This is a genomic window from Gordonia sp. YC-XJ4, from assembly GCF_059511865.1.
On the sequence record NZ_JCAMPF010000003.1, the window covers coordinates 1 to 56,462 of the forward strand.

Consider the following 56,462-nt stretch of genomic DNA (forward strand, 5'->3'; position numbering starts at 1 on the left):
CACTGAGAGGACGTGTGAGACAAGTAAAGGTGAGTAGGCACCTGGCCAAAGGAGCTGTTATCTGTGCGCCGGTAGGCGCTCCATCTCGTTGAGACGCCGCATTGACGTACACACCTCGTCCGGGAGGGACGCCGGATCGCCGGCACCGCGGGTGACTGGGTGCCGGCGATCGGGGTGGTGTCTAGTGCTGGGTTCTGAGGTGTGTGGCGATCGAGCGGGCAGTGTCGGCGATGCCGGCGAAGATGTCGTCTTCGCGTTCGTCGAGTTCGTTGACCCGCTGGTTGTTGCCGGCGTAGTCGGCGGCGGTGCGTTCAGCGGCGTTCACGTCGGCGGCCTCGACGAGGTCGATCAGTTCGGCGGCGAGGTGGTCGGGAATGCGGTACTCGGTCATGGTTGCCTCCGTTGGTTGGGCCTGCCGGGGTGGCGGACGTCGGAGACGTGGGGACCGGTCGAGGGTGGGGTGTCCACCCCGAAGAGTCCGGCGTGCCGGAGACCAGTTCTGCTGCGAGCGAAGCGAGTACGAGGTGCAGGGCTGGTCGGAGCGCGTGGCCGGAGGACACGCGGAAGTCGCCGGGCGTGGGTGGACGCCGCGGGCCCCCGATCGGTCACACTTGGTCGACGTGCGCGCTCTCACAAGGTAAGTGGGCTGGTGAACACACAGGTGGATTGGCGGCATACCAAACGCTGCGCCAACTACATTGGCAACTTTCACCAACTAGACCGACAATTCGCCAACTCGGCTGGCAATCAACAGGATACCCTGAAGTTTTGACACCTGTGACGAAAAACGTTGCGCTGCAACAGATTTCGCCGATAACTAATATTATGTCAACTAACAGTTGATAAATGAATCTACCGTAAGTGGAGGAATGACTACCGATAGTTGCATTCTGTGGCTAGAATACATGCATGCCGCAGCTGATGTCGATCATTGATGCACACCTCGAGAAGTACGGGGTTCGGGAAGCAGCATTCGCACGAACGGTGAATGCCTCGCCACAGACGATCAGCGCATGGCGCCATCGCGGGATACGAGCGTTGCCGACTGCAGCGCTGTTGCGATCGGTCGCGGATATCACCGGTCACCCGTATCGGGAAGTCCTTGACGCCGCTCTCACCGACGCCGGCTACCTGCCCTGACAGTGACCGGGACTACCGTACGACCGACCAACCAGCACACGGAGTTTGACGTGGCCCCTGCGCGAGCGCGAGCGGGTGTTGTCACCTGGTGATCCGACGGCGGGCCGGGGGTCACGGAGTGTCGCGGCAGTACACCTCGCCAAGGAGCCCTATTCCGGTGATCCGCGTGTCGGCAGCGATTCTGTGTTCGATCGCGACGAACAGGTCAGCGGCGGCCTCGCACCACTCACGTCGCATCCGCCAGGCGGTTTCGGTGGTCTCTCCCTGGCGATCGAATCTGGCCCACAGCGACAGCGTTGTGTAGTCCCGGGCAGCTTCGGCATACCAGCGGGCCAGCTCCGCATCGTCCATCTCCGATACGCGAGCAGCAGCATCGAGGTAATTCCGTACAGTCTTCGATGTCATGGTGATCAGGCGGCGTCGATACTGATGGTGAGGCGCTGCCCGCACGCGCGGGCGAGTCGTTCGAGGAGGTCGACAGTGGGGGTACGCGCGCCCGATTCGATCGCGGCGATGGCTGACTGTGTCGTGCCCATGCGGCGGGCAAGTTCGGTCTGGGTGAGTCCCGCTGTTTTCCGCGCGTGGTAGACGGTTTGGGCGAGTTCCATCGCCAGAGCCGCTGCGGCATAGGCCTCGTTGAACACCGCCCGCTCGTCGGGGCTGAGGTCGGCCACAATCTCGGTGCGGCGCTGCTGGTAGTCGCTCATGATTGCTCTCCTTGGTGGTCGTGGTGTCGGCGTAGAACGTTGCGTGCTCGCTGTACTTCTCGACGTTCATTGTTGCGCTGTTTGCGGAATGTGGTGAGCGTGATGATCCGCTTCTCTGGTTCGATCGTGTAAGTGATCCTCTGGTTCACCTGATCACAACGAAACCTCAGCTCCCACAACTTTTCTGAGAGCTTACGACTGTGCGGCATCCGTAGGGCCGCACCATGTTCAGCGAGCAGATCAAGGGCACGGATTGCCTGTGCTGCAGGCTTGGGGGCAAGCCCTTGCAGCCACACATCGACCTCGTCGCTTAGCTCGATCGACCAGACCTCATCATGACCCACCCCGGAAGTATATCGCGAACGCGATATACCGTCAACGGCATACTACTCCTGCGGCCGACATCCCCCTTCGCCAAATCGATGAATGTCACACCCCGCAGCAAGACTGAGGCCATGACGACAGTGCTCGATGGGGAAACGTGGGCTCTACCGCAATCGTGGCTCGAGGAACAGGCCGATGATTCCGCCAGCGACGACGGAGTAGGTGAGCGAGTGGGGTTCAGTGATCGCCCCGCCGCCGGCGGGCACGCCTTGCCGCCGCGAGCGAGTGATCGCGGATCCACGCCGACAGACTGAGCCCTTCGGCATCGGCCGCGGCCTGGACGAGGTCGCGTTCAGCCAGCGGCTTTGGACTACATCTACGGCGCCGTCGAGCCCTGCGCCGACACCATGATCATCATTCGGCAAGCGAAAGCGACCAGTCCTCATGACCTCCACTCCCCCAGTCCATCCGATCCGCCACCCGCCAGGCACACGCCGCCCAGACCACGCGAGTGTGGGCTGATGCGAAACGCGTGCACCAGCAAGTACTGGACGAGGTCACCGCATGGGAGTTCGACCTCAAGGACCGCTCCCCCACAGCGTCGAGCACGTCGAGCACCGGGACGGCGGGTACCTGAAGGTGACGCTGACACCTGAGTATGCCACCCTTTCATACCCGGAAGTACTCGATAACCTCTTGCGCCGCTACGGTTTTGAGGCTGTAGACGAGCCTACCGCGCGGTGAGTGCACCGCTTGGCGTTACTAGCCTTCGTGGGTTAGCGTGGCGGTGTGGCACCGAATCCTGACCGCCGTAAGCCGCCGCGGCGACGTCTCCTGACGATTAGTGATATCGCGGTGGTATGCGGGGTGAGTCGAGATACCGCAAGGATGTGGGATTGGACTGGGCAGCTCCCCGCCCCGGACGCGAGCACTGGTATTCAGAAGCCGAATTCGCGGGGCTGGGAACCGGAAACCTTGTGGTCCCAGTGGTGTCGGCCGGTACGGGAGATGACCCGCGAGGAGTTCGACGCCGGCATCGCCCGCCTCTCGGACTCCCCCACCTGAGCCCGGTCGGGCGCACTTCGGCTAGTGGGGCAGAGTGTCAACGACGCAATCGTGCTGGGCGGCGTACGCGTCCGCGTCGGCCCGCTCGAGTTCGGTGAAGGCCTGGATGTCGCCCGGCCGTCCGGCGGGCCGGACGATGAGGGTCAGTTCTGCCAGGGAAACGCGGTTGCGTCGCGGGCGGCGGTGATCCGCCAGTCCCCCAGGATTATTGGGTTCACTCATGGCGCTGGTCCCGTCTGCTGGCGTCTCGGAGATCCCGGTTGGGGTCGTGCGCCCAGGTGACATGTCCGCACTGGCGGCATGTCCAGCATAAGGCGGGCGCGGGGACGCGGTTGTCCCAGCCGACGAGCGCTCCTCCCCTGCTTAACTGGTGTCCGTGGGCGCAGTGCGTCGGGGAATCGAGCACCCATCCGCGGTGTGCAGCGGGCCGGAGTGTGGCGTGAAAGATGGTGGGATGAGGCACACATGGCCTTCCCGTGGGGTGTTGCCCCAGCCCATGTTGCACCTCATCCACGTCGGCCAATGTAGTCGAACACGTGTTCTCATGCAATGTCGGGCGGTCGTACTCGGCCTGGGCCCTAGTAGTCGTGAGGTCCGTGCGTGCTGGCGGCAGGAGCGGCGAGGACGTCGACGAGCGTGAGGAGGGTGTCGCGGTATTCCGGGGGGAGCTGCTGGAGGCTGGCGGCGAGGTGGAGAAGGTGGGGATAGTCGTTGCGCGCCAGGAGAACACGGTCGCGCATGGACGCGTGAGCGTGGCAGTGGTGGTAGTCGAGGGTAAAGAAGTCGACCCTGACGCCGAAGATGTCGGCCAGCGTGACGACGATGTCCCATGCCGGGGTGGCGATGATGCCGCGACGGACCATACTCAGCCCGGTTTCTGAGAGCCGCCGCCGGCGACGGCGGGCGCGCTCACACACCTGCACTCCCGTCCAGCCAGCCTCTCCCGGCGGCGGTGGTGCGTACTCGAACAGGGCGGCCAGCATGTCGACGAAGGTGACATCGGGAATGCGCCTGCACTCCTCCGAGCTGGTTCGTGACACTTCTCTCCCCCTCCTGCTATCCGTCATCGTAAATCAGTGGTGCCGCAGCATGGACCGCTGCGCGTTGGTAAGGCCTGCTGTGTCAGAACAGGGAGAGTTGCCGCCCCGGCGCTGTGGTGGAGCCGGGGGCGAGCGCGTCGCGGGCGACGGCGCGCAAGGCGCGGCTGGTGGCACCTTGTCCGGCGAAGTGATGGGCGGCTCGGTAGCGGATCGGTGCAGGCAGCGAGGTCGCCCACTGTGTGAGGCGTCGATAGGTGATCCGAACGTGCAGGTAGGGGTCGTCGTGGTGGTAGCGAGAGGGTTGCCCGGCCACGCGGGGGTCAGCGAGGATGCAGGGCCATGTCGCGGCGACACGGCGGGTGTACCACTGTCCCTCGATGCGGGTGGCTGTGTACTTGTAGCGGAATCCGGAGTGCGGGTCGGCGCAGCTGCTGGGGTTGCTGCCACCGCCGTCCCCTGCCGACCAGTGGCCGGTGGCCCACTGCGGGCTGCCGATCAGCCAGGCGACGTCGTCGACGAGTTCGCGTAGGAGGGTCAGTTCCTCGGCAGCCAAGGCCAGGGTCATGCCGGCCGCCGGGGCGTGGCGGCAACTTCACGCAGTCGCATCAGGTAGCCGTGGTCGTAGGGGGCCTGGGGCGGGAAACGGTCGATGAGTGCCTGGGCGGCCTGGGCGCGCTGTGCACGGTTGACGCCACTGATCATGTGGTGGGCGTCGAGGTAGCCCTCGATCTCTTGCAGAAGATGGCGGGAGAAGTCAGACACGCGCATGGCGGAGCCCCTTTCAGTGAGCGGGTGGGTAGCGGTCGAGGATGGCGACGGCGACGTCGTATCCGTTCCATGGGGATCGGCGCGGCACCGACCGCAGACCGTGCGGGTTACGACGGTCAGTGATGACTGGCCAGCCCTCGGAGTGGGCGCCGTAGAGGTCGGCGACCTCGCCCACCCACCGCTGGTAGGCCTTCTCGCTGGCGCGGCTGCCGTCCTGGGGTGGCGGCGAGGACACCACCACTTGCTCGCGCCATCCCGGGTAGGCGTGATCGAGGCCGTGCACGACGGCATGGTCTTCGTCGTCGACGATGGGGGTGTGGTGGCCGCAGTGCCGACAGACGCTGCGCCACAGGATGTCTCGCGCTCCTACGCAGGAGCAGTGATCGCGATGGTCGTGGTCACAGGAGGTGTCGGCCTCCAGGATGGCCGGGGCGCATTCGGTCGTGTCATCGTGCCCCGGTCCGCACATCGCCGGTCGCCAGGCGTGCGAATAGTAAATCGACCCGAACTGGCCGTAGGTGTCTTTCCACTCATCAAAGGCTGCAAGGTAATCCCGCGGCCGAGAGCATCGCAAGCTGTACAAGCTGGGCACCCCGACGGCCGATTCGGTGGCCAGGCGGGCGTCCTCGGCCGCCATCGCGAGCAAGTCCAGCTGTCCGGCGATCATCGTGTCGTTCATCCTCTCCCCCAGGCTAAAGAATCCTCGAATGGGTTTGGCGGGCAACAAGTATGACCGCTTCTCACACCAACCATACTAACCTTAGAAGCTTAGTAATGCAATGTGTGTTTCACGAGTGAGGACCGGACCAGGACTGACTGCCGAAGATTCGCTGCCTTCGCTTCCCCGCTTGGTGAGTACCCACACTTCGGCAACCACAGGTGTGTCATGGCAACCGAGTGAAGCGAGGGCGGCAGCGCAGCGAAGCGGAGTTGAGTTTTCCGTTCGTTGAGGCGGGTGTGCGGCGGCGCTTTCCCGGTTAGGCTCCCAGAGAACCCTTGGTTGGCGCCTGGTTGGTGTTCCTCGTTCGCGGATGGGTTTGTCCGTGGCGTGCGGGGAAGTCGCTGCGCGCTAACACCGCCACGAAAGATCGGAGTCTGACAATCATGAAGATGCCACGCACCCACCGCCGCTCGATGCGGACGATGCTTCTCGCCGCAGGTATGGTGCTCGCCAGCACGTGGACAGTCGGCATGGTTGGAGCTGGCCCGGCCTCGGCTGCTCCCCAGTTGGCTCGGATCACCACGACCGGCAACGACTTCGGGGCGTTCGGTGATCGGGCATACTGCCACGGAGCGGTCAACGTGGGGCTCACCTCACCCCGGCGAGGGCTCGTGCGAGTGACGTTGACCTCGCACGGCTTCACCGGGACAGGTCGCGACTGGGCGCGTGATCCGCACTGCGGGGTGCTTTTCGGCGTCACCTACACCAGTGCCACCGCGTTTATGAAGGAAACCCTCGTCCCCGCTACTCTCGGCGCCCGACCGGGCCAGAGGATCGTCCGTGACATCCCCACTGGCTCAGGCGTCGTTGAATTCTCCGTGGTCCCCTACGCTCGGAAGGCACCTCTTCGGGGGCTTCAGGGCTACGGATACGGCGCTTACGTCGTCGTGCCGTGAGGTCCAGGCCCTTTACCATGCGAGACATGGGCACTGGTACAGGTATCCGCTCCAATCCGAGGTGATCCGGATCGTTGGGCACGACGGCGAGGTCACCGAGTTCGCCGGCGACAATTTCAAGTGGCCGGGCCACTTGGCCAACGGTTCATCTTCGACGACGACCGTGAGGGCCGCGGCGGATGCGTGTGGTCCGAACCGACCCCGATCAACCTCGTCTGTGTCGACGTGACCGTCACCCATCCCCCTATCCCCGCCCAGACTTCCGCCTCGGCGGAACCATGCACGCGGATGGGCAATTCTCGCCGTCGCCCACACGCGTGCTCGCGGCCGACTCCGACGACACGTGACGTCGGGACGCCTGCCACTTTCCCACCCCTACCGGGCCGGGTTCACGCAGGTGTCAGTGTCCAGTCGTCGGTGGCGCCGCCGTCGTGATCCCCGATGGGCTCAGCCGCGGTCTCCAACCCATCGGTGGATCGGAGATCATCGGCGGTCTGTAGCCACCGCGCAATCGTGGTGCGATGGCCGATGCCCGGCAGGGCGGCCTCGATCTCGCGGGGGCTGTAGTCAGCATCGTGGAGAGCCAGAACAGTCGCGACATCGCGTTCAGTCTTGGTCAGGCGTGCAGTGCTCTTGAGGAGCCTCGCCTGGGCAAGGTGCGCGTCAGTGATCACCACCTCCGATACCGTCGGCCTCGCTGACTGGTGCACGTGGTGCACCGAGTCGTCAGGGCCGTGCCCTGAGCGTGGAGCGTCATGCTCCGGCGCACCCTCGCCTTCCTCGCTACTCGGGGCGTTGACCTGCGATTGTGCATGCGATGCACGGGAAGTCGCAGTGGGTGAGGTCGACAGGTGCACGATGAGCCCGTGCGTGCTGGCGAGCAAGGCCAGCGGCGGGATGCTGGCAATTCCCGCTGAAACCGCGGCTGGCAGAGCTTGGCCGCTGGCGACCCAGGCGTGGTAGCAGTTGAGCACGATCGACACGCTCGAGCTCACGGCGAGGATGCACCAGTGGTAGTGCCTGCTCCCCTGGTCGCCGGCCGCAGTCGCGACGACCAGCGAGTAACTTGCCTGGATCATGAACACATCAATCACAATCGGCAGCAGGGCGGGCAGCGGCTCGGGAAAAATGCCAGTCATCCGTGCAAGATCCGCCAGTGCAGAGAAACTCAACGCGAACGCCGCTGCCGCGACGATCACACTGAGCACCGCAGCAAGAATCACCTGCACCCGTGGGCGCCGAGTTGCCCACTGGGCCTGTACCGGCTGAGTACCATCGGACATTGATCACAGCTCCTATCTGTGGTCAGCGGCCTGGCGATGCTTCAACCATCGTCAGGCCGATCTTCTGTTTTCTTGTTTTCTCGTGTGAGCATTGAACCGGTGGTCTCAGACCCTAGCGAGATACCGCAAGACCTCGTGCGGTACTGCGGTCTTGCGGTATCCAGGTTTGACGCATTGGGGCTACTCGTGCTCGCTGAGCCACTCGCGAATCTTGGTCTCGACGACCTCACCCATGGATAGGTCCTCGCGTGTTGTCGCGATCTTGAACCTCTTGTGCACGTCGGCATCAATGCGGATCGTGAGCTGGGATTGCTTCGACGACGGTGTGACGAAGGTGTCCGCGACGCGGGTTGCGGCGGGTTTGGGCTGCCTCGGGCCGAGGTCGCTGGGTTTGCGGCGGATGCCGCCGCCGCTCATAGCGCGGCCTCGATCTCAGCCATGACGTCTGCGTATGCGCCGTCGCGGTGGGGCCTGTAGGCAACAGACTTTCGGTAGGCCTGCTTGAAAGGCACGATGGTCTTGAATCGACTGGTCTCGTTCGCGTCCAGCACCTCGAGTACGTCTCTGAGGAGGGTGGAGTTGAGCACCGCGGAGGTGACCAACACTCCGTAGAGCTGGTCTTCGCGCACTGTTGGGATGGTCTCCCAGACACGATCGGTGTCTAGCTCACTCGGAGAGACCGGGATGATGACGAAGTCGGAGGCGTCGATAGCGCCTTGAAGTACTGCGCTGTCCCCTGGTGGCGTGTCGACGATGAGGACGTGGTCAGCGCCCTTTGCCTCCGCGACTCGCGCGAGTCGCTTGGTATTGGAAACTTCCACCTTGAAGCCGAGCGGATCGCCGCGGTCGGCCGCCTTGTCAGCCCAGGCCGACGCTGAGCCTTGTTTGTCCAGGTCAACGACGGTCACGTCACGTCCCGCGCGGGTGTAGGCGTCTGCGAGATACATGGCGGTGGTCGTCTTCCCGACCCCACCTTTCGTATTCGCTGAGGTGATCACGGGCATAGCCAACTCACTTCCGCTCGGTTGATGTGAATACCGCACTACCCCGATACCGCAGGCGGTAATGCCATAGTCCGGTAGTGCGATCAATATGTCAAGAGGTCATGCGGTATTAATGTATAGAGGTAGCGGGGTAATTATGTATAGCGGTAGTGCGGGATAGACCGCTAGCGGTCATAATGTAAAGACGTCAAGCGGTATCGCTGCATTGAGCGCATACCCGCAGAACATCCAGCGGTATTTACCGCATGATGTCACTGCGATAGAGCCCCCTAGGTGGGGCCACGGCCAGGGGGTCTGGAACGCCGCGGGTGCGTCTGTGTCCGGCGGGATTGCGGGGGAGCCTTAGCCGAGCCGAACACAAGAGGCAGCTGCGGCGTAGCGCCCGTCTCTTCGGGCACACGCTGCCTAGGACGGTTCTGCTGTCGCCGGTAAGCCCTCAGGCGAGCATGAAGGCTCTTACTTCTCCGAACGGTCGGTGCATGCCAGGCTGTTCGTTCGCCGGTGATGATCGTGTGGAGCTCGTGGTGGTGGGTGTCGGCTCCGCATGCCGCGGCGGCTTTTGTGAGGCTCTGAGAGCCCCTGAGCCAGCGTGTCGCCCGGCCTTGGCCCTCTCGGGTGGCTAAACCGTGTTTCTCCAGCTCACGGAGCACTCGGAGTGCTCCGTGGGTGGTGGTCCCGGGGGGTAGGCCGGCGGCTTGGGCAAGGGCGGACGTGGGCAGGCTGGTGGTGGGGGAGAGGTGGGACCACAGCCGGTGGGCGGTGTGGGTGAGGGTTCCCCAGACCGGGTGCAGGATGCCGCCCCCTTGGGTTTCCCCTCCCTGTGTGACGTCATGGTGCAGATCCGTACGGTAAATCTCGGGTGGGGTGCGCAGGCTGTAGCAGGTGGCTGCGTGGGGTGCGGTCGCTCGGTCGTGGGGTGTGGTGATGTGGAGGAGTCCGCGGTCGATGAGGCCGTGGAGTCGGCGGCCGGCGGCGGTGTGGCTGATGTTGAGCCAGAGCGCCATGTCGCGCCAGGCGATCGGCCGGTTATCGACACCGTGGCCGTCGGAGAAGCGGTGGGTGATGCAGGCGACCGCGGCGGCGACCAGGTCGGCGTCGTCCCAGCAGGAGATCTCGGCCAGCACCGTGCGGATCAGGTCGTCGCCGGCCGGATCGGCCGGACGGTGCGCGGTGGCGCGGGCTTTGATGGTTTCCCAGTGGCCGCGGCCGCCGTCGTCCCGCTGCGCGAACTTCACAAAGGCCGGCGAACTGCGGTACCAGCCGGCGGCGCGGCGCCAGCTGCGGATGCCGTACTGCCACAGCACCCACGCCGCGGCGGTCGCCGCGTGCGAGCGATGACCCTCAGTCGGGGTGTGATGCAGGATCGCCCACTGCCGGGCGGTGAACGGCTTGCGTGGTCGCCACGCACACGGTTGCTCGAGCGCGTCGGCGCTCGGCGACCCTGCGTCGACGTCGAGGTCCTCATCCATCTGTGCCGGCGACATGGTGCTCGCGCTCTCCGTGTCGCGGGCAGCAGCCACGCTCGGCGACGACCCGGTTGATGCGGTCGGTGGACGGGTGCGATCGGTGGAGGTGACCGCCGGCAGGCCGGCCAGTGCGGTCGGTAGCTCGAGGACCGCGCGATGCGCGCGGCGGGTCGCTGCGGGTGCGGTCATCCGCTGCCCGGTCTCCTCGATCGGATAACACCACCCACCGTCAGGCTTGAGCGGTGCCGACCCGGGGAGTCGGAGGAACTGGGTAGCAGTACGGATGTCCAAAGCGGTCGGGGACAGGCGCTCAGTGGCGCGGATGGTGTGGATGCGGTCGAGGAGATACGCGCGTGACGCTCCGGTGGGGCAGGCGATCACCACATGCACCGAATCCTCGGAACCGGAAGCGGCGAGGTAGGCGACCTGGGCGGCCGCGTCGTCCACGCTGTCGAGGATGGGGCGCAGGACAAGATCGGCGCAGTGATCGAGGTCGATCACCAGCAAATCCGGGCGCAGTGGGGCGACGATCGCCCACACAGCCTTGCCGGCGCCGACATGCTCGGCCTGTGCGATCAGCTCGGCCGGATCACCAGAGGATTCACGCACCGGGGCCTGACCAGGCACAGCACGCAAAGCGTAGCCCTCAGTAGCCGGTGCCAGCAGAAGCCGATACAGCTCCGCCCACCGACTCACCGCGGTGAAAGTGTCAGAATCGTGATCCGACACGCAATCAGCAGTAGCGCCGTCCCACGGGTACGCGCTACCCTGAGACCAGTCGCCCAAGACTGTCCCTTCGGGGTCTCGGGGAACGAGGTGCCAACTCGTCCCCTCAAACTTCAGACGAACGCCCCGCCGGTGCCCGCCGGAGGGGCGTTCGTTTTAGTTGTGGGTCATGCGGTAGTGCGCAAAGGCAGTACCTCCTGTTGCGCCGGCCCCAGGTCGGGACGGTCCAGTGCGTTGGCCAGTAGCCACGTCAGATACTCATTGAGATCTGACCAATCCTCCGCGTTTTCCCTGATCAGCCGTCCTAACTCAGCAGGGGGGCGAACGAGGAATGCGTCGCGATCGCCCTTAGACGGACGACCACGCTTGCGCGGCGAGGGGGGTCTGGCCATGTGAGCATTTTCCTGTATCAGGTAATGGTGGGCGTGTAGCGACACGCCCGCAGCTGCAAGTTTTCAGTACGCGCCCAAGAGGAGCACCGGCTACGAGAACTCGCTGGTAGCAACATCTAGAACCGGATCAAGCTGAGGTCGCTCCATCTGCCGTCGTCGAAGACTTGGATCATCGCGGGTTTGTCGTCGTCAGAAATATGTCGCCGGATCTCAGCTCGAGTCGTCGTCGGCTCAAAGACCGCGAAGCCGCGCGGCCCCTTCAGCGCCGACGGCCGGGGCTCAGGTGTCGTGAACAACTTTCCCGACGCGAGCCTCACCCGGAGATCGCCGGCCTGCGGACGGTAGCGCGCATAGCGAAGACTGCTGGCCACGAATACTGCTACGAGATAGGTGGATAGAACTGCCAGGACGGCGGTGATCGCTACTACGATCAGCATTTTTGCGTCTCCGTCCGCAGAGGTCTCCATTACTCACGTCGGTTGCAGATCACCCCGACCATGTCGGGCATGAGATAATGAGGATCTCATATGCACCCGTGAGAACAGGTCTTGGGAGGGACACGATGGCGAGGAAGAACGCGCAGTCGGGGTGGGTGATTGTGGAGACGATGGGCGACGACCGCACGATTATTTTTGATGGCGGTCGACCACGTAGCTTTGGACTCCTCAATCGACTCAAGACCGGTGGGGACCGAGCATCCTCGCTCGCTACATCCCTGAACAGCCTTGCACTCGACATGAAGACAACTGGAGTGGTGAGCCCAGTGGTGCGTGTTCACGACGGCCTGAGGCTGGTTGCGGAGCCTGTAATCGGTCCGCGGCGAGATCCCGGCACGTACGCCGTGAAGGTGTGGGTCGGGCCCGTTGAAACTCCATTGCCGTCTGCTTCACGGACGATCGGCACAATGCTTTGGGACCCTCGCGATCTGGGCGCGCACCAAGATCCCATCACCTACCACGATCCGGTTACTGACGGAGTCATCCTTGGGTATGATCCGCCCGCGGAAACAAGGGTGAGCGCGGAGGTGTTCAAGCATTATCAGAACTACCCAAACGAGCACCTCCTGGGACCTTGGGTCGCAGGGATCATGGAGGGCGCCGTCCCTGATCGCGAAACGTTTGATGATGAGATCGATATTGTTCGCACCGATGGCGAGTTGCTGCGCGTCTACTTGACGATGCGTGCTGTCAAAGTCGACGGTTCATATGCGATCCGTGGAGTCATCCACGACATCAGTGATCATCACGAACCGACTGGATGGCGTGGGTGGGACCGCCAGACCGCTCGCGCAGCGATCCGCGCGTTTGCCGGGGACGACGGGACCAATGGCTGTGGTCACGTCAATTTTGCGACCGGGATTGTGTTGGAGTGGTACACCACTCCTCCTGGTCCGCTCGAGGTGTGGGAGCGGCAAAACGCTCGCTGGGACGATGAGGCACTCTACTTCATGCAGCTTGAACGCGCGAAGAACGGTGAGCGAGTAACGTTCTCAGCTGTTGTACGATTCGATGATGGAGCACCTCACTTAATCTCCGTGACGATCGTTCCGGCCGACTCATCGGAACCCGGGAATGGGCTACTGATAGTTACCCCAGACGAAGAAGATGACCTCCAGGCGTTCCACCCAACGTGGTAGGAATTCCCATTCTCAGTTCATAAACGCGCCTGTGTCATCTTCCTAAACTGCTGCTTATCGTGTGAGCAGATGACAACGGCATCTGCTGCCGCCAAGCGCAGCGCGCGATGGTTATCGGCAAGTACGCGCCGATTCATTGCCATCAGCTGTTCGAGGCCGGACGCTATGTGGTGCTGAACACCTCGGTGAGCCCTCCGGTCGACACTTGCACGGCTGAAGAACGCGTCGCCAGCATGAATGAGCCATCCCTGGCTGGTACGGATTCCGACGGCGCAGTGGCCGCGAGTGTGCCCATGGAGGGGTAGTAGCCACAGCGTCTCCTGGTCATCGAGAGGGATACCAGCAAGACCCACGGGAAGAGTGGTCGCGTCGGTGAGTTCGACGGATCGAGCACGGTGTGCGAGCTCGGCGAGGTGCGCAGGCCGGTAACGCATACGCTCGCGAACAGTGCTGCGCGCGTTGGCGGCTGCCTGTTCGTCTGCGGCAACTAGGACCGGTGTTGAAAGGGGGAAATCGGCAACACCACCCATGTGGTCGAAGTCCAGATGCGTGGCCACGATGGCGACGGTGTGAGCTGGGTCTAATCCCAGGTCGTTCAGTTGCTGGACGGCCGGTCGCTGTTGCTGCAAGTGTGGGTACATCAGGCGACCGCTGAGTCCGATGCGCCGGAATGGATGTTGGGCATCGCGGCGACCTATGCCTACGTCGACCATGACGATGCCGTGCTGGTATTCACACGCGAGGACGTGAGTCACGGCGGTGAGACCCGGCATGGCGACATCGCCGCAGTTCAGGTGATGTACCCGGAGCAATGAGCCGAGCGGCCCGATGAGCGTAAGCATGCGCGCCTTCGATCGAATCACAGGACAGGAAAGGTGAGAAGAGGGAGACCAGACGCGAAGACTCAGCGCCACGTAGCGTTCGTACCATATGCGGTACCGTCGCGCTATGACCGAAAGCGCACGGGAGTTTCCGCGGGTACCGGCAGGTGAGGTTACGCCGCAGAAGCTTGAATGGCTCGCTTACACCGTCGCCGTGCGGGCTGGCGTCTCGACCGATGAGGTCATGCGCCGCACTGGCCTGTCCCGCGGTGACGCGACTCGCCTACGACCGCCGTCCTGCCACATCGATAGCACAGGACGGTGGTGGCCGCTGAAAGCGGTACGCGCCCTTGACGAGTGGTGTCTTGTACAGCCCGAACCTGAATGCATGGAGCCAGCCGATGCAGATTGGAGCATCGTCCGCGGGGTGCTCGCCGACGGGCCGAGAATCTGTGTCTTCACTGAGTCTTTTGCGTGGCCACCGATGCCACCGCACAAGCTTGTGCTGTTCAAGCCGCACCCGGTCACGGTGCCAGGCTCAGGCCCGTGGGGATGATCAGCGGGCGAGTAGCTGCGGCTGACCGTAGTAGGAGCCCTGCGCGAGGTCGCATCCCAACTCAGCCAGTATGTTCGCTTGTTCTTGGCGGGTAACGCCTTTGGCGGTCGTAGTCAGTCCCAGGTCGTGTGCCATGTCGATGGTATGAGCAACGGTTCGTTGGGCGTAGTGGTCGGTGTGCAGGTCGTGGATGACCAGCCCGTCGATCTTGATCGCGGTGATAGGTAGGCGGTGAATGGCGGCGAGGCTGGACATTCCTACGCCGAAACTGTCGAGGGCTACGCCGATACCCCGAGTTCGGATTTCACGCAGCATGTCCAATAGAGGGGTGCCGGAGGCCATGAGCATTGCCTCGGGGATGCTGATGCGGAGACGGTTGGGGTCGATCTGGCTGGCGATCGCGTGGTCAAGGTGGCTGAGGTAGCCATCGTGCATGAGTTCGCCGCGCGAGGCGGTGATCTCTAGGCCCGCGGCCGGGGGCCATCGGTCGCTGGCGAAATCGGCGGCCGCGGCGTGAAATACCGAGCTACCGGTTATGTGGACGCGGACTGTTTCCCCATTGGCGCGATCCGCGTGCTCGACCGCGATCGCCTCCAGTGCGACAAGTTCGCCACCAGCTGGCCGAACGATGGGCTGATACTGGAGAGGCACCGCATCGCGACTGGTGGCTGCGCGCCGGCTGGACCGCTGACGCGTTTCGCTGACGATCGATGTATGGTCCTCATCCGATGTATAGAATCCGTAGTGTCGAGCGGCATTTCGTGCTTCGTAGAGGGCCATGTCGGCGTCGGTCAGCAGGGCCTCTGCGTTTGTCTGGTCGACGCCGCGAGCGGTTGCCACACCGATGCTGGTGGAGACATGTTCAACCTTGCCGTAGAGCTCGATCGGCTCGCTGACCACATCTTGGATCAGTTCGAGCACCGCGGTGACGGGGTCGCTGTCCGCGTCGTCGAACCGCGCACATATGACGAATTCATCGCCACCGATCCGGCCGACGATGCCGGTCTCACTGAGAGCGTGGTTGAGGCGTTTAGACACGATGCGTAGGATTTCGTCCCCAATCATGTGTCCGCGAGAGTCGTTGATCGATTTGAAGCCGTCGAGGTCGAGGTAGTACACCGCGATCTGCTCGTCTAATGCGATGGCAGCCAGGACATTGCTGATGTGGGTGATGAGGCCAGCACGGTTGAATAGGCCGGTCAGATGATCATGTGCCGCTTGCCACGCCAGGTCGTGGACTTCTTGCTGGTGTTCGGTGACGTCAAGAATTGAGACGAGCACGATGGCGGCGTCCTCATCTGAGTCGACCCGCCGGCCACTGCACGAGAACCATTGGGGATGACCGCCAGATGCCGGTACCAGAACATCGTTGAACGCAACCCCCTCCTGCAGGCATCGGACGATCGGGGAGAGACCATGAGCGAAGTCCAACGGAAGCGAACTGAGTGGGACGCCCGGTATGGCGTGCGCGTCTAGTCTGAGCAGCGCGACGGCCGCCGGGTTGGCCAGCTCGATGCGACTCCCTTCAGGACCGTCCTGAACGAGGATGACTGCCTGATGTAGTGATGCGAGCACCGTCCCCAAGCGCCGCACCAACGGGGTCTGGAGCGGCCGCACAACGATCAAGTAGCCGTCGTCAAGACGGGTGACGGATTGGCGTACTGCGAAGGCGGTCCCGGTATCTGCACGATGGTGAATGGAGTCAACGATTCCGCCCACGCCGAGAATATCGAGTGGGCTATGAGCATCATCTACAACCGAAAGATCGCTCAGCGGGGTACCGATAACCTCGGTACCGGCGATGCCGTATAGCGTGGTTGCCGCCGGGTTCCAGGTCCGAACAATTCCGTCCTCCGACACCGAGATCACCGCGTCGCTGACGTGGTCGATCAGCGCGGCTTGGCGGCGTAGCGGGGTGATGTCGCGCAAGATCACCTGGTAGGCAGGAGCATTGTCCCAGGTAGTGCGGACCGAGGTGACCTGCATGTGCCGTGGAGTGCCCCGGCTATCGCGCATGACCACATCGTCCGGCCCGGAGTATGCGCCGTCTTCCTCGCCCATGGTGAGGAGTCGGTCAAGCATCGCCGGCAACGAATCAGGATGCACGTAGTCGGTGATGGGCTTGCCCACCATCTCGTCATACCGTTCGACGCGAGCGAACCGTAATGCCGCGGCATTGACCCAGACCACCACCCCCTCCTGATGCACAGCGATCGCGTCCGGACTCAGCTCGAGGAGTAGCTGGTATCGATCAGCCACACCATTATCGGGAGGAATGGTCGAAGAATGTGGTTGATGCGGCGCATGCGGAATCCCCGGGGTTTTCTTACCGGCCATAACTGCTGCGCTTTCTGTGGTCTTTCTGTGGAGCAGGTTCGCTCGCCTGAATCTACTTGATCAGCATTATCCCGACTTCGTCACTATCCGTCATCGAGGTCCGATCTGTCGGATTACTCCTGCTTATCCGCGTTTGGAGTGAGGGATCGTTAGATGCAGTCCGGTCGATCGACCGGGCTACCACCTACCCTTTCGAACGGGAGAATTCACTACAATGAACGCAATCGCAGTTGATGAAGCACGTATCGCCGGCCTCGGTACCGTCACCGGATACGGCTGGGGAACCAAGGCCCTGTGGGACGGCCTCACCTCTGGAAAGCCTGCCGCGACGCTGCAACCTTCATTCGGTGCTAGTACCGATGATCCGGGCTGGATCGTCCGTGTTCCTGACGGCGGCTCCGCCGAGGACGGGGCCACCCGGTTTGCGCGAGCCATGCGTGCGGCGGCCCGTGAAGCCATCACCGACGCCTTTGCGCGGGGGTGGACACCAGGGCCACGTGTGGGCCTGGTTCACGCGTGTGTGCTTGGCGATCTCGACATGTACCCGATGGTGGCGCCCGGCGGGGCATCGGCGTTTACCGGTCGACAGTACCTGTCGGTGACACCATCGACACCGGTATCACTTCTCATGGCGGAGTACGGGTTTCATGGCCCCGCGATGAATGTGTCGGCCATGTGCACCTCAGGATCGGCAGCGATCATCACCGCCAAGTCCTGGCTCGACAGCAACATCGTCGACGATGTGCTCGTAGTGTCGACAGACCTGTCGGCCACCCCCGAAGTGGTGCGGATGTTCGTCCAGTTGGGCGTGGCGATTACCGACACCGACCCACTCAACGCATGCCGACCGTTCCAGGAAGGCTCACGGGGCTTCACCTTCGGCGAGGCAGCCGTCGCCACGCTGTTGACCCGGCAACGCAGCACCGGCGCGTACGCCACAGTGCTCGGCGGCGCGATGAGCCACGACGCCTACCACGTCACCTCCGTCGATCCCGAGCTGACACATGTACGACGGTGCGTCGACGAGGCACTGGCAGCCGCTGGCGTCGTCGGCGCTGACATCGCGTACATGAACGCCCATGGACCGGGCACGCGGCAGTGCGACGCAGCCGAGGGCACCATTGCTCGCACGATGGTGCCGAGCGCTCAGCTCTACGCGGTCAAACCGCTGGTCGGACACTGCCAAGCCGCCGCCGGCGCCGCCGAACTCGCCGCAGCGCTGCTCGGCTACGAGCACGGCGAAATCGCTGCGAGCCCGCACGTGGCGACCCCTGCGGTCGATCAACTCATCGACGGCCGCATCGCCATGACGAAAGGCCTCACCCTGAAGACCTCACTCGGAATGGGAGGACATAACGCAGCACTCGTTCTCGCGCCCGCGTGATTGAACCGCATCCAGCGCAGGACTGACGCAACCGTGTCAGTCCTGCGCCGGAGCGCGTCCGCCAGGAGACAACAAAGAGCACGCAGACGTGGCCGAGGCCCATGGCGTTCTGCGCCGAACTGATTACTAGCTCTTAATGACTATGGCGTCGGCGCGCCGCCAGGTCGTCACGCCTACGCGACACACTGTGATCCCAAGCTTCGATCACATCCTCGACCGGAAGCCGATAAAGCCGAGCAAGGTCGTCGGCAGTATCTGGCTGAACCTCGCGCCTACCTCGCTCAATCTGACTGAGCACAGTTTGGGCAAGGCCAACCTCTCCAGCAGCTGCGCTCTGTGTGAGCCCGGCCCTCACCCGCATGTCAGCCAACGTGAGTCCGCGCGCAACGCCGGGCGTAAGGTCAGCGGGGGTTACATTCAGCACCTTCGCGATGCGCAAGAGCGAGGGCGGCGAAGGTGTTGTCCTGCCGGTAAGCCACGCGGACACCGACTGCCGAGATAGACCGAGCTGATCGGCCAAATCCTCTGTAGTGAGACCGGATCGTTGCATCAAGCGCCGCAAGATGGCAGGACTGAACCCCACACTCCCGCCACGCGGCACGTGCCTCTCCTGATCCGTTGACTCCCAGCTCCAATCTTCATTTTCATCGATCACGATCAAACTTCCGCCATGGGCTACTAAATAACTGCTCTAAATACTTGCACCTACCGTTCACGCCCCCTACGGTAGTGGTCATGGGAATCGCGGATGACGATGACTGCGGAAACGCTTGCACGTCGGATGCGGACATGGTTACATCTTCTTTGCGCTCTCTTAGGAGAGGTTTACTCCCGGTGACTGTCCACTCGTCCCGGTCGCATGTATGGTCCGACTCGCCTTCTCGGCGTGCTCGCGGCCAGGTTTCATGTCATGCAACGAGACTTTGCGGGAGCGCTTCATTGCAGCACCTCACCACCGAATCTGGGCACGCGCGTGAGTTGCCAACTCATTTGGCCGTGATCGCCAGGTTCTGTTCAATGCTGCGTGCGCGCATGCTTCTGCTGCCCGGCAGGAGCATGCGCGCCTCGCATTTTTTGGGGAGGCCGTCGTGAGTTTCTAGAGGTCCCACGGACCTGGCTGGCGAATTGGTTGGCGCCTGAGCCACGCCAGGTCCGTGAGCACTGTGTTTGTCCGACCCGCACGGCGAGAAGCCGCGATGAGGGGGACGCGTCGTACTTTACGCGTTCTATCCCCACATTCGCTGTTCGCCGCCGTGAGCGGTCTCCCTACAACGAATGAGGAGGACGTGTGAGCAAGCGTGTCGATCGTCTTGCGGAGCACGCGCGAATGGCGGGCGCCCTCGTAGCAATATGGATCGCAACAGCTGTGTGCGGAACGCTCGTTTGCGCCCCACCTGCGCAAGCTGCTTCGGGATGCCCGAAGCTGTATGTGCTTGGTGTGCAGGGGACTGGTCAGTCGTCGTCTGATGCGTCTCCGACGTTGGATGCGGGGATGTTGTCGTCGGTGATGAAGCCGATGATGACGATGGTCGGGTCGGTGGTGCAGCGGGCGTATGTGCCGTATCCGGCGGGGTTTGGTGGTGCGACGGCGGGGTCGAAGGTCGAGTTCGATAAGTCGGTCACTCAGGCTGTCGGTCGCACGAAGTCGATGATCAGCCAGGTCGCCTCGCGGTGCCCGGACACGAAGTTCGCGTTGACGGGGTATTCGCAGGGCGCGATGGGGTTGGGGATGTTGGCCCGCGAGATCGGTCAGGGTAAGGGCCCGGTGCCGGCGGATCGTGTTGCAGCGGTGTCGTTGTTCGGTGATCCGACGCGGCCGGAGGGTTCGTCTCCGTTCCCCGGTACGAGTGGAGCGACCCGGCCTTCGGTGGCGCCGGGGACCTCTGGGTCGACGTTGACGCAGTTGCCGGCGGTCGACACGTCCAACAACCCGTCTGGTGGCGGGATCGCCCCGCAGCGTGACACCCAGTCGGACTACGGCGATCTCACGGGGCGGGTGTTGTCGAATTGCGCGGCGGGCGATTTGGCGTGTGATGCACCGTCGAATGCGCCGGTCACGCATCTGGTGACCAATATTGTGGGCCAGTCGAAACTTGATCAGGACGATCCGGTCCAGACGCTGGGGTCGTTGGCTGAGGCGTTGGCGTTGACGACGGTGAAGACGGCTGTGCCGGTGATCAACGAAGACGTGCAGGGCGAGACAGTCGAAGACTTGTCGTATCAGCCGAATACGTCTCTGTCGCAGCGGTTGGCGACTGCTTCTGATCCGCGTACTCCGCTGCCGACGATGGATGAGGCGTTGAGTGCGGTGATGAAGGTCGGCACGATCGGCTTGAATGCGGCGGTGACGGTGGCGCAGAAGGTGTTCACTCCGGCGACGATCACTGCGTTGGCGACGACGGGTTTGGCGAATCCTCCCGCGGCGCTGGCGATGTTGGCGGGTAAGGCGTTGGAGGCGACGGTGGAGTTGGTGCCGCCGTCGACGGCGAACCGTTGGGCGGATGAGGCGTTCACTGCGGTCGAGCAGAACGTGTCGGACAACTCGGAGTTGCTCGATGTGTCGAATGTGGTGCGGTACTGGCAGACCGCTCAACAGCACGGCTCGTATACGCAGGCGTCGCAGCGGACGGCGGGGTTGTCGGCCACGTTGTATACGGCGATGTGGTTCGCGGCGATCGCCGCTGATCTGGCGGGTAAGACGTTCCATCCGCTGGTGAAGGGTGGGGTGATCACCGCTGATCCGACGCTACCGCCGTCTGCGGCGGTTGTTCCGACGCTCCCCGACACGACGAGTGCTTCAGCGCCTTCAACGACGGCCACGACTACTGGGTCGCCGTCAGTGGACGAGCCGTCACCGCCGCCGTCGACCACTGAGACCGAGTCGTCGACGTCGGCCCCGTCCTTGGCTGATTCCGCAGCGACAACCACAGCTGATCAGTGACCGGGTGTGGCCTGGCCTCGTCGCGAGGCCAGGCCACACACCGGGGACTGAGTTTCTTATGCCAACTCGTAGGTGGAGGTGATTTTTGTTGGCACACAACAACACACCGGTGACCGGATGGTTCGCCGACGTGCCCGCGTGGGAGGGCAACGACACGCGGCCCGCGCAGCTGCTCGCTGATGAGCTGGTCGCTCAGGGCCGCATCGGTACGCCACACGAATCTGAGGCCTCGCTGGATGGTGCGCCCGTGGCGTCCGCCGACGAGTGGGGGTGGCTGGGCGTCGATGAGGACGAGGCGCCGCTGACCACACTTCACGTCGACGTGGATGAGTTTGCGCCACCCGTCGAGGTCGACGAGCCCGCGCCCGTGGACGTTTCGCTCGAGGGCGGCGACTCGACGTCGCCGCCGCTGGCCGCTCCGAGTCTGGGCCGGCCGCGACGTGCGCGCCGGGCAGATGGTGTGCGGGTTCGACGGTGGCTTCCGGCCGCGGTGATCGTCGCGGTGGGCGTGCTGGTGGTAGCCGGAGTGTGGGCGGCCGTGAGCGACCGGTCAGACCCTCAACCGACAGCGATGCCGACGGCCACCTCGAGTGCGGCGCCACCCTCGTCGGCGCCGAAGGAAGATTGCCCGTCGGAGACGATCGGGGCGGTCACTACTGGGCGCGATGCCGGTGATCAGAACTCGGGGCCGGGGGTGATCAAGGCCTTCAATTACGCCTACTACCGGTTGCGGGATGCTCGCGCTGCTCAGTCTTTCACGGCGAAGTCCGCGGGTTTGAATCCCGTTGAGATGCAAGGGTTCATCGATCGCCGACCGGTCGGGACGTCGTACTGCCTGGAGATCACCGACCGCGGCGGTGGGCTGTACGCGGTGCAGCTCACAGAAACGCCGCCGGATGGGGGCGCGCCGACGGTGTTCTCCCAGTTGATCCAAACCACCCAGACCAGCGGGAAAACATGGATCGCCACGAACCGTCCCGCATGACACACCACGCAGGACGGCCGTCAGGGCAGTTCTGTTGCAGCGCAGTCAGATCAGAGCAAGCAATCGATAGGAGATAAGTGATGTATTTGCCGAGCGAGACGCGGGCGCGGCACCGTCGAGGTGCGACGGGCCATCCGTTAGGGGTGTCACGAACCGGCGCGGCGGTGCTGGTGGCGGGCGCATTGACGTTGGGGCTGGGTACGGCGCCTGCGTGGGCGGCGCCGGAGCAGGGCGGGACCACCACACCAGGTACGGGTGATCAGCAGGGCGGGACGTCAGCGCCAGGTACGGGTGGCACTCAGGGTGGCACGACAAGTGGGGGAGGAGGCTCTCAGGGCGGTACGACCCCGGCGCCGGGGCCCATCAGTCCCGGTAGTCCGGGGTTGGCGCCGGCGCCTCCGGCGGGACCGTCGACGAGCGGCACGTCTGGTGGCACCACGGACACGCCCACGGTGGCACCGGCCGGGAACAACTGGGGCACCGGCGGATCAGGCACCACCGGCAATGGGTCGGGGACGGTGAATCCGGGCATGTACAACCCCGGACCGCCCGCAGGCGGATGGCACGCCCCGCGGCCCACTCCGGATCAGCCTCGCCCGCAATGGAAGCCGAACACCATCACGTTGGGCAACTACGAGTGGAAGATCAAAGACCTCCCACCCGAGCTCCGCAAGATCGTGCTCGACAACCCGCGCGCAGTCGTGTCGTTCAACGACTGGCAAGCCTACGGCGCCAGCCAGATCGCCCGGTTCCTCATCTCGATCGGTGTGCCGAAGGATGAGGCGACCCGCCAGGCCGCGGCCGCGATCATCGGCGGCGTCGTTGGTGGCGCCGCGGGCGGTGCGATCGCGTTCACCGCGACCGCGATCGTCGTCGGCGCGGTGGTCATCCCGATCTCCACCCTCGTCGGTGCGGGGATCGGCGCCGGTGTGGGTGCGGCGCTGCCCCCGCAACCGGTCAACGTGCTACCCGGGTTGGGGATCGGCGCCGCCGCCGGAGCCGCGACCGGGGTCGGTATCACCCTGGCGGCCGCGCTCGCGGCGGGGCTGGGCGGCGCGATCGCCGCCGGCACCGTCGGTGCCGCGATCAGCTGGGCACTCGGCACGGGTGACCCGGGGAAGAACTTGCAGGCGCCGGATGCCCCGTGGGCACCGGATACGCCTGCGGCGCCGTTGCCGAACCCGGGTGGCAACCAGTTCGAGGTGCACCTGCCCGCACCGACCGCCGCGTCGGCGGGGTTGCCCGGCACCAACGTCGACTACGTAGTCAACGCTCGCGGGGACGTCAACGTGTCCGGTCAGGTCGCCGGTCAGCAGGTGTCGGTCGGCTGGACCGCCGCGCAGGCGCAGGCACCGATCGAGGCGCTGGGTCCGCTCGCGGCCCCGGCCCGTCAGGCGATCAATGACACCACCCGCACAGTCGGCGAGCAGGTCCACAAGGCCTTGCCGGGGCTGTCGGTCGACTGGCCACAGTTGGCCGCACCCGCCGGGCACTGACATCGATCTCGAAGGTGAGGAAAGGCGATGAGCACTGATGAGTGAAACCAGCAGCGATGCGGTGTTCGGAGAGTCGGTGGGCTGGTTGGCATCCCGTGATCCCCGTCCGTCGCTGGCGACGGTCCCCACCACGGACGACCTCCCAGTGGTGCCGCGTTTCGACGAGTACCCGGTGGTGGTGTGCGCCACCGCTGGGGGTGCCGGGGCGTCGGTGGTGTCGGCGCTGCTGGCCGAGTACCGTGCCGGCTCCACCTTGGGTGCGGCGTCGTGGTGGGTCGATGCCGCCGGAAGTGACGGCGATATCGCGGCCCGGTTCGGCGTCGAGTTGTTCCCGGATGTTCCCGCGTCGACCGGCGCGGGCGGTGTGACGCTGTGGAATCCGGTGGGCCGATCCTCCCTGCGAGACGTCGTGGCCGACACCACCAGCCAGGGGGCCGTCGCAGTCGTCGACGCCGGAGCCCGGGCGAGGTCGGTCCTCGAGGACCTGTCGGGGTGGGAAGCAGTGGTGCCGGTGCTGGTGTGTGAACCACGCCCGGACCTGCTCAACCGTGCCCGTCCGGTGCTCACGGCGTGGCGTGACGCGGGGGTGTTGCAACGTGCGGTGCTGGTGATCGACTGTCAGATTCCCACGCTGAACCACACCTATCTGACCGAGCTCCTCGGTGATGCCGTCGCCGGGCAGCTGGCCGCGGTGATCGCCGTCGACTACGACACCACCCTCGGCTCAGGTGGCGCACTGGACCGCGACGCGCAGGCCGAGTTGGGTGAACACACCTGGCTCTCGATCGGCCAGCTCGCCGCGGTCACCACCGCATCAGGTCCGCTCGGACAGGTGGTGGGCCGGTGAGCGTCTTTGTCGCCGACACAGGCAGTGACCACATTCATTACGCGGCGCTGCGTTCTGAACCGCTCCCGGTGACCGGGGCTTTCCCGCCGTTGTTCGCGTTGGTCGCCGCGCACGGTGGTAGCGGCGCCGGGACGCTGGCGCGGATGTGGGCGCCGGCCGCCGACACCCACGGCTGCTGGCCCGCCTCCCCGGCCACTACCCAACGGGTGTTCATCGTTGCTCGCGAACACATGGCTGGTATCGCCGCGGCCGCCGATTTGCTGCGTGCGGCCGCTGAGGGTGCCGTACCACCGGGCGTCACGGTGTGCGGGTTGATCACCGTGGCTGCCCATCCCGGCAAGGCACACAAAGATGTTCGCCGATATGCGGGCACGGTCGGGGAGCTGGCACCTCACACCTATCAGGTGCCCTGGCTCAAAGCCCTCATCCCGATGCTGCCGCGGCAGTTGCCGTCCTGGCAGCCGGCCGACGGGGTGAAAGCGACCCGCTCAACCGAGGCCGGGGAACTGGCGTCGGTACCCACCGCGATTGCCGCGGTCGGCGCCCAGATCTGTGACGACTTGGCCGCCGACCGGCGGACCAGCATCCAGGCATCGATCGATGCCACCGCACTACTACATGAGGAGAATTCATGATCGGCTCCACACTGCTCACCAACGCCCAGATCCTTGCCGTCGACATCCAGGTGAACCCCTCGCCGCCGCCCGGCTCGGACAAGTTCATGATGATCCTCTCCTGGATCGGCTGGGGAGCGTGCATTGCCGCTGTCGCAGCACTTCTCATCGCCGGCGGTCTCTTCGGGCACGGCAAACGCCAAGGAACGATGGACAACGAAGCCACGGAGAAGGTCCGAAATGCGTTGATCGGCTGCGTGATCATCGCGGTGGCCGGGGGCCTCGTAGGAGCACTGACCGGATAATGGCAAAGGAGACAACAGATGTGGTCAGCGCTGTCCGAGTCAGCCGGACTACTGAGCACCGTGGTAGCCAGCGGCGACGACCTCCCATCCGCGGTCACCACTCCCTTGAACCAGCTACTGGGGTGGGTGATGTGGCTGTTGTGCGTGGCCGCGATCGCCAGGCTGCTGTTCATCGGCGGGCAGATGGGCCACGCGCACAACAATCCTCACGCCGAACCCCCCGACACCCCACTCGGGGTGGTGCTCGGACTTTGCTTCGGTGGGGCTGCCGCGGGGATCGCGGGGGCGCTGCTCACGTTCTGAGCCTGGCCGCGGCACTGATCGGTGTGCTCGGGTTGGTGACCGGATGCTCGGACACCGACCCGGCGGCAACGCTCGGGGATCAGTCGGCCACGGTCGACCCGCACAGCCCACCGACGCACGTGGTGTGGACCTCGTTCGCCGGGGTCGCGGTGCCGTGCGCCGAGCAGGGCCCCACCGACTGCTACGCCACCGCACCGACCGGCTACGACCACACCGGTGCCGGCGCCGCCCTCGCCGCGATCTCGGCGACCATCCGGATGTCGGTGGCACCGGATACCTCGGTCGCCACGATCGTCGGCCAACTCGTCGTCCCGGACGCCGCGCGCGACACCTGGTCGGTGCAACGCCAGCGCCTCTCTATCACCGCACCGGTCGATAAAGCCAAGGCGCCCAATGTGATCGGCTACACCGTCGACGCCTACACCCCGCAGCGAGCCACGATCACGATCGTCGAACGCGAACACGACAAGTCGCTGACCGCGGTCACCACCGACATGGTGTGGTCAGCCGCAGGGGACTGGCTACGACAGCTACCCGCCGCGGGCGACACAGCCAACCGGGTGCGTGCCCTGTCGGCACCCCCGCCGGGCATGGTCGCGTTGCCCGCCCCACCCACCTAACTTCGGAAAGCCCAGGCCCCCTATGTCTCTCACTGCTACCTCCGTCCACGTGGCCCAAACGGGCTTCATCGGCCCGATATCCGGGCCGATGCTGCCGAACTCGGTGACCGCGGTGGTGGTCATGGTCACCGTCCTGGCCAGTACCGCCGCCGCAGTGCTCGGGGTGCGCCCCCGCCGCTACGACGACCACCACCTCGCCTCTGGGGAGGTCAGCGGTGATGAGTGACCCGACACCGGCCGAGCCAGTCGCCTCGTCCTCATCGGAGAGGAGCAGTGTAATGACTCCAGTCGATCCCGGCGCTGCGCTCGTCGACCGTAGGAGAGTCGCGAGGGCTCGATCATGACCCCAGCAACAGAATCGGTGTCGCCCTACGGCGATGTTGTGCGAAGCATCCTCGATGAACTAGGCGCACCGCCGGTCATCGTCGACAGTGTTTCATTCGGTCGGGCCGCAGGATGCGAGCAGGCTCCCCGCGCCGGATGCGAACAGTCCCCCGGCGTGGGGGAGGCCCGGATGTGGGGTCGGTTCGACCTCGCCGCCTGGCACACGGCGGCCGCGCACCTGTTGCTCGACGCAGACGACGTCGTCGACTTGGTCGCCACGGCGCAGCTGCTTGAGCAATCTGGGGAGGGCGCACAAGTGTGGTGGGCCATCGATCTGGTGGGACCCTACGACCTGCAGGTGCCTTGGGCGCTGGACTACGCGCTGTCGGTGACTGATCTGGTGTGTGTCGGTCCGCCTCTGCCGCCGGAGACAGTCACCGCCGTCTCTGAGCGGCTACTGGCCTGGGGTGTGCTCGGCCCACCCAACTCGCCCGTACGCCATGGAGCGCTGACCGTATGCGCGACAACGTGGGCGTACGGCGTCGTTTAGTCACCAATCCTCGCGCGGCACTCAGGGTCGCCTCTCTCGTCAGATCACAGCACAGCCTAAGCAGCGCAACACAACTGCACCTTCGAACTTAAGGAACATCGCAGTGAGCACTCCGTCCTCGACCTCGCTGACCGCCATCAGCGGTCATCCGGCACCAATCGTCGCGGTGCCGTTCGACATGCTGCTGTGGCCTGTAGTGGGTTTCACGCTGCTCGTAGTGCTGGGTTGGGTGGTGCTGAAACTCGTTCTGTGGGTGGGTAGTCGCCCGCCCCGCCGGCAGGAGCCCCGACGAATCGGGGATCGGCCTCGCCGTGTCACGGCCGCCCGGACGGGGGTAAGCGGCGATGAGTGAGACGAGCATTGAGAACGACGCTCGTCCGCGGCGGTGGTGGCGACGGCCGTGGGTGTGGGTCGCGGTGTTGGTGGTTCTGGTGGTGGCGGTCGCCGCGGTTGGTCTCATCGGTTATCGCAAGGAGCAGCGGGACCCGTTGCCGTCTGCGCCGGCTCCGTCGGTGAACAAGCCGTCGGTGCCCTCGAGTGGGCCGACGGGTGACTATGCGGGCAGTGATGTCGATGTGTTGGGTCGCGGGATGCGGATTCCGACGTCGGCGGTCGGTCACGTCCTCCCACAGCAGGCTGGTCAGCAGTCACCGGACGTGCTGAAGACGCCGATCTCCACACCGGCTGGGCTGGAATGGCAGAAGGTGTACGGCATTCCGTTGCCGTTCTCGACTGGCGACGGCCCGGCCGCGATCGACTCGGCCGGGGTGCCGACCGGGTTCAGTCGATCCCCGCAGGGCGCGGCGCTGGCCAGCCTGCAGCTGCTGTTCCGCTGCATGTACGGGCCGGCGGCGCAGTGCCGGTCACTACTGGCTACCGCCACGGTGGGCGGAGATCCTGGGTTGCGGCAGTGGATCATCGAGCACAGCAACGCCGCTGGCGCACCCGGGCAAACAATCCCGGCCGCGGTGCAGATCACCCCGGACACCTACACCTCGTCGACGGCGTTCGTGCGGTGGGCGTTCGGACCGTTCCCGGCACCGCAGGACCACCCGACAGCCAGCGGCTACGTGTACACCACCCTGGCGATCCCAATGGTCTGGGACAGCGGCGAGTGGAAACTGCGGCTGGGGGAGTGGGTACGGTCCTCCGACTCCGGCTACCTCGATGCGATCGACGAGGCCGGGTGGTCCACATGGTTCTGAGTGTGACTGTCCCGCAGACTCTCTCGACTCCACGACCCTCCTCGCCGCCACCGCGTGAGCCATCGGCGGTGCGTGCGCCGGCGGTTGGGCGTCGGGTGGCGTCGCGGCGGTGGGTGGTGCGGATTGCCGTGGCACTTGTCCTGGCCGTGCTGGTCGCGGTGCGGGTGGGACCGGTGGGGGTCGACGAGTCGATCGGGCAGGCTCAGGCCGCGCCGAGTGCGGTGTGTGTCGCCAGCGGGCTACTCGGTGGCGCGGCGGGTGCGGCGTTGGGCTGTGGTGGTGCGGGTAACGCAGTCCGGGGCGCGATTTCGGATGCGGCCGGGTCGGGGTTCAAGGCGGTCGCGAAGTCGTTCGCGCAGGGGTGGGCCACGGTGATCGGTCTGGCGCTGGCGTGGTTCATCAAGATCCCGACACCGGACTACTCCAACGACTCCGTCATCCAGGACATCCAAAAGGCCACCGTGCAGATACAGCTGTACGGGCTGGCACTGTCGATCCTCGTCGGGTCCTATCGGCTGATCATGGCGCGCCGCAATGCGGTGATGAACGCCGCCGAGGAATCGTTTATGGGCCTGGCCAAAGCAGTATTCGGGGCGTGGATGTTCGGTGGTGTGCTCACCGCCTGTACAGCCGGGTCGGATGCGTTGGCGAACTGGATGCTCACCAAGGGCATGCAGGGCAACGAAAACCTGATCCGGAATCTGGCGTCGGCGAATTTGGTGGCGATGGGCTCCGGGCTGATCGTGGTGGTCGCGATCTGCGGCATCCTCGGCGGCATCCTGCAAGCGGTGCTGCTGGTGGGCCGCCAAGCGATGCTCGCCGTCGTGGTTGCGGTGATCCCGGTGGTCGGATCGTTCGGCGGCACCCAAACTGGCAAGGTCGCGTTTGGTCGGCTGATCCAGTGGACCATCGCCCTGCTGTTGTGGAAACCGGTTGCCGCGCTGGTGTATTGGGTCGCATTCAAGATGGCCGCGCATCCCGGTACGCGTCTGGAAGACGTGCAGATGGCGTTGATGGGCATGATCTTGCTGTCACTGACCGCGCTGGTTATGCCGATTCTGATCAAACTCGTCGCCGGCGGGCAAGCGATGTCCGGTGGGTCGGGGCTGACCGCGGGCATGATGACCGCCGGTGTGGTGGCCGCGGCCGGGACGATGGCCGCGACCGGCGGGGCCGGCGCTGCGGCCGGGGGCGGTTCGACCGCGGGGCAGGCCGGCGCCCAGATGGGGCCGATGGCCGGGCCGACCGGCCCGTCCGGGCCCTCGGGCGGCACCGGCGGCGGAACAGGCGGCGGCACCGGGCCCTCGGGCACCGGAGGTAGCGGGTCCCCGGCCGGTGGCGGCGGTAGCGGTGGTGGGGGCCGCAGTGGTGGCACCGGATCGGCGTCCGCCGCCACTGCACCACCCGGTGGCGGACCGGTACCGGCAGGTGGCGGCTACGGCGCCACCCAGGCCGGCTCGACTGGTTCGGGGTCGGGCAGCAGCTTCGGGTCCGGGTCGGGCAGCTCGATCAACACCGGCGATGTCGCCCAGGCCGCGAGCGCGGCGATGAGTTCCGCCGACGAGGTGTTCGACGACGGCTACGAATCCGCCGCACCGGTGGGTAGTGCAGGGGGCTACCGATGAGCGTTGACCACGACAACCGGGTGTTTCTCTACGGCCGGTGGGAAAAGCCCCGCTCGTCGGGAATGTTCGGGATGACTTGGGGAGCGACGATTTTCGCGGGTGCCGTGGTGATTACGGCTGTCCTGCAGTTCATGTTTTTTCAGTCGCTGATCGCCACCGTCGCGGTGTTGGTGATCGGCGCGGCGATCCTCGCGCCGCTGTTGTGGCAGCGCCGCGGCCGAACCGGATGGGAGTTGATGACGGTGCGTCTGAAGTTTTGGGAGTCAGCATTCAAGGGCGAGAACCTGTTTCGCGGCGGCGTGTTCGGAGTAGTACCTGGCCGGTCCCAGATGCCGGGCATTCAGGGCGATACCCGCCTGTATGAGTACGAGTTGAGTTCGGGTAAACGCTTCGGGTTGATCCACGCCCGGGCGAAGGACCACTACACGGTGGTGCTGTCGAGTCAGCCGCAGGGCCAGGAGTTGGTCGAGCAGTGGCAGATCAACGAGTGGGTTCGTGGGTGGGACGACTTCCTGGCCGGCTTGGGCACCACCCACAATGTGGCCGGTGCGGTGGTCGTGGTGGAGACCGTCCCGGATAACGGCACCCGCATCGCCGCGGAAGTCCGGGCGATCACCGCACCGGACGCTCCCGCGTACTCCCGGGAGGTGATGGCCCAGACGGTCACCCACCGGATGTCGGCGAAAGTCCGGAACGAGGTGCGCATCGCGATCACCTTCCGCCGCCAACGCGAAGCGAACAGCCGCGACGTCGCTGATCAGGGCGCGGCGATCGGCCGGTTGCTGTCGTCGATCGTGACGCGCGCGGCCCGCGCCGGGCTCGATGCTGCGCCGATGTCGGCGGCCGATCTGTGCGTGGTGGGCACCCGCGCGTTTCGCCCGGAGGTCGATCACGAGCTCGAGGTGTTGTTGAGCAAGGGCGAACACGACGTGCTGCGCTGGGATCAGACCGGGTGCGCCGGGGCGAAAGCACAGTGGGATCACTACGTGCACAACGGCTATCGGTCAGTGACGTGGGAGATGGCGCAAGCCCCGGCGGGCACGGTCACCCACGCGGCGCTACAACCGCTGCTGGTGCCACGCGCGGATCTGCCCCGCAAACGGGTCGCGATCGTCTACCGCATCCACAACATCGCTGAAGCGGTCAAACTCGTCGACGGCGACTTCAAAGACGCCCTGGCCGCCGAGCAGTCGAAATCGGGGATCGGGTCGGCCGCCGCGTCAATCCGCGTGGACAACACCCGCGCCGCCCGCGAGGAACAAGCCCGCGGTGCGGGCCTGACCCGGTTCGGGGTGTTGATCACGCTCACCGCCGAACGCGACGCCGATATGCCACAACTCGCCGCGGAGATCGAGGGCATGTCCGCGGCCGCCCGCATCGGCGTGCAGCGCGTGTTCGGCGGCCAGGACGCCGCATTCGCCGGCGCACTGGGCCTGGGGGTGCTGCTACCGGAGTACGCCTCGGTCAACAAACGACTCACCGCCTGACCCCACCCGGACTGTTCTGACTCTCTTGTGATGCAAAGGATGCCGCGATGACCTCTCCGACTCTGGCCAAGCACCGGGCCGCCGGGCCGTCAGACGAGCACGACTGCTCGCAGTGCGACGGCTCGATCCCCGACACCGTGCGGATCGGGGGCGTGCAGGTAATGACCGCCGCCCGCTACGAGCAGTTGCGCCACGATGTCCGCGACGCGGATCGCGGGTGGGCGCGGCGTCGCGCGGCGCGGCGGCTCAAAGCCGAGAACCGGCGCCGCGCGGTCGCGATCCGCCGGGTGGTCGAGCAGGGCGGGTTCGATGTGGAGGGCAAAGACCCCGGCCATCGTGGCGCGTCCGGGCCGGGTGGGGGTCGGACGAGTTCGGTGCTGCGGATGCCGGAGTGGCGGACCACGACCAGCCAGGTCGCCGGCGGGTTCTGGCCGTTTTCGATCGGCGCCTCCTCACCATTGTTGGGTACTCCACTGGGTGCGCACCTGCAAACCGGCCAGGATTTCGGGTGCGACCCACTGTCGTGGTTTCTGGCCGGGTTGATCACCGCACCTGTCGCGTTCGTGTTGGCGCTCAACGGGTTCGGCAAATCCTCGCTGGTGCGGCGCCTGGCGGAGGGCAACATGGCCCAGGGCCACACCACCCTGTTCCTCGGCGATATCAAACCCGATTACGCCAAACTCACCGAGGCCAACGGCGGGGTGGTGATCACCGGCGGCTACGGCCATCAACAGATCAACCCCCTGGCCGCCGGTGCGCTCGGCGAAGTCCTCGATCGCCTCGACGAGGAACTAGCCGGTCTCGATGACGAGCTGGCCGAGTTGGTCGCCGAACACGACCGCCAACGACAGTTGCAGGATCTACGGGTGCAGGTGGCCGCCGATCTGCAATCCCGGCAGGTCGCCACCCTGGCCGGGCTGGTGGAGATCAACCGAGGCCGCGCGATCGAGGACTTCGAGGAAACGCTGCTGTCCTCGGCACTGACGATCCTGTACACGCCGAAAGAACAGGGTGGGGGTGGGTTCACCGGGTCGCACCCGCCGATCCTCGAAAACCTCTACGAGGTCATCAAAGCGGGCACACCGGTGCTGTACGAGGACGCAGCGGTCGACGACCGCGACGGTTACGTCGCGGCGACCGCAGGGCTGCGAAGGTCACTGCGGGCGCTGGTGCGCGGGCGACTCGGCAAGGTCCTCAACGGGCAGACCACCCAACCGTTGGATGTGTCCGCCCCAGCGGTGTGCGTCGATGTGTCGCGGGTCCCCAAGGGCGACAAGAAACTCAAAGCGGCGCTGCTGCTGGTGTGTTGGGCCGATGGATTCGGGGCGGTCGAGGCCGCGCACGTGCTGGCCGATGCCGGGCTGGGGCCACGACGCACCTTCCAGGTCATCATCGACGAGTTGTGGCAGGTCATCGGTTCCGGTGCCGGGATCGTCGACCGAGTTGATTCGCTGGTCCGATTGAATCGCTCGGATGCGGTGTCGCTGATCATGATCACCCACTCGGTGGCCGACCTGTCGGCGTTCGAGTCCACCGCGGATGCGAGCAAGGCGATCGGGTTCTTGGAGAAGGCGCGCCTGAAGTTCATCGGGCCAGTCGGACCGGAAGAGATCGAGCGACTCTCCTCGGTCACCCACTTCAACGCCGCCGAGCGCGCATTGGTGACCAGCGCCGCTTCCACTCCACCCCCCTCGGAGTCGGTACTGCAAAAGCTGCGCTCGCAGATGCGCCGCGGCGCCGACACCGGCGCCGAACGACCACGCCCGCACGGCCAGGGCGTGTTCCTGGCCAAGTTCGGTGAGGACAACCGCGCCGGAACACCGTTCCGCCTCAACTTCACCCCGATCGAGGCCACCGGTGGCGTCCACGACACCAACTCCCGGTTCGCCGGCGTCACCGCGCGCGGTGGTGCGGCATGAGTACCAGTCCGGAGTCCCAGCGCCGCTACGGCTGGATCGACGGCGATATCCGCGAGATCGCCGTCAACACGGTCCGCGATCTGCTCCCGACGGCGCGCTCCCTGTGGTCGGCATGCCGTGAGGTGTCGGCGCAGCTCGACGTGCACCCGAACACCGTGAAGAACTGGTACCAGGCCGCCCACCGCGACGCCGAAACGACCTCGACGGCGCTGACCGCGCACGAGCTGGCAGCGGTCCGCGAGCAGCTGCACGCCTACCAGAAACTCAACTCCGAACTCCTTGCCGCGCTGCGTGATCGCGGTGACCGGATCGATCCGCGATGAACAGCACAGCCAAAGGGGGACTCGCGGCCGCGGCGGCGATCATCTTCGCGATCCCGCTGTTGGTCGTGGTGTTGCTGTCGGGCACCGTCACCGACTGCGACCCCGCCGGCGCCGACAATGCAGGCGCTGCCAGTGCGAGTGGGACGGCCGGGCGCAAGACGATGCCCATGAAAAAGGGCACCTACCAGCTGACCTCACCATTCGGGCCGCGCGACGGCACCATGCACCAAGGGCAGGACTTCGGGTCGACCGCCGGGCAACCCATCTACGCCGCCTACGACGGCACCGTCGCCAAGTCCGGGCCCGCCTCGGGGTTCGGGCAGTGGATCGTGTTGAGCCACAACCTTGATGGCAAACGCTACGACACCGTCTACGGGCACATGTTCCCGCAAGACCTGATGGTCCACGTCGGGCAGAAGGTCACCGCCGGCCAACAGATCGCGAAGGTCGGCTACAACGGCGAGGTCAGCCCACCCGGCCCGGGCGGGGCGCACCTGCACTTCGAGGTGTGGGAGGGCGGCTGGGGCCAGCACGTCATCGACCCCATGCCATGGCTGCGTGGCGCCGCCGAACCCGGCTCCACCCCACCACCGGCCAGCAACAGCGGTGGAAGTGGCAGTGGTGACCCGAACGTGGTGTCGGTGGCCGACTGGAACAAGGTCGCCCAGTACGAGTCCGGCGGGAACTGGGCCATCAACACCGGCAACGGCTACTACGGCGGACTGCAGTTCGCCGCCGGCACCTGGTCCGGATCCGGGGGCACCAAATACGCGGCAACCGCCGACAAAGCCACCCCCGCACAACAAATGGAAGTCGCCAACACCGTCCTGAAATCCCAAGGCTGGGGCGCCTGGCCGGTCACCTCGGTCAAAGCCGGGGTGACCAGCAAGAAACCCGCACCCGAGGGCACCTTCCTCAACTCCACCGCCGGTGCCCGCGCACCGCCGACCGCCGACGCGGCCCCGGACGCGGAAACGGCGGCACCGAGTACTCCGGGCCTGGGGAGCGACCTGGCGGGCGGGATCACCGACAGCGACGGCGCGTTGGACGTGTCGCGGCCGATGCCAGCGCGGCTGGGCTCGGAAGCGCACTGGCAAACCAACACCGTGCGGCTGGCCCGTGCTGTGGCGCAACGATTCCCGCAGTTGAAGACGATCGGCGGGTGGCGGCCCTACGACCCGTACCCCGATCACCCTTCCGGCGCGGCGGCCGACATCATGATGCCCAACGGCGGGCACACGCCGGGCGACGTCGAGCTGGGTACGCGCATCCAGAAGTACGTGATGGACAACAAGAACGTCTTTCACGTCAAATACACCATCTGGCGGCAGTACTACCAGCCCGCCGACGGCGCCGGGAACACGATGGAAGACCGGGGTGGCTGGACAGCCAACCACTTCGATCACGTGCACGTCACCCTCAACGATTCCCCGCTCTATCACGGCGAAGACCTCGGATCGGTACGCGACCGCGGCGGCGCCGGACTGGGCAGCGGTGAGGTCGGCGACGGCTGTGACGGCGACACCGCCGCCGCGGGCCAGGCCGGAAATCCCAACGCCACCAACGTGCGTGGCGTTCCCCGCGACTGGGCCGAGTGGTACAACAAGGCTGGCCGGATCTGCCCGCAGATCAGCCCGTCACTACTGGCCGCGCAGGGCAACCAGGAGACCGGCGGATTCCAGCAACACGTCCAGTCACCGGATGCGGCCAAAGGACCCGCACAGTTCATCGACTCCACGTGGGCCACCTACGGCAAGGACTACGACGGCGACGGCCGGGTCGATGTGTACTCCCTCGGCGACGCGATCATGGCCCAAGGCCACTTCATGTGTGACCTGGCCACACAGATCGACGGATGGATCGCCGCCGGGCAGGTCGACGAACACTCCGGACCCGACCGCGATCGCCGCGACCTGTACCTGGCGGCCTACAACGCCGGCCCGGGCGCGGTGCAGTCCTCCCACGGATTCCCCAACCAGATTCCGCGGCACTTCACCGAAACCCGGCCCTACGCCCAGAAGATCGTCACCTCCGAGCCCCAGTACCGCAGCAACCTCGCCGACGCGGCCGCCGCGCCAGCGCAGTAAGGAACCGATCGCTGATGACCTCTCACATCCACACCCCAGATCGTGACCGGGCCCGGCCACGCCGACTGCGGCGGCTACTCCTGCTGCTGGTCGCGGTCGCGGTGATGACCGGGATGCTCGCCGGATGCGGCGACTCGAACCCGGACCCGCAGCGCCCGTCCCCACCGGCCGGTGACGTTCACGGCACCACCCTTCCCGACGGCGCTGGTCCCACCCCGGCCGATAGCCCCGATGCCGTGGCCACCGAAGCACTGTCCCGTATCTACAGCTGGCAGCCGGTCACCGACCCCGATTCCGGGGCCGGGATGCGCCGGGCACGGGCGTGGCTGTCCGGCGAGCTGGCCACCGTCACCGACCGCGGCGACACCAGCGACCAGATGCGCTCAAGCCGCCAATGGCAGCAGTGGCGCGACGGCAAAGCGATCGTCACCGCCACCGTGAAAGTCACTGCCACCACTGATGATCCAGCCGCGACCGTCGTCGCTCGGCAAGCTCTGGTCGGGCAAACCGTCACCTGGGGCGACGGCACCACCACCGACCTCGGCGTCATGACGTTCACCGTCGACCTCGCGAAAGACCCCACCGATCACTGCTGGCGCCTATGGCGCATGCAACTCACCGACACCACCCCCGGAGGCCCCTCATGACCAGCTCTCACCACGACGACTACACGACCAACGGATTCGATCGTGATGGCTACAACGCCAGTGGATTCGACGCCTACGGTTATGACCGCACAGGATTCGGGCCCGACGGTTACGACGCCACCGGGTACGACCGTGACGGGTTCGACCGGGACGGCTACGACCGCAATGGGCGGGATCGCTACGGGTTTGACCGGCTCGGCCGCGACAGCGCTGGCCGTGATGCCAGCGGCTTCTACCCCGACGGCTACAACGACGCCGGATTCGACCCTGACGGCTACGACCGCGCCGGGTTCAACCGCTACGGCTACGACCGCACCGGACATGACCGCAACGGCCGTAAAACGGCCACCGAGCCCGTCCCGGCGGCGTCGGCGACCGGTGACGCCGTGCAGGGACTGATCGGGGGGACCGCGGTCACCCTGGCGGTGACGATGGTGTTCACCGGGCTCGTCGCGTGGATCGTGCACGCCGGGGCCGCGCGGCTCGACAGCAGCGGCGGATGGGCGGCGCTGCACCTCGACCCGCCTGTGGTGCCCGCACCGATCACCGCGGCGATGACCGCTGTCGCGTTCGCGGTCCTGGCCGTGGTGGTCATGGTCGCCGCGACAATCTTCCTCCCCGGGCCCCTGCTGTGGTTCCGGCTGCTGGTGGCCCTCGTGGCCGTCGCGGTGATCCTCAGGGCCTCCGCCAACGACGGGCTAGCCACCTGGATCACCAACAGCCTGATCATCGCCACCGCCGCCGCAGCGATCGCCGTCCTGACCCCCCTGATCCGGCCCCGACACCGCCCACAGCACCCCTGACCCACCCCCGGCCACACCACTTCACTCCACCACATCCGACCGAAGGAGCATCACCGATGAGCACCACCACGAAGAAGAACCGCACCTCCGACGCCGACCAGTGGGACCTCGCTCGACTCACCGTGCGCGACAACGCCACCGAGCTACGCGCGATGACCAGCCACGCCGAGATCTTCCGCTGGGCCGACGACCACGGCATCGACTCCGGATCGTTGTTCCGCAAGTTCAAAACCGAACTGCGCAAACAACTCCACATCGACTACGACCAGCTACGAGCCGACGCGATCGCCGCCCGGCTGAGCGCGATGGCCGAGGCTGCCGCCACCGCCCCGGTCATCCGCCGCTACGTCGCCGGCGACAGCGAAGTCAACGCTTTCGCCGTCTGCGCAGCCGACGGTGAGGACCCGTGGTACGGCGACTTCCACGACAAGGACGACGTCGACGACGACCAGGACGTCGCCGACCTCGCCGCCGCCCGCAAAGCCGTGTACCTCGCCGGCCAAGCCCGCGAACACCACGAACTCGACCTCGTCGTCCTGGAACTGGTGACCTGCAACCACCACGTCACCACCGATGCCCTGGCCCGAGACCTGGTGCGCCACAAAGTCCACGCCCACATCGAGGTTGTCGACAACGCCGAAGACAACCCTGCCCTCGAGGTATGCCGGATGCCCGGCTTCCGAGGATGGCGCGAAGTCTCCCTGACCGACATGCTCAGCACCACCGAGGACGTTGACACCGAGGGCGTTGATCATGCCTGACCACAAGTACCGCAATACCGCAGTACCGCTTGAGGGACGGCAGTGATGGCGTCGACTCCGGGACAGGTCAAGGAGCCCTCGGCGGGCGCGAACAAACCGTTACTCATCGCCCTGGGCGTGTTCGTCGGGGCCGCAGTGCTGGTCTGGGTGGTGCTGAAACTGGCTGGCGGACAGTCGGTGCCGAACAATCCGATTGCCGCACCGATCCTTCTGGCGACCGGAAAGCTGGTGTGGACCACGACAGCGACGGTCCTGGTGATCGTGGGTGGGGTGCTGGTGGCCGCGCTCGGTGGCGGCGCCTGGTGGTGGTGGCGCGGGCGGCGCCCGGTCCGCAGTCGTGTCGACACTGCCCAACGTCATCTCGGGGCAGGTAAAGACATCGAATCCATCACCGAGACCGCGATCGCGGCCAAGGCCGGCGACCTCGAGGTCGACCAGGACTCACCCCTGGCACCGTTCACCACGACGATCGGAGTGCCGATCGGGGAGACCCTGTCTGGGGTGAAGGTGTACGGGTCGTGGGAAGACATGCACCTCGATATTCACGGGCCTCGGATGGGTAAGTCGACCGGCCGGATCATCCCGGCGATCTGCGAGGCACCCGGGGCGGTGCTGGTGACGGAGAACAAGCGCGGCAACCTCGACCACACCCGTCTGGTTCGGGAGTTCCGCGACGAGTCGGGCACACCCACACGCCGGGTGTGGGTGTTCGACCCGCAAGGAGTCGCCGACGAGGACTCCTGGTGGTACTGGAATCCGTTGTCGTACTTCAACGATGAGGACAGTGCCGAGGAACTCGCCCAGCTGTTCGCCGCCGGCGACGACGGCGAGGACGCCAAGAAGGACCCCTACTTCGATCCGGAGGGCCAAGACCTGCTGGCGAACCTGATCCTCGCCTCCGCTCTGGCCGACGAACCCATCCCCACCGTCTACGAGCGGTTGGCGATGCGCCAACGCGGTCACGAGGCAGTAGCGATCCTGCGCGAACATGACTACCCGTTGATCGCGCACGCGCTCAACGCTCGATTGAACTATCAGGCCAAACAGGCCGACGGTATTTGGGGCACGGCGATCAAGATGGCCCGCTGTTTGCGCTCACGCAAGGTGCAGCCGTGGATCACCACCACCGTCGGCGACGATCGCCCACAGCTCGACCTCACCGCATTCGTCCGTAACCGCGAAACCCTGTACTGCCTGTCGAAAGAGGGCGTCGGCTCGGTCGGACCACTGGTGGCGGCACTGACGGTCGCCGCGACCCGGACCGCGGAGCGGTTGGCGACCCGCTCACCGGGCGGGCGGCTGCCGGTACCGATGTTGTGTGCACTCGACGAGGCCGCGAACTGTGTGCGCTGGCGTGATCTGCCGAAAATGTACTCGCACTACGGTTCTCGCGGAATCATCATCATGACGATCCTGCAATCGTGGTCCCAAGGCATCGGCGTGTGGGGAGAGCGGCCGATGAAACTCCTCGAGTCGTCGTCGAACATCTACATCTTCGGCGGCAATGTCCGCGAAAAGCAGTACCTCGAGGCATTGAAAGCTCTCGTCGGCCGCTACGAACGCGAAGCACTCAACGTCTCGCGCCCTTCCGGTGCAGGGGGCGGCCGGTCCGGCGGGTCGGTGTCTCGGCACACCGTGAAAGAAGACATCTTCACCGAAGCCGACCTCGCGGCGTGGCCACGCGGTCGGATGCTGCTGTTCTCTGCAGGGAACCGGCCCACGCTGGTGCGCTCAATTCCGTGGTGGGACAAGCCCTACGGGCATCTCGTCCGGCAGTCGCTCGCCGAATACGCACCGACCACCACAGACGACGAGACCGGTACCCCTGAAGTCACCGCCAGGGTGACCGCGGTGGACGCGCAACCGGTGAACGGACGAGTGCGGTGAGCCCGGTGTTCGACGACGACATGTTCCCCGACGACGACTTCGACACCGACACCGAGGGCGATCGCGGCGAAGCCGGGACACCCGCCCCGGAACCGGAGTTCAGCTCGGTCTACGAGTTCGTGGAAGACCACCTGGTCGTGCTCTACGCCCGCAAGATGGCCTTCAAACAGGACCGGCTGTGGTGTCCACGCTGGTTCGAGCACGCCGAGGCGGTCTCCCGGTTGGAAGCCCTGTGGCGTGCCTACGAGCAGCTGCGATTGGAACCGGGCACCGGGATGAGCGTGTGGTGGCGCGACCACGCCGATCACCACATGCGCGCCCTGTTCGACACCGCCGGCCCGTTCGAAGGCTGCTCGGTCGATCTCGGCCACGCCGGCCCGATCGACCCACTGCCCACCGACTACATGGACGACACCGCGTTACGGCGCGCGATGAGCACCACCCCCGACACCACTACAGCCGAAGAAGCCGCCGAGGACACCCATGAAGGAGTTGCGTGATGGATGAACACGAGCAGGAAACCCGCGAACTGGAAAACCACATGGAACGTGCGCTGGCCGTGGCCATCGCCCACGGTTCCTCGGTGATCGAAGCCTGGGCCAAACTCTCAGCCAAACGACAAGCCCAGCGCGAACATCCCGGACTGCGCACGTTCGACCTCGAGGCGCCGGCCGCGGCGTCGACCGCTGTGGCGTTGCGGGCGCGCGACGATCTCGCCGCCGGACGCCAAGACGCGAACTTCTGGCGCAACGCCCCGATCTCTGAGCTTCTTGACCGGATTCGTGAATCCGGGATCGAACCCACCCGGCTCGGTGACCCCACCCATGATCGGCACTGGGCAGAACGCGCCCCCGGCCCCGACGCCATGAGTCTCTACAGCTACGCCCAGCGCTACGCCGACCAATCCGCCGTCGCCGCCGACGTCCGCGACAACATCGCCGGGCTGATTGCCGAATACGGGCTTGACCCGGAGGAGATGCTGGCCATGTCCCCGGAACAGGCGGCCGAGGCCTACACCCAAGCCCGCGCCGAACACTATGCCCCCGAACAACACCCGACCATGACCGCCGACGGCACCGATGCCACCGACCGCGACGGCGCCCAAGTCGCCAATCTCGTCGGGCAAGCCCAAGCCGCGGACGCCGAAGCCACCTACGCCGCCGGCCAGGCAGATACCGCGTTCGCGGCCGCCGAACGCGCCGGGGCGGGACGGGAAAGCGACTTCGCACCCCAGCAGCCGGACTGGAATGAGCAACCCTCGCGCGCACAACGCGTGAGCACTGCCAGTACCGGACCCGCAGTCCGCAGTGCGGCCACCGCCGCGCGTGATCACCCCACCAACCCCCGCGCGGCCACCGCGACCGCAGGCAAAGGCCCATCCGCCCGCCGATCCTCCGGAAATACCACCGACCGCGAACGCGGCCGCAGCATGTAGCCCACCACGCGGCGACTCGCGCCGCACTACTACGAAACATCGCCCTTGTAACGAGAGGACCACTCCCGATGACCTCCCTGTTCGACCCCACCGATCTACTCGCCGAACTCGAACGCGCCGACGCCGCCGAAGCCCAAGCCCTCGCCGAACGCCAACGCAAACGCCGAGAAGCCCTCGAACCCGCCGCCCACCTCTACCAGCAAATCGCGACCGCGCGCGCCGAATTCCTCACCCGCGAAACCGAACTCCTCGACCAACTCGCTACCGCGCTCAAAGAGGCCAAGAAAAACGGGGCACCCCCCAACAAGCTCGACCAACTCGCCATCGAGCCACTGACCACCAAGAGCACCGCCAGGAAGACCGCGTCGCGAAAGACGCGCACCACGAAACCAGTCGCCCGCACGGCCAGCCCACCCGCGCCGGCGGATACCGAGCCCAGCCAGACCTCGTCAACTCCTCTCGCGAGCTGACAGGCCCCCAACACCCTCCGTGCACCACCATCAAGGGCGAACGGGATGAGGTCCGTGCGCTCGGGTCACGCAGTTACCGACGGCGCAGCGTGTGCTCGCGCCCAGCGCCGATCGCTGCGCCGGAAGCTATCGGGCTGGACCCCGACAGCAGGTCGAGGGATACGCGGCTCGTTGAGTTCTGAAGTACAGGCGACCCCCAGACAGCACCCGGTGCGGCGGGACCTGAGAGCGGCCTGTGTCTGATGGTTGCGTGTGGGGAAGGAGTGTTCTACGGTGCTGGGGTCTCCCTTATTGGGGGCTCGGTTCAACTCCAGTTCCGAAACTGAGCGAGGTGTCCTAGCGCCTCGCCGGCACCCTGCCAGGAGCGGCTTTTGTCGCCCCTGGCTTCGTGCTTTTTAGGACACCTAACAGCCCTTGACGAATATTGGTGTCATCGGCCAAGATTGACCAACCTACTGACGGGTTGTGTAGGTGAGGCCCTAGGAAGCCTCGCTTCACAAGCTCTCCCATCTGCAGGTGGTTCCGCGAGCGGAATCTGCGTGGCAACTGGAGGAAGAACACCGATCGGATGACGTGCATACGTCATCCGAGAGGCGCCCTTGATAACAGAAGAATGGAGACGTAATGAATATTTCATTTCGTGCGGCGACTGGCGGGCGGCCAGTTTCTATCTGCGCCGTCTGCTCATCGCGATGGCAGTTGTTGCCTGTGTGCTTGGCATAGGAGCATGCGGCATGTCGGCAGAAACCCAGGACCGGACGGCCACCGCGGCGTGCGGACTATTCGCACCGGCGATCCGGATCATCGCAGTGACGACGAAGCTCATTCCGACACCGCCATCGGAGATCGCTTCTGCCGGCCTCGACGCGATCGGTATTGCGACTTCTGCAGCCTGTGCGGAATTCTATGCCCAGATCAAGGCCGACACCGAGCCCCGAACACCCGACGGAGTGACGGGCAGTAACGCTCCGAGCTACGTACCGGTCGCATGGCGGCTTCCGGTCAACGCTGTTGTGTGCGGCGGCGAACGTCAGGGCGCCTACACGACCGCCATCACTGGTGCGGTGGACGACTACTACGACGCCGCCGGAGACTTCCACCCTCCGACGACGTGTGGGTTCGCCGAGAACGTGCGCGATCAGTATCTCGCGTCCGGTGCTGGGTCGTCCTCGAGTGATCCAGCAGCTGCGCCGCAACCAGTGACGATCGTCGCCTATAGCCCCAGGATGCAGAGGAACTACGCGATGAACTGCAGCGGCAACTACCCAGTGCAATGCACCGGCGGCGACGGAGCGCTGGTCTACCTCCGGTAAGAGGCCACACTCACAGTTCTCGCTTCCGTTTGCGTCAGGGACCGTAGCCTTTCCCGTCCAGGCTATGGTCTCTGACGCTGTATTAGCGGCCGTACCCGTCGTCGCTGCGGGTGCGTTCGGTGTCGCGCCCGGTGGTGGTGGCTGTCCTAGCAGCGGGCCCGCTCTGACGACCACTGACCGAGCGCGCCGTACTCGCTCCCGTCGACGTCGACGGTGGGGTGCGGTCGGCGAACGTTCGTTGAGTGTGGGCGACCGCTGTGCGGATGGTAGTGGCGTGGCGGTGGTGGCCTTGGGTGGCCATAGCGTCGGCGACGGCTTTGCTGGCGGCGAGGACTTGGTGCATGACGGCCAGCCACAGCAGGGTGGTGTCTTCGCGGCTGGCGGCGAGCATGACCGCGGCGACCCGGCGGGCCGAGGTGTATTTGTGTGCCCCGGCACCGGCGGGGGAGCGGCGGTATCCGGCGACACCGCCGAGCGCGTCGGACAGTTGCCGCAGGCTTACTGCGTCGGCGCCGGTGGTGCGTTGCGCGGCGGCACCGGCCATCGCGGCGGTGTCGGCGGCCGTGGCATGCCAGGCCCGCGACGTCGGATCGATGCGGCTGGTGGTTTCTTGCCAGCGCCGCGCATGCTCGCGGGCGTTCTCGCCGCCACGGCGGTCGGCGCCGCCGGCCGCGGTGGGGGAGCGGTGACCGCGTGCCCACGCGGCCGCGGCGAGACGGGTGTGGGCGTCACTGGTGGGCCAGTGCGTGCGGAGTTCGCCGAGTTTCAGGCCGCCGCCGAGGTAGCTGGCGTTGCGCCAGATCGGTTTTCCGTGTTCGTCGGCCAGCAGTTCCGGCCGTAACGCGACCACATATCCGGTGACCACGGTGGTGCTGCCTTGGGCGTAGCGCGGGCGCGCCAGAATGTCGGGGTGATCGCGCAGTGCGCGGGCGTAGTCGGCTTCGGTGGCCGCGGCCCGCGCCAGCGGCAGTAGCAGCTTGCGGAGGCGGTCGCTGGCTTGCGTGGCGCGCTGCTTATCGACGGTCGAGCGTTGCGCCGACTGTGTGGTCGACGCCGCCGATGCGCCTGCTGTCGGCGGTCGGGGGCGCGCGGTGTGCGCGCGGCCGGCCGGGCTCGCCGCGTCGGCGTGGTCCCACGCCGCGCGCGCATCGCGGCGGGTGTTGTCGTCGTCGATCCACCGTTCCCGCAATCGCGGCAACGACAGATCTTCACCGAGCTTGCGGCCGCCGTGCATGATCGGCTGCCCGTGCCGGTTGGCGTACTCGCTCGCCGGTAGCCCGACACTGAATCCGGTGACCGCGTCCGCATCGGACTTGTCGTAGCGCGCGGACCGCACCACCACACCATCCGCCCGTAACAGGCGCACAAACTCGGCCTCGGTCTCCGCCGACGCGGCCGCGGTCCGCACCCGCCGCGCCAACGTCACCGACGGCGCTTCCTCAGCCCGAGGCGCCCGCGTCTGCCGGCCGTCGCTGTCGAGTGTGGGTTTCGTGGCGGCGTCCTGCGCGTGCGCGCGGCCACGAGTCGCCATGTTCTTGGTGTAGGTCGACAATCCCTCGATGCCGTAACGGTTCTCGAGGTCTCGGGTGACCCGTTGCGCACGCGCGTAGTCGCCCTCGTTGCGTTTCGGGTTGTCCGGGTGTGGCCGCCACAGCGACACCACACTGCCGTCATCCCGCACCCGCGAGGCGGCGATGTGAATGTGATCGCCACCGTTCTTCGTCAACCCGTGGCGGATCGCGACCCACCGTGACGCCGCCTCATCGTCGGTGTCGAAACCCATCCCCGCCATGAAGTCGTGCGCGATGTGTGACCACGTCGCATCATCGAGCGCCGCCGCTTCCGGCGGCATTGACAGCGAACAGTGCCACACGTTTTCGTCCGTGGTGGCATCCGCGAGCGCCGCCCGACCTTGTTGGCCGCGTTCCATCGCGGCTTTGAGTTTCTTGGTGTCGCGGCGGGTGACCTCGGTGCCGAACACCACCCGCGCCTCATCGACCGTTGACGCCAACTCGTAGGCGTGCGCCTCGGTCATCGTTGCCCCGGCCCCGCCGGCGGCGAACACATCCCGCGACGACGCCGCGACCACATGCGGGTTCGAATGCTCGTTGGCCTTCCCCGGTCCCGCCAGATACCGGACCAAACCCGTCATCCGCGCACCCGAGGAAATCGCCGGCATGATCGGCATCTACACGTCCCACTCATCCTGGTCCGGGTCATCGGCGGCCGACGGCGCCGATCCTTTCGCGCCGTCAACCGCGTCACCGTCGACACGGTCAGCCCGGCCGGTGGCGGGGAACCGCACCGCGAACACCTCACCGAACGCGTCCCGCACTCGCTCTGATGCGCGGCGGGTCGCCTCGCACGCCGGGGCGAAGTCGGCGGGGATCTCGTGTTCGGTGTTGGCGTGCCGGGCGATCTGATTCATGTTCACCGCGATCCCCGAGATCAAGTTCCGGATCTCGTTCGCCTGCGTCCACGCCGCGACTTTCGACGCGTGACTGGCCGGCGAGACCCCCGCCCCGCTCGTCGCCAACGCGCGCGTCACCATCAACCGCTGCACACTCATCCCCGCATGCTCGGCCGCCGCCCGTAGCCGCTCTTCCTCAGCGGCAGTAACTTTCACTTCGATCTTGCGATCCCGCCCGCCAGGATGATTCCGGCGGCGCCGACGAAACCCACGCACCGCACCCGCAGACGCGGCATCCTCGCCGCTGCCCTCACTCTCGGCCATCGCGCGGTCCTCTCCTCAACACCCCACCAGGGTGTGAACGCTCACCGTCCCTCAGCCCAGCGCAGCGACCCCGCAACGGGGACCACCCCGCACACCGACCGAAGGTGTGCACTCCACCGTACCGACGACAGGCACGGAGGACAAGCATTTAGGCATGCCTAAATGATAGCTTGCTCCCCGCGAGGCGGGGCACCACTCCCCGCGAGGCGGGGCACCACTCCCCGCGAGGCGGGGCACCACTCCCCGCGAGGCGGGGCACCACTCCCCGCGAGGCGGGGCACCACGCGCCGAAGGCGCACCACACCACGAGCCTGCGCAACCGCGCAGTCCGTTTCCCCTCACGCCGTGAAGCCGGTCAAAGGGAGATCGCTACTCACCTAGAACGACGCACAGACCGACGGCGCCCTCTGGGGAGGAGGGTCGCGTCGCCGAGTTGCGATCGGCGCTCTGACTGCCCTTGCCAGAACGAGTGCAACCGTCGTGTTCAGGGGCGGATGCATTCCTGTGGACACGGGACAGCCCGGAGATGTTGGCGGCTTCGGAACTCAGGGCAACCATCCGAGGTCGCTCGAGAAATTCCGATCGCCTCGATGCGGCGCCGGGGGCACAATCGGCACGTGAGTGACGAACGCCGCTACCGCGGCTTGTGGTGGGTTCCGAACCTGAGTGACGCCAACGGTGACGTGCAGAAGGTGGGCGGAATTCTCACGATTGACGCCGCCGGCCGGGTGCGGTTGGAGGTTATGTCTGCACTCCTGAACGGCCGCGATTCGCGCGGCGCGATCCGGCGCTCGGCTCGAAGCCTCGATCAACCAACCATCATCCACGGTGCCGCAGAGGGGAAGGCCGTCACCCTACTTGACTGCATCCCCGCGAACGGCGGGCTCATCAGCATGCTTCCCGTTCACACCGAGACACAGGTGTTCCGGGCCGCCGCAGCAGTAGTCGGTTGCTGGTTGACGAGTGCGGACCAGCGAGCGTTCGTGGGTATGCGGGTGGAGATGTCTCACCTTACGGAATGGTCCGGCATGACTGGGCTGACACGAGACCTCATGGCCGCGCACTCCGGGGATGGACAGTCCGAGACCTCACCGTCGGTCACGACGCACACGGTCACACTTGAAACTGTCCCGTCTAAAAGTGTCGAACTTCTTGACGAAGGTGTCACTGCGACCTTGGTGTCCACTCAGTCATTCGGTCCAGGCGGGACAGACAACGCATGGGGACGGACGCATCAAATCAGAGAACGGACGCTGTACGAGGTGCGGACGACGCAACCACAAGGAGCACTCGACTTCTTGGATGCGATCCTGCCACTGCAAAACTTGCTCACCCTTGCGACCCAAAGCCCTTGTGCGGCGGCCGGCCGTGAGCTTATCGGCGCCGTGGACAACGCAGCGGTCACCGGAGCTGGCGGGCCCTGGGCTGAATTGTTCTTCCACAGCGAGGAAATCGCGATCAAAAGCAGCAGGGAATGGCATCAGCTGTTGTTCACGATCGAGGACCTTGGCGGATCACAGAACCTCGAAAAGTGGTACGAACTGTCACGCCGGATAGGACAGCCACTCAACGTCCTCTTCGGGCTTGACTACGAGAGCGACGGCTACTACGACACCCGACTATTTACCGTCGCAACCGTGGTGGAGGGTTTTCACTCGATCCTGTGTCCCACCTCGACAGCGATCCCAAAAGATGACCACAGGAAGCTTCGCTGCCTGATCAAAGCCGCCCTCAAGGGTGTCGAACAGCGACCGCGCGAGTGGGCACTTAACGCAATCGGCCCCAACCGAAGCGGACTCGCCAAGCGCTGCATCGAGCTCACGGAGTTGGCCGATGCGAGCGCAGTTGACTCACTTTTGGGAGACCGCCAAGTGTGGGCGCAGTGGTTGGTACGAACCAGGAACGCTGTCGGCCACGGAAATCTGACAAACCCACGTGATGACGACACTCCTGAAGAGGCTTACTACCGTCTGCTCGACACCACTCGACATCTGTTGCACCTCATTCTCATGAATCAATGCGGCATCGACGGGACGCTGCAGCAGAGGGCTGTCACAGAACACTGGGGCTACCAGTCCGGTCGCTTCCGGGAGCTGGTCACTAACTACAAGACCCAGTCGCAGCGAAAATAGACCTGACCGACACCTGACCGACACCGGCGCCCACTCGAACGCCGATGCCCTCCCCACCAGGGCGGTGCGGGGAGGGCATCGGATGAGGCTATCGCGACGGTCCGGTATCGCGCGGCGGCTGCCGCGTTGCACGGCGTGACACATCAGGGAACGCGGGCGGTGCGGACTCGGTGGTGCCGCGCGGTGTGGTCGAGCGCTGGACGCCACGGGTGGCGATCGCCGCGGCGCGTTGCGCGGCTGTCATCGGCGCCGACGCTTGATCCTTCTGTGCGGGCGAGCTGTTCGCTGACTTCTTCTCGGCTGCGTATTCGGCGGCGCGGAGTTCTTCACCGCGTTGGGCGTGGTGTCGGTATTCCTCGCGGGAGTCGAGGCCGGCCTCCTCGACCATGTGGGTGGTCGGGTTCCATTCCAGTGACCATCCGGGTTTCCGTCCGGCCTCTCGGAGTCGCTCGGCCGCGGCGTCGCGGGCGGCGATCGCTTCCGGGGTTTGTGACTCGGCGCGGATCTCGTTCTTGATTTGTTCGAGTTCGACTCGTTTGTCGCGCACCGTGTCGGCGTGCTCGAACCGGGTATCCAGGCGCGGGATCAGGACCTCGCGTTCGCGGGTCATGTCGTCGATGTCGCGCTGGTAGTTCGCGGGCAGGTCAGCCAGGCGGGCGTGCGCGTTCTCCACCCGTGTGGCCAACCCGTTGGCCGCGGCCGGGCTGTTCGACTTGAGCAGCTGCACGCCGTCGCTACTCGACGCGTACTGCGGTGTGGCCAGCGGCCCACCGGTGAACCGCATGTACATCTGATCGCCCTCCAACGATCGCGACATCTCTAACTGGATGCCTGTCGCGGGGAACTCCGCGATCGCCCGGTAGTCGGATGCACCACGACCTTTGAGTGCCAGGTAGTTATCGCGCGCCCGCTCCAACAAGGCGGCACTGCGCGCCGGACGCTCGTCGAACGACAGCGAGTCACCGGTGACCGAGGCCAGAATCCGGAAGTCTTGTCCACCGGCATGCCAGCGTTCAAGGTCGGCGGCCAAGGTGCCCAGTGCGTCCAACTCCCGCTGCTTTTGCGGGATCATCTTGTCCAGGGCACCGACTCGACGTCGTGCGTGCGACTGGGTGTCGCGATGGGCGCCCTCGAGTGCGGTGAGCTTGGAGACTTCGTCGTCGAGTTCGACCATCCGGATGAACCGCATGTCGCCGGTCGCCGCGGCTTTCGTCGCGGCGGCAGCTTCGGTCAGCGACTCATTGTCAATCTCGGCGATCTCGTCGGTGTTCGACAGCTGCCCCTTCTTGTACTCGTCGATGAACCGCGACTTCGATTCGACCTTGCCCCACATCACCGTGTCGGTGGTACCTGCGGTCACGTACTGCAGAATCTCGACATCGCTGTTCTGGTTTCCTTGCCGCACGATGCGTCCCTCGCGTTGTTCGAGGTCGATCGGGCGCCACGGCACATCAACGTGATGCAGTGCGGCGAGCCGGGTTTGGACGTTGACACCGGTGCCCATGCGTTCGGTCGAGGCGATCACCACCCGCACCTTCCCGGTCTTGGCGTCGTTGAACAACTTCAACCGTTGTGCCGGTGTCTTGGCGTCGTGGATGAACCGAATCTCCTCCGCGGGCACTCCGCGCTCGACGAGTTCGTCCTTGATCGCTGAGTACACCGTCCACGACCCATCTGCTTTCGGGGTACCGCGATCACAGAAGGCGATCTGGAAACTCCCCGGCAGCGCGGCCGGCCCCGACCGGTCCTCGGTGAGGTACACCCGGTCGCAGTCGCGGTGATAGATACGGGCGATCTGCTCGGCCACGGATTCGGCACGGGTGGTACCCGCCTGGGGAGTGAGCCCGACCAGTCGCGGGTCGAGGGCGACGTTGCGGCCGTCGTTGAGGACCTTGAGTGGGTTGTCGATCCGCGCATCATCAGGCGCGTGATCCGCCCGGTACTCGATGTCGGTGATGAAATCGCGCACCGCCTGTCCGGGCTCGATGGCGATCATGGTGCGACCGTCGAACGAGGGGAGTTTCGCCGGCACCTGCGCGCGCGTGACGACGTCGGTGAACTGCTGCGATAGCGCGTACATGGCGCGCGGGTTGTTGTACGAACTGACCCGCGAGACCACCTGCAGCCGTGTTCCGGTGGAGTTGGTGATTGTCTCCTGCCGGGTCTTGGTGAACGTCGCCGCCCAATCGGTGATACTCGCAACCCCAGCAGTTTCCAGAACATCGGGCCGTAGGTACTGCTGCATCACCCACGCCTCCGCTAGGGAGTTCGCGATCGGGGTGCCGGTGGAGAACATCGCCACCTTCTCCGCCCCGGCGGGCAGCACCCGGCCCTCGGAGCGGGCGCGTCCTTGGGCGAGCTCGCGCAGATGCCCCAGCTTCAGAGCGAGGTCTTCGGCCTTCTGCGACCCCGGATGCGACAGCGAGTCGATCGCGCACTCACGGGATTTGTTCTTGTAGCCGTGCGCCTCGTCGACAATCAGATAGTCACAGCCGGTCTGTTCGAAGTACAGGCCGGTGTCCTTGCTGCGTTTGCCCTTGGTGAGCGCGGTGATCCGCTTCTCCAGGCGCGCTTTGGCGTCCTCGATCCGTTTGACCGTCGACCGCTCCAGCGAGCTGGACTCCAATTGGTGCTGCAACTCGGCCAACTGGCCCTTCATGTAGTTGGCCTGCCGGTCCGGGTGGGTGGGGATCAGCTCGAACACACTGGAGGGCACGATCACCATGTCCCAGTCCGCGGTCGCGCTCTGCGACACCAACAACCGGCGGGCCTCATCGTCCATACTCTTGCGCCCGGCAAGCACATTGGCCGCCGGATACCACTGCTTGGCCTCGCGGGCGACCTGCTCAATCAGGTGGGTGGGCACCACAATCCACGGCTGGGCGACCAGGCCGCGGCGTTTGAGTTCCATCGCGGTCATGAACATCGTGCCGGTCTTACCCGCGCCGACCACATGATCGAGCAACACCGTCGGCTCGGCCAACGCCCGCGCGACCGCGTTGCGCTGATACGGGTGCGGACTGAATTCGGTCGACACCCCAGGCAAGCTCAGATGGGTGCCGTCATACACGCCGGGCACGAACGTGTTGAACCTGTCGTTGTACACCCGCACCAGCCGGTCGGTGCGGTCCTGATCCGACCACACCCACTGGGCGAACTCGTCACCGATCTTGCCCATCTGCACCTGCGACATCAGCGTGGCCTGCGCATCAATCGCCGGTGCACCGGCCTCGACGTCACCGGAACTGTTGGTGATCGACACCGATTCCTGATTGAGCAACGCCTCGAACAACTCCCCAGCGGTGCGGGCCTTGCGGTCCTCGTCGTTCGGGGCGCCGAACTCGGTGAAGTATTTGTCCACATCCACCGCGTGCTCGGCAACGGTGACCGTCCACTTCCCGGCGCCCCGCTCCACCCGCACCCGGTCCCCGCCACCGAGGACTTCACGCACGAACACCGCATAGTCGGCGGGCTCGACCCAGTTCACACCGGGTTTGACCACACCGATCTCGGTGGGCTGCAGATCAGCGGGGATCACCGCCGCCAACGCGTCCCGTGATTCGCGTAGATCGGCGCGGACCTGCTCGTCGGTGGCCTCGTCCAGTAGCTGTTGCGCCGCAGCATGTTTCGCCCGCACATTCCCGGACAGGAATTGCGCGGCCGGCACCAGATCGTCGGTGCCGTCGACGGCGGCGAACACCTGCCCGCGCAGCTGCTCACGCGCGGTCGGGCGGTCGACGTCGAGCAACCCGGCAACCCGCCCCAGATCGACGCGGCCGGTCTCGCCCAAGCAGATCGCGACCGCATCGTGTGCAGTGTCGGCGCGATCAACGCGCGCGGGCGGGGAGTACACGTCACGATGAAACAGTGGCGCCTTGCGGGCGGTCTGGGTGTCCTCGTTGAAGATCTCGATCGCCATCAGCGTCGCGGTCATCGGATCATCACGCAGCTTGGCCATGTGGTTTCGGCGGAACTGCACCGCGGTCGGCGCCGCGGCATCTTCGGCGATCCGCTCGAGTTCTTCCGGCGGCAGGGCACCGGGATACGGGTCGATGACCGGACTCCCACTGTCATCAAGGACCGGCTCACCGAGATTATCCAGGCGTGGGCTGCCGTTACGGGCCCGCCACCGCTGCTCCAACGTGGCCCGCCGCGTCCGGACCTCGCTGTCGGTGCGTTCCCGGCCACCTTGTTCGGTGAACCGGTTGATCGGCCCGTACACACTCACATACCGCTCATAGGACTCGTTGAGGTCCGCGCGCAGATCATTACGGGTGCCCAGATCTGCGCCGCCGGTCTGCGCACCGATCACCGCGACCGTCAGATCCCGCAACTCCAGCAGATGCCGAGTCTCGGCGATCCGCGACTTCGGTACCGGCATCGGCGCCCACTGCGGCCCGTCGTCGGCCGCGGCGCGATAGGTTTCGAACGAGGCTGTCGTGTCGTTCCAGCGGACCGTGCCCTCGATCGGCACACCCGCGTACAGCGTTGTGGCATCAGCGATTCCGTCGCGGAACACGCCCGTGTCGTGCTCGCGGTGCGAGCTGGCGACCGGGGTGTGGGCCAGCCCACGACGACGGGCGTCGGCGACGATCCCACCGAGGATGCTGCGCACATGATCGGCGGTGGCGATCGTGTCGTCGGCGGCCACCACCAGCGAATCGTCGCGGTAAAGGCCACGATCCAGGCGCATCTGGCCGGCCACATGGTCGGGATGCTCAGCGAAGTAGGCGTTAACCGCGATCGCCTTGTCCTGGCCGTCGCGATCAGCCAGCTCGACCATCCGGGTCTGTATCCAGTCCGGTTCCTCGTTGACCCCGCGCGGAGTGTCCCGCCGGCGGAAAACCAGGAGATCGGTCGTCACCTCGGTACCGGCGACCTCCCGAAAAGCCGTGCTCGGCAGACGGACCCCGCCAACCAGATCAGCCAACCCGGCCATCTCCCGGCGCGCCGCCACACCCGCCGTCCCGACAGCATCCATCGTCGAGGCCGTCGTGATGCCCATGACCCAGCCGCCCGGTGCGGTCAGATGCAGCGACTTGATCAGGAAGTGATTGTGCAGGCTGTAGCGGTAGTCCGGGTTGTACACCGGATCATGCACCGCAGTCTTGGCGAACGGTACATTGCCGATCGCCGCCGTGAACGATCCTTGCGGCACCGTGGTGGTCTCGAAGCCTTCCAACCGCACCTGCGCATCCGGATTCAACAGATGCGCGATCTGGGCGGTGATCGGTTCCTTCTCCACACCCACCATCACCGCCTCCGGCGGCGCCAACGACATGAACGTCCCCGACCCACACCCCGGCTCCAACACCCGGCCACCGTCAAAACCGGCGTCCTGCAACGCCTCCCACATCGCCGACACCAGCCGAGGGTCGGTGTAATGGGCGTTGAGCGTCGACCGGCGCGCCGAATCATATTCGCCAGCGGTCAACAAATCGCGGAACTGCTCACGTTCACCGGCCCATTCCGGCTTGTTCGGATCGAACAACTCCGGGACCGCACCCCACCCCGACCAGCGGGCCAACACCTGCTGCTCCTCGACGGTAGCGAGCCGGTTTCCTTCCCGGCACGCCACCGCGATCCGCGCCGCCTCAATATTCGCTCGGGCCCGCGACTTCGCACCCGAGGGCACCAACACCGTGCCCGGATGCGCAAACCGACCCGCCACCACCACTTGCGGGGCGACGCCCAGTTCCGGTTCGGCGCCGAGAGCAGTCGACGACGGTTCGTTGGCCGCGGTCTGGAGCTCGTTGTCGACTAGGGGACTGCTCGGGACAGTATCGTCGACGAGTGTGTCGGCGGAATCCGCTGCGCCAGAGGACATGTCCGGCACATCGAATGCGGGGACAGCGACCAGGCTGCCGTCCGGGCGTGCAGCGAGCTCCACCCGGGTCTGCGACCACTGTGACAGTGGTACACCCTGTTCGGACTGCGCCACTTCGGGCAGCTGTGTCCGATCAGCCGGGGGCAGGGGAGTGCCACCAGGATCGGTCAGCGCCGGGTCGATCGGTTGACGGAAATCCTCCGTCGCATCGAACAGGCTTAGCTGCGCGTCTTCACCAGGTCGGCCTCGACGGCGGCCGCGACCTCGAGAGCCACCAGATCGTCCGGGCTGCTCGGCAACGCCAGACCGTCGATCGAGCGAGCCTCGATCAGTCCCGCCGCCCGCACCACCCACGCCGGTTCCTTGTCCGGCCACAGCTTCTCGGCCAACCGATCCGAGTCCCGGCTCGCCGGCACCCACAGATCCTCGTTGATCCACTGATACACCGCGCTGCCCGGCCGGATCACCGGCTCGCTCACCAGGTCCGCCGACTCCTCCGCTGTCAGTTCCGCGCTGAGCTGCTCCTGGCGCAGCTGATCGCTGAGCACCTCGTTCGCGATCATCCGCGCCCGACTCTGCAACTCCCGGCTGTCCTCGAAACCCAGCTCCCGACCCGGATTCTCGGTGCGCCACTGCTCGATCAGCACCTGCGCCTGATCCTCGATCAGCGCCGCCAACTGATCCCGCACCCTCTCGACCTCGATCTGAATCTCGTTGTCCGACAACGCCGGACTCTGCTCCCGCAGCTGCTCGCGCTTCACGTCCAGTGCCCCCATGAGACACCTCCTCGTCGTCGGAATTGAACACGTCAAACAGGCCCCCCGTAATCGCGGGGCCCTTCTTGTGGGCAGCCATGTACGCCGCATCCCTCCAGTCGCCAACCATCAGGTACTGGCCAGCATGACACGGCCTGCCGTGAACGCGAGTGTAGAACCCACCCAGATAGCCGTCAATGGGCTGTTGACACCATGCGTAGGGTGGTGTCATGCCTACCGAGGTCGTCGCTGCCCGCCACCTGCCTGAACTGGATCGTTGGGTCTTGACCTGGGGCGAAAGCGAGCACTCACCACCGATGCGCGCCCGCTCGATACCGACATTCGTTGCTGCAACATTCACCGAGCCCGTGCGGATCGACTGGCCGGCCGCCATCACCGAGATGCGCAGGGAGATCGCGGCCGCGGACGCCGCGGCCGCCGACGCGCAAGCGCATGCCCAGCGGGTGCGCACCCGGGCCGCGCAGCAACTCCTCGACAGCGGCATCGCCGAAAGTTTCGGGGACGCCGCAGCGTTCCTCGGGGTATCCCGTCAACGCATCCACCGGCTGATCGCCGACAGTGATCGGTGAGGCGGGTCAGCGGCCCCGGCCGGAGTCGCTGTCGCGGCCGGGATCACGGCTCGGCGATGGTCCACGCTGACCAGAAGCAGGGCGCGACGTGCTGTCGCGAGCCCGATCGGAGGTGAGGGGCGGCGTCCTCCGGGTCACTCCGCGACTGGCGATCCGTGCTGCCCGCTGCGCGGCGGTCTCGCGCTCGACAGCGGCGGGTTGCGGTGGCGTGAGGGGTTCAGCGATCCGCGCGAACACCGGGACCATGGTGTCGGGGACGGGTTCGAAGGCGCCGCGGTCGGGGTGAGAGAGCATGGACGCGTTGACCCACTGTTCTGGTGTGATGCGGCTGTAGTCGAGTCGGTAGCCGGCGTCCTGCGCGAGCTGGGACATGAACACCTTGGCTGCCCGGCCGTTGCCCTCCCGGTAGGGGTGTCCCATGTTGATCGAGGCGTAGACAGTGGCGGCCTCAACAGCGAAACCACCGTGATCCAGGTCAGTCCAGTCAACGCTGGCAATGTGGTCGCGGGCGTGGTCGAGGTAGCGGACGATCTGGTGCGGTTCGGCGAACGGCAGGCCGTCTTTGATCAGCGGATAGGTGCGCGGGACGCCGGCCCACTCGTAGAGCGGGGAGAACAACGCGGCGTGGATCGCGTGTAGGTGCTCGGCGTTGTAGGTGCGGGCGATCGGGATACGCCCGTCGACGATCATCGCTTCGCGGTGTGCGGTGATGGTGTACTCGGCCGCGGCAAGCTCGTCGGCAGCGGTGAGACCGAGTTTGTTGGCCAACACGGCGGTTCCTGGGATCAGCGTTGCTTCCCAGTCCTCACGTGCAGTCACTGGCCCTCACCTCCCAGACATGGCGACGGCACCACCGGGGGCGGTGGTGCCGTCGTGAACAACTACCGGGTTGTGCGAGGTCAGCCGAAGGCGTGTGACGCTCGCACGCCTCGGGCCATGCCTACCGCTTCGGCGATCACCTCGGCCTCGGTCAGCTCGCCGCGCGCCGACCGGGTGAGCAGGTCGACGTCTGCGCGTTGCGGGTCCCACCCTTCGAGGACGTTGTTCTCGATTGCCTGCACGACCCCACGAACCTGGGCGTCGGTGAGGCCGGCAAACAACTCCGGCCAGCAGCTGATCCAACGTGACTCCATCATCACCGCACCTTCCTGTCGTGAATGTTGCGTTGTACGTGGTGGTTCACCGATCCGCCGGGCCCTCCACCCGGTCGC

General features: G+C 65.7%; 57 protein-coding genes (1 of these 57 running past the window's edge). 32 read left to right on the forward strand and 25 right to left on the reverse strand.

The annotated features are described in order from the left end of the window. Positions 1-181 precede the first annotated feature (181 nt). Positions 182-391, reverse strand: coding sequence for a hypothetical protein (locus AC5ZH6_RS29100; RefSeq protein ID WP_496169725.1), 210 nt, complete (start codon positions 389-391; stop codon positions 182-184). A 518-nt stretch (positions 392-909) separates the two neighbouring features. Here AC5ZH6_RS29100 and AC5ZH6_RS29105 point away from each other — a divergent pair. After that, positions 910-1,140 carry an XRE family transcriptional regulator gene (locus AC5ZH6_RS29105; protein ID WP_496169726.1) on the forward strand — a complete coding sequence of 77 codons (231 nt, stop codon included), beginning with the start codon at positions 910-912 and terminating at the stop codon, positions 1,138-1,140. A gap of 111 nt (positions 1,141-1,251) precedes the next feature. Here AC5ZH6_RS29105 and AC5ZH6_RS29110 read toward each other — a convergent pair whose 3' ends face one another. From AC5ZH6_RS29110 to AC5ZH6_RS29145, 8 genes are all read right to left on the reverse strand, one after another. Further along, positions 1,252-1,491 (reverse strand): hypothetical protein, encoded by a 240-nt coding sequence (locus tag AC5ZH6_RS29110; RefSeq protein WP_496169728.1) that lies wholly within the window; start codon positions 1,489-1,491, stop codon positions 1,252-1,254. A 59-nt stretch (positions 1,492-1,550) separates the two neighbouring features. Beyond that, positions 1,551-1,847 carry a helix-turn-helix domain-containing protein gene (locus AC5ZH6_RS29115; protein WP_496169729.1) on the reverse strand — a complete coding sequence of 99 codons (297 nt, stop codon included), beginning with the start codon at positions 1,845-1,847 and terminating at the stop codon, positions 1,551-1,553. Further along, the gene (locus tag AC5ZH6_RS29120; RefSeq protein WP_496169730.1) at positions 1,844-2,191 is read right to left on the reverse strand and encodes a type II toxin-antitoxin system RelE/ParE family toxin; all 348 of its coding nucleotides are present in this window, start codon (positions 2,189-2,191) and stop codon (positions 1,844-1,846) included. Before AC5ZH6_RS29120 ends, AC5ZH6_RS29115 begins: the two co-directional genes overlap by 4 nt. Positions 2,192-3,257: 1,066 nt before the next feature. Next, positions 3,258-3,458 (reverse strand): hypothetical protein, encoded by a 201-nt coding sequence (locus AC5ZH6_RS29125; protein WP_496169732.1) that lies wholly within the window; start codon positions 3,456-3,458, stop codon positions 3,258-3,260. Positions 3,459-3,814: 356 nt separating this feature from the next. Next, complete coding sequence (locus tag AC5ZH6_RS29130) at positions 3,815-4,276, reverse strand: hypothetical protein (protein ID WP_496169733.1); 462 nt, start codon at positions 4,274-4,276, stop codon at positions 3,815-3,817. 82 nt (positions 4,277-4,358) lie between these two features. Then, positions 4,359-4,841: a hypothetical protein gene (locus AC5ZH6_RS29135; protein WP_496169734.1), complete on the reverse strand. Its 483-nt coding sequence runs from the start codon at positions 4,839-4,841 to the stop codon at positions 4,359-4,361. After that, entirely contained in the window at positions 4,838-5,044 is a 207-nt protein-coding gene (locus AC5ZH6_RS29140; RefSeq protein ID WP_496169736.1) for a hypothetical protein, read from the reverse strand. The genes AC5ZH6_RS29135 and AC5ZH6_RS29140 overlap by 4 nt, the downstream gene beginning before the upstream one ends. A gap of 13 nt (positions 5,045-5,057) precedes the next feature. Then, on the reverse strand, positions 5,058-5,723 hold the full coding sequence (locus AC5ZH6_RS29145) for a DUF6349 family protein (RefSeq protein ID WP_496169737.1): 666 nt from the start codon (positions 5,721-5,723) through the stop codon (positions 5,058-5,060). 431 nt (positions 5,724-6,154) lie between these two features. On the opposite strand from AC5ZH6_RS29145, the gene AC5ZH6_RS29150 reads away from it, so the two are divergent. Further along, entirely contained in the window at positions 6,155-6,661 is a 507-nt protein-coding gene (locus AC5ZH6_RS29150; RefSeq protein ID WP_496169739.1) for an enoyl-CoA hydratase, read from the forward strand. A 389-nt stretch (positions 6,662-7,050) separates the two neighbouring features. Here AC5ZH6_RS29150 and AC5ZH6_RS29155 read toward each other — a convergent pair whose 3' ends face one another. From AC5ZH6_RS29155 to AC5ZH6_RS29175, 5 genes are all read right to left on the reverse strand, one after another. Beyond that, positions 7,051-7,869, reverse strand: a complete 819-nt coding sequence (locus tag AC5ZH6_RS29155) for a DUF2637 domain-containing protein (protein WP_496169740.1) — start codon at positions 7,867-7,869, stop codon at positions 7,051-7,053. Between the two features lie 255 nt (positions 7,870-8,124). Then, a complete protein-coding gene (locus tag AC5ZH6_RS29160; RefSeq protein WP_496169741.1) occupies positions 8,125-8,361 on the reverse strand; it encodes a plasmid partition protein ParG in 237 nt (78 codons plus the stop codon). Continuing rightward, positions 8,358-8,948 (reverse strand): AAA family ATPase, encoded by a 591-nt coding sequence (locus AC5ZH6_RS29165; protein ID WP_496169742.1) that lies wholly within the window; start codon positions 8,946-8,948, stop codon positions 8,358-8,360. Before AC5ZH6_RS29165 ends, AC5ZH6_RS29160 begins: the two co-directional genes overlap by 4 nt. Before the next feature lie 269 nt (positions 8,949-9,217). Continuing rightward, the gene (locus tag AC5ZH6_RS29170) at positions 9,218-11,023 is read right to left on the reverse strand and encodes a hypothetical protein (protein ID WP_496169743.1); all 1,806 of its coding nucleotides are present in this window, start codon (positions 11,021-11,023) and stop codon (positions 9,218-9,220) included. A gap of 625 nt (positions 11,024-11,648) precedes the next feature. After that, positions 11,649-11,999, reverse strand: a complete 351-nt coding sequence (locus tag AC5ZH6_RS29175; protein ID WP_496169744.1) for a hypothetical protein — start codon at positions 11,997-11,999, stop codon at positions 11,649-11,651. A gap of 95 nt (positions 12,000-12,094) precedes the next feature. Between AC5ZH6_RS29175 and AC5ZH6_RS29180 the strand changes: the two genes are divergently transcribed. Next, complete coding sequence (locus AC5ZH6_RS29180; protein WP_496169745.1) at positions 12,095-13,168, forward strand: GAF domain-containing protein; 1,074 nt, start codon at positions 12,095-12,097, stop codon at positions 13,166-13,168. A 17-nt stretch (positions 13,169-13,185) separates the two neighbouring features. On the opposite strand, the gene AC5ZH6_RS29185 is transcribed toward AC5ZH6_RS29180, so the two are convergent. Next, positions 13,186-13,866 carry an MBL fold metallo-hydrolase gene (locus AC5ZH6_RS29185; RefSeq protein ID WP_496169773.1) on the reverse strand — a complete coding sequence of 227 codons (681 nt, stop codon included), beginning with the start codon at positions 13,864-13,866 and terminating at the stop codon, positions 13,186-13,188. Here AC5ZH6_RS29185 and AC5ZH6_RS29190 point away from each other — a divergent pair. Beyond that, positions 13,768-13,983 (forward strand): hypothetical protein, encoded by a 216-nt coding sequence (locus AC5ZH6_RS29190; RefSeq protein ID WP_496169774.1) that lies wholly within the window; start codon positions 13,768-13,770, stop codon positions 13,981-13,983. The two genes, AC5ZH6_RS29185 and AC5ZH6_RS29190, sit on opposite strands and share 99 nt — an antisense overlap. A gap of 562 nt (positions 13,984-14,545) precedes the next feature. Here the strand turns inward: AC5ZH6_RS29190 and AC5ZH6_RS29195 are convergent. Continuing rightward, a complete protein-coding gene (locus AC5ZH6_RS29195; protein WP_496169746.1) occupies positions 14,546-16,882 on the reverse strand; it encodes a putative bifunctional diguanylate cyclase/phosphodiesterase in 2,337 nt (778 codons plus the stop codon). A 214-nt stretch (positions 16,883-17,096) separates the two neighbouring features. Here AC5ZH6_RS29195 and AC5ZH6_RS29200 point away from each other — a divergent pair, with 214 nt between their 5' ends. Beyond that, positions 17,097-18,266, forward strand: a complete 1,170-nt coding sequence (locus AC5ZH6_RS29200) for a beta-ketoacyl synthase N-terminal-like domain-containing protein (RefSeq protein WP_496169748.1) — start codon at positions 17,097-17,099, stop codon at positions 18,264-18,266. A gap of 133 nt (positions 18,267-18,399) precedes the next feature. Here the strand turns inward: AC5ZH6_RS29200 and AC5ZH6_RS29205 are convergent, their stop codons facing one another. Continuing rightward, the gene (locus tag AC5ZH6_RS29205) at positions 18,400-18,921 is read right to left on the reverse strand and encodes a helix-turn-helix transcriptional regulator (RefSeq protein ID WP_496169749.1); all 522 of its coding nucleotides are present in this window, start codon (positions 18,919-18,921) and stop codon (positions 18,400-18,402) included. Positions 18,922-19,704: 783 nt separating this feature from the next. Here AC5ZH6_RS29205 and AC5ZH6_RS29210 point away from each other — a divergent pair. Then, entirely contained in the window at positions 19,705-21,207 is a 1,503-nt protein-coding gene (locus AC5ZH6_RS29210) for a cutinase family protein (protein ID WP_496169751.1), read from the forward strand. An 88-nt stretch (positions 21,208-21,295) separates the two neighbouring features. After that, entirely contained in the window at positions 21,296-22,192 is an 897-nt protein-coding gene (locus AC5ZH6_RS29215) for a DUF8176 domain-containing protein (RefSeq protein ID WP_496169753.1), read from the forward strand. 331 nt (positions 22,193-22,523) lie between these two features. On the opposite strand, the gene AC5ZH6_RS29220 is transcribed toward AC5ZH6_RS29215, so the two are convergent. After that, positions 22,524-22,724: a hypothetical protein gene (locus AC5ZH6_RS29220; protein WP_496169755.1), complete on the reverse strand. Its 201-nt coding sequence runs from the start codon at positions 22,722-22,724 to the stop codon at positions 22,524-22,526. On the opposite strand from AC5ZH6_RS29220, the gene AC5ZH6_RS29225 reads away from it, so the two are divergent. From AC5ZH6_RS29225 to AC5ZH6_RS29335, 23 genes are all read left to right on the forward strand, one after another. Further along, on the forward strand, positions 22,723-23,688 hold the full coding sequence (locus AC5ZH6_RS29225; RefSeq protein ID WP_496169756.1) for a hypothetical protein: 966 nt from the start codon (positions 22,723-22,725) through the stop codon (positions 23,686-23,688). The two genes, AC5ZH6_RS29220 and AC5ZH6_RS29225, sit on opposite strands and share 2 nt — an antisense overlap. Before the next feature lie 37 nt (positions 23,689-23,725). Further along, positions 23,726-24,535, forward strand: coding sequence for a hypothetical protein (locus tag AC5ZH6_RS29230; protein ID WP_496169758.1), 810 nt, complete (start codon positions 23,726-23,728; stop codon positions 24,533-24,535). Further along, positions 24,532-25,170: a DUF6668 family protein gene (locus AC5ZH6_RS29235; protein ID WP_496169760.1), complete on the forward strand. Its 639-nt coding sequence runs from the start codon at positions 24,532-24,534 to the stop codon at positions 25,168-25,170. Before AC5ZH6_RS29230 ends, AC5ZH6_RS29235 begins: the two co-directional genes overlap by 4 nt. Further along, on the forward strand, positions 25,167-25,454 hold the full coding sequence (locus AC5ZH6_RS29240; protein ID WP_496169762.1) for a hypothetical protein: 288 nt from the start codon (positions 25,167-25,169) through the stop codon (positions 25,452-25,454). Before AC5ZH6_RS29235 ends, AC5ZH6_RS29240 begins: the two co-directional genes overlap by 4 nt. Before the next feature lie 18 nt (positions 25,455-25,472). Further along, positions 25,473-25,757 carry a hypothetical protein gene (locus AC5ZH6_RS29245; RefSeq protein WP_496169764.1) on the forward strand — a complete coding sequence of 95 codons (285 nt, stop codon included), beginning with the start codon at positions 25,473-25,475 and terminating at the stop codon, positions 25,755-25,757. Between the two features lie 35 nt (positions 25,758-25,792). Continuing rightward, a complete protein-coding gene (locus tag AC5ZH6_RS29250) occupies positions 25,793-26,377 on the forward strand; it encodes a DUF8175 domain-containg protein (RefSeq protein WP_496169766.1) in 585 nt (194 codons plus the stop codon). A 49-nt stretch (positions 26,378-26,426) separates the two neighbouring features. Beyond that, on the forward strand, positions 26,427-26,603 hold the full coding sequence (locus AC5ZH6_RS29255) for a hypothetical protein (RefSeq protein ID WP_496169767.1): 177 nt from the start codon (positions 26,427-26,429) through the stop codon (positions 26,601-26,603). Between the two features lie 114 nt (positions 26,604-26,717). Next, positions 26,718-27,251 (forward strand): hypothetical protein, encoded by a 534-nt coding sequence (locus AC5ZH6_RS29260; RefSeq protein ID WP_496169768.1) that lies wholly within the window; start codon positions 26,718-26,720, stop codon positions 27,249-27,251. Positions 27,252-27,354: 103 nt separating this feature from the next. Next, entirely contained in the window at positions 27,355-27,603 is a 249-nt protein-coding gene (locus tag AC5ZH6_RS29265) for a hypothetical protein (protein ID WP_496169769.1), read from the forward strand. Then, entirely contained in the window at positions 27,596-28,456 is an 861-nt protein-coding gene (locus AC5ZH6_RS29270) for a DUF8175 domain-containg protein (protein WP_496169770.1), read from the forward strand. The genes AC5ZH6_RS29265 and AC5ZH6_RS29270 overlap by 8 nt, the downstream gene beginning before the upstream one ends. A 128-nt stretch (positions 28,457-28,584) precedes the next feature. Then, positions 28,585-30,081 carry a hypothetical protein gene (locus AC5ZH6_RS29275; RefSeq protein ID WP_496169771.1) on the forward strand — a complete coding sequence of 499 codons (1,497 nt, stop codon included), beginning with the start codon at positions 28,585-28,587 and terminating at the stop codon, positions 30,079-30,081. Next, positions 30,078-31,568 carry an SCO6880 family protein gene (locus AC5ZH6_RS29280; RefSeq protein ID WP_496169772.1) on the forward strand — a complete coding sequence of 497 codons (1,491 nt, stop codon included), beginning with the start codon at positions 30,078-30,080 and terminating at the stop codon, positions 31,566-31,568. Before AC5ZH6_RS29275 ends, AC5ZH6_RS29280 begins: the two co-directional genes overlap by 4 nt. Before the next feature lie 47 nt (positions 31,569-31,615). Beyond that, entirely contained in the window at positions 31,616-33,487 is a 1,872-nt protein-coding gene (locus tag AC5ZH6_RS29285) for a putative type IV secretion/conjugal transfer ATPase (RefSeq protein WP_496169678.1), read from the forward strand. Continuing rightward, a complete protein-coding gene (locus tag AC5ZH6_RS29290; protein ID WP_496169680.1) occupies positions 33,484-33,810 on the forward strand; it encodes a transposase in 327 nt (108 codons plus the stop codon). Before AC5ZH6_RS29285 ends, AC5ZH6_RS29290 begins: the two co-directional genes overlap by 4 nt. Then, positions 33,807-35,897 (forward strand): transglycosylase family protein, encoded by a 2,091-nt coding sequence (locus AC5ZH6_RS29295; RefSeq protein ID WP_496169682.1) that lies wholly within the window; start codon positions 33,807-33,809, stop codon positions 35,895-35,897. The genes AC5ZH6_RS29290 and AC5ZH6_RS29295 overlap by 4 nt, the downstream gene beginning before the upstream one ends. A 14-nt stretch (positions 35,898-35,911) precedes the next feature. Further along, positions 35,912-36,544, forward strand: a complete 633-nt coding sequence (locus tag AC5ZH6_RS29300; RefSeq protein ID WP_496169684.1) for a hypothetical protein — start codon at positions 35,912-35,914, stop codon at positions 36,542-36,544. Beyond that, the gene (locus AC5ZH6_RS29305; protein ID WP_496169686.1) at positions 36,541-37,347 is read left to right on the forward strand and encodes a hypothetical protein; all 807 of its coding nucleotides are present in this window, start codon (positions 36,541-36,543) and stop codon (positions 37,345-37,347) included. Before AC5ZH6_RS29300 ends, AC5ZH6_RS29305 begins: the two co-directional genes overlap by 4 nt. Before the next feature lie 56 nt (positions 37,348-37,403). Beyond that, the gene (locus AC5ZH6_RS29310; protein ID WP_496169688.1) at positions 37,404-38,108 is read left to right on the forward strand and encodes a hypothetical protein; all 705 of its coding nucleotides are present in this window, start codon (positions 37,404-37,406) and stop codon (positions 38,106-38,108) included. 45 nt (positions 38,109-38,153) lie between these two features. Continuing rightward, entirely contained in the window at positions 38,154-39,995 is a 1,842-nt protein-coding gene (locus tag AC5ZH6_RS29315) for a type IV secretory system conjugative DNA transfer family protein (protein ID WP_496169690.1), read from the forward strand. Beyond that, positions 39,992-40,495, forward strand: a complete 504-nt coding sequence (locus tag AC5ZH6_RS29320) for a DUF4913 domain-containing protein (protein ID WP_496169692.1) — start codon at positions 39,992-39,994, stop codon at positions 40,493-40,495. The genes AC5ZH6_RS29315 and AC5ZH6_RS29320 overlap by 4 nt, the downstream gene beginning before the upstream one ends. Next, entirely contained in the window at positions 40,495-41,430 is a 936-nt protein-coding gene (locus tag AC5ZH6_RS29325; protein ID WP_496169693.1) for a hypothetical protein, read from the forward strand. Before AC5ZH6_RS29320 ends, AC5ZH6_RS29325 begins: the two co-directional genes overlap by 1 nt. A gap of 68 nt (positions 41,431-41,498) precedes the next feature. Next, positions 41,499-41,900: a hypothetical protein gene (locus tag AC5ZH6_RS29330; RefSeq protein WP_496169695.1), complete on the forward strand. Its 402-nt coding sequence runs from the start codon at positions 41,499-41,501 to the stop codon at positions 41,898-41,900. A gap of 734 nt (positions 41,901-42,634) precedes the next feature. Continuing rightward, positions 42,635-43,213: a hypothetical protein gene (locus AC5ZH6_RS29335; protein WP_496169697.1), complete on the forward strand. Its 579-nt coding sequence runs from the start codon at positions 42,635-42,637 to the stop codon at positions 43,211-43,213. 82 nt (positions 43,214-43,295) lie between these two features. Here AC5ZH6_RS29335 and AC5ZH6_RS29340 read toward each other — a convergent pair whose 3' ends face one another. Continuing rightward, complete coding sequence (locus AC5ZH6_RS29340; protein ID WP_496169699.1) at positions 43,296-45,401, reverse strand: relaxase/mobilization nuclease domain-containing protein; 2,106 nt, start codon at positions 45,399-45,401, stop codon at positions 43,296-43,298. Beyond that, a complete protein-coding gene (locus AC5ZH6_RS29345) occupies positions 45,402-45,947 on the reverse strand; it encodes a plasmid mobilization protein (protein ID WP_496169701.1) in 546 nt (181 codons plus the stop codon). A gap of 617 nt (positions 45,948-46,564) precedes the next feature. Between AC5ZH6_RS29345 and AC5ZH6_RS29350 the strand changes: the two genes are divergently transcribed. Next, on the forward strand, positions 46,565-48,079 hold the full coding sequence (locus AC5ZH6_RS29350; protein WP_496169703.1) for an ApeA N-terminal domain 1-containing protein: 1,515 nt from the start codon (positions 46,565-46,567) through the stop codon (positions 48,077-48,079). Positions 48,080-48,167: 88 nt separating this feature from the next. On the opposite strand, the gene AC5ZH6_RS29355 is transcribed toward AC5ZH6_RS29350, so the two are convergent. Together AC5ZH6_RS29355 and AC5ZH6_RS29360 are read right to left on the reverse strand one after the other, a co-directional pair. Further along, the gene (locus tag AC5ZH6_RS29355) at positions 48,168-53,906 is read right to left on the reverse strand and encodes a helicase-like domain-containing protein (RefSeq protein WP_496169705.1); all 5,739 of its coding nucleotides are present in this window, start codon (positions 53,904-53,906) and stop codon (positions 48,168-48,170) included. 218 nt (positions 53,907-54,124) lie between these two features. Next, complete coding sequence (locus AC5ZH6_RS29360) at positions 54,125-54,682, reverse strand: hypothetical protein (RefSeq protein WP_496169707.1); 558 nt, start codon at positions 54,680-54,682, stop codon at positions 54,125-54,127. A gap of 209 nt (positions 54,683-54,891) precedes the next feature. Here AC5ZH6_RS29360 and AC5ZH6_RS29365 point away from each other — a divergent pair, with 209 nt between their 5' ends. After that, positions 54,892-55,251: a hypothetical protein gene (locus tag AC5ZH6_RS29365; protein ID WP_496169708.1), complete on the forward strand. Its 360-nt coding sequence runs from the start codon at positions 54,892-54,894 to the stop codon at positions 55,249-55,251. Between the two features lie 6 nt (positions 55,252-55,257). On the opposite strand, the gene AC5ZH6_RS29370 is transcribed toward AC5ZH6_RS29365, so the two are convergent. From AC5ZH6_RS29370 to AC5ZH6_RS29380, 3 genes are all read right to left on the reverse strand, one after another. Continuing rightward, the gene (locus tag AC5ZH6_RS29370) at positions 55,258-56,070 is read right to left on the reverse strand and encodes a Fic/DOC family protein (protein WP_496169710.1); all 813 of its coding nucleotides are present in this window, start codon (positions 56,068-56,070) and stop codon (positions 55,258-55,260) included. An 80-nt stretch (positions 56,071-56,150) separates the two neighbouring features. Beyond that, the gene (locus tag AC5ZH6_RS29375) at positions 56,151-56,387 is read right to left on the reverse strand and encodes an antitoxin VbhA family protein (RefSeq protein WP_496169711.1); all 237 of its coding nucleotides are present in this window, start codon (positions 56,385-56,387) and stop codon (positions 56,151-56,153) included. Positions 56,388-56,430: 43 nt separating this feature from the next. Then, positions 56,431-56,462, reverse strand: the 3' portion of a protein-coding gene (locus tag AC5ZH6_RS29380; protein WP_496169712.1) for a hypothetical protein. Its footprint extends 154 nt past the window's final position; only the last 32 of its 186 coding nucleotides appear in the window; its start codon lies off the right edge, out of view; it ends in the stop codon at positions 56,431-56,433.

What these genes read in the sequence shown, in the direction of transcription:
- AC5ZH6_RS29100 (WP_496169725.1), bottom strand. Translation starts at nt 391, where the DNA reads ATGACCGAGTACCGCATTCCCGACCACCTCGCCGCCGAACTGATCGAC.
- AC5ZH6_RS29105 (WP_496169726.1), top strand. Translation starts at nt 910, where the DNA reads ATGCCGCAGCTGATGTCGATCATTGATGCACACCTCGAGAAGTACGGG.
- AC5ZH6_RS29110 (WP_496169728.1), bottom strand. Translation starts at nt 1,491, where the DNA reads ATGGACGATGCGGAGCTGGCCCGCTGGTATGCCGAAGCTGCCCGGGAC.
- AC5ZH6_RS29115 (WP_496169729.1), bottom strand. Translation starts at nt 1,847, where the DNA reads ATGAGCGACTACCAGCAGCGCCGCACCGAGATTGTGGCCGACCTCAGC.
- AC5ZH6_RS29125 (WP_496169732.1), bottom strand. Translation starts at nt 3,458, where the DNA reads ATGAGTGAACCCAATAATCCTGGGGGACTGGCGGATCACCGCCGCCCG.
- AC5ZH6_RS29135 (WP_496169734.1), bottom strand. Translation starts at nt 4,841, where the DNA reads ATGACCCTGGCCTTGGCTGCCGAGGAACTGACCCTCCTACGCGAACTC.
- AC5ZH6_RS29140 (WP_496169736.1), bottom strand. Translation starts at nt 5,044, where the DNA reads ATGCGCGTGTCTGACTTCTCCCGCCATCTTCTGCAAGAGATCGAGGGC.
- AC5ZH6_RS29145 (WP_496169737.1), bottom strand. Translation starts at nt 5,723, where the DNA reads ATGAACGACACGATGATCGCCGGACAGCTGGACTTGCTCGCGATGGCG.
- AC5ZH6_RS29150 (WP_496169739.1), top strand. Translation starts at nt 6,155, where the DNA reads ATGCCACGCACCCACCGCCGCTCGATGCGGACGATGCTTCTCGCCGCA.
- AC5ZH6_RS29160 (WP_496169741.1), bottom strand. Translation starts at nt 8,361, where the DNA reads ATGAGCGGCGGCGGCATCCGCCGCAAACCCAGCGACCTCGGCCCGAGG.
- AC5ZH6_RS29165 (WP_496169742.1), bottom strand. Translation starts at nt 8,948, where the DNA reads ATGCCCGTGATCACCTCAGCGAATACGAAAGGTGGGGTCGGGAAGACG.
- AC5ZH6_RS29175 (WP_496169744.1), bottom strand. Translation starts at nt 11,999, where the DNA reads ATGGAGACCTCTGCGGACGGAGACGCAAAAATGCTGATCGTAGTAGCG.
- AC5ZH6_RS29180 (WP_496169745.1), top strand. Translation starts at nt 12,095, where the DNA reads ATGGCGAGGAAGAACGCGCAGTCGGGGTGGGTGATTGTGGAGACGATG.
- AC5ZH6_RS29195 (WP_496169746.1), bottom strand. Translation starts at nt 16,882, where the DNA reads ATGGCCGGTAAGAAAACCCCGGGGATTCCGCATGCGCCGCATCAACCA.
- AC5ZH6_RS29200 (WP_496169748.1), top strand. Translation starts at nt 17,097, where the DNA reads ATGAACGCAATCGCAGTTGATGAAGCACGTATCGCCGGCCTCGGTACC.
- AC5ZH6_RS29225 (WP_496169756.1), top strand. Translation starts at nt 22,723, where the DNA reads ATGTACAACCCCGGACCGCCCGCAGGCGGATGGCACGCCCCGCGGCCC.
- AC5ZH6_RS29220 (WP_496169755.1), bottom strand. Translation starts at nt 22,724, where the DNA reads ATGCCCGGATTCACCGTCCCCGACCCATTGCCGGTGGTGCCTGATCCG.
- AC5ZH6_RS29230 (WP_496169758.1), top strand. Translation starts at nt 23,726, where the DNA reads ATGAGTGAAACCAGCAGCGATGCGGTGTTCGGAGAGTCGGTGGGCTGG.
- AC5ZH6_RS29240 (WP_496169762.1), top strand. Translation starts at nt 25,167, where the DNA reads ATGATCGGCTCCACACTGCTCACCAACGCCCAGATCCTTGCCGTCGAC.
- AC5ZH6_RS29245 (WP_496169764.1), top strand. Translation starts at nt 25,473, where the DNA reads ATGTGGTCAGCGCTGTCCGAGTCAGCCGGACTACTGAGCACCGTGGTA.
- AC5ZH6_RS29260 (WP_496169768.1), top strand. Translation starts at nt 26,718, where the DNA reads ATGACCCCAGCAACAGAATCGGTGTCGCCCTACGGCGATGTTGTGCGA.
- AC5ZH6_RS29270 (WP_496169770.1), top strand. Translation starts at nt 27,596, where the DNA reads ATGAGTGAGACGAGCATTGAGAACGACGCTCGTCCGCGGCGGTGGTGG.
- AC5ZH6_RS29280 (WP_496169772.1), top strand. Translation starts at nt 30,078, where the DNA reads ATGAGCGTTGACCACGACAACCGGGTGTTTCTCTACGGCCGGTGGGAA.
- AC5ZH6_RS29285 (WP_496169678.1), top strand. Translation starts at nt 31,616, where the DNA reads ATGACCTCTCCGACTCTGGCCAAGCACCGGGCCGCCGGGCCGTCAGAC.
- AC5ZH6_RS29290 (WP_496169680.1), top strand. Translation starts at nt 33,484, where the DNA reads ATGAGTACCAGTCCGGAGTCCCAGCGCCGCTACGGCTGGATCGACGGC.
- AC5ZH6_RS29295 (WP_496169682.1), top strand. Translation starts at nt 33,807, where the DNA reads ATGAACAGCACAGCCAAAGGGGGACTCGCGGCCGCGGCGGCGATCATC.
- AC5ZH6_RS29300 (WP_496169684.1), top strand. Translation starts at nt 35,912, where the DNA reads ATGACCTCTCACATCCACACCCCAGATCGTGACCGGGCCCGGCCACGC.
- AC5ZH6_RS29305 (WP_496169686.1), top strand. Translation starts at nt 36,541, where the DNA reads ATGACCAGCTCTCACCACGACGACTACACGACCAACGGATTCGATCGT.
- AC5ZH6_RS29310 (WP_496169688.1), top strand. Translation starts at nt 37,404, where the DNA reads ATGAGCACCACCACGAAGAAGAACCGCACCTCCGACGCCGACCAGTGG.
- AC5ZH6_RS29315 (WP_496169690.1), top strand. Translation starts at nt 38,154, where the DNA reads ATGGCGTCGACTCCGGGACAGGTCAAGGAGCCCTCGGCGGGCGCGAAC.
- AC5ZH6_RS29325 (WP_496169693.1), top strand. Translation starts at nt 40,495, where the DNA reads ATGGATGAACACGAGCAGGAAACCCGCGAACTGGAAAACCACATGGAA.
- AC5ZH6_RS29330 (WP_496169695.1), top strand. Translation starts at nt 41,499, where the DNA reads ATGACCTCCCTGTTCGACCCCACCGATCTACTCGCCGAACTCGAACGC.
- AC5ZH6_RS29335 (WP_496169697.1), top strand. Translation starts at nt 42,635, where the DNA reads ATGTCGGCAGAAACCCAGGACCGGACGGCCACCGCGGCGTGCGGACTA.
- AC5ZH6_RS29340 (WP_496169699.1), bottom strand. Translation starts at nt 45,401, where the DNA reads ATGCCGATCATGCCGGCGATTTCCTCGGGTGCGCGGATGACGGGTTTG.
- AC5ZH6_RS29345 (WP_496169701.1), bottom strand. Translation starts at nt 45,947, where the DNA reads ATGGCCGAGAGTGAGGGCAGCGGCGAGGATGCCGCGTCTGCGGGTGCG.
- AC5ZH6_RS29355 (WP_496169705.1), bottom strand. Translation starts at nt 53,906, where the DNA reads ATGTCCTCTGGCGCAGCGGATTCCGCCGACACACTCGTCGACGATACT.
- AC5ZH6_RS29360 (WP_496169707.1), bottom strand. Translation starts at nt 54,682, where the DNA reads ATGGGGGCACTGGACGTGAAGCGCGAGCAGCTGCGGGAGCAGAGTCCG.
- AC5ZH6_RS29365 (WP_496169708.1), top strand. Translation starts at nt 54,892, where the DNA reads ATGCCTACCGAGGTCGTCGCTGCCCGCCACCTGCCTGAACTGGATCGT.
- AC5ZH6_RS29375 (WP_496169711.1), bottom strand. Translation starts at nt 56,387, where the DNA reads ATGATGGAGTCACGTTGGATCAGCTGCTGGCCGGAGTTGTTTGCCGGC.